Annotated in this window: 54 protein-coding genes (2 of these 54 running past the window's edge); 34 read left to right on the plus strand and 20 right to left on the minus strand. The window is 70.3% G+C overall.

Annotation, left to right across the window (positions count from 1 at the left end; all coding sequences use genetic code 11):
- The 6 genes from C3481_RS08785 to C3481_RS08810 form a co-directional block, all read left to right on the plus strand.
- A protein-coding gene (locus C3481_RS08785) for a glycoside hydrolase family 13 protein (protein WP_088379677.1) crosses the window boundary here: on the plus strand, positions 1–1,655 show its 3' portion. The gene continues 61 nt to the left of window position 1, outside the view; the window shows 1,655 of its 1,716 coding nt (coding positions 62–1,716); its start codon lies beyond the left edge, outside the window; it ends in the stop codon at positions 1,653–1,655.
- A gap of 15 nt (positions 1,656–1,670) precedes the next feature.
- Positions 1,671–2,675 (plus strand): LacI family DNA-binding transcriptional regulator, encoded by a 1,005-nt coding sequence (locus C3481_RS08790; RefSeq protein WP_103841683.1) that lies wholly within the window; start codon positions 1,671–1,673, stop codon positions 2,673–2,675.
- A gap of 198 nt (positions 2,676–2,873) precedes the next feature.
- A complete protein-coding gene (locus C3481_RS08795) occupies positions 2,874–4,088 on the plus strand; it encodes an amidohydrolase (RefSeq protein WP_103841685.1) in 1,215 nt (404 codons plus the stop codon).
- The gene (locus C3481_RS08800) at positions 4,085–5,053 is read left to right on the plus strand and encodes a hypothetical protein (RefSeq protein ID WP_103841687.1); all 969 of its coding nucleotides are present in this window, start codon (positions 4,085–4,087) and stop codon (positions 5,051–5,053) included. Before C3481_RS08795 ends, C3481_RS08800 begins: the two co-directional genes overlap by 4 nt.
- Positions 5,054–5,217: 164 nt before the next feature.
- Entirely contained in the window at positions 5,218–5,973 is a 756-nt protein-coding gene (locus C3481_RS08805) for a hypothetical protein (RefSeq protein ID WP_103841689.1), read from the plus strand.
- An 81-nt stretch (positions 5,974–6,054) separates the two neighbouring features.
- On the plus strand, positions 6,055–8,118 hold the full coding sequence (locus C3481_RS08810) for an APC family permease (RefSeq protein ID WP_023953183.1): 2,064 nt from the start codon (positions 6,055–6,057) through the stop codon (positions 8,116–8,118).
- 110 nt (positions 8,119–8,228) lie between these two features.
- On the opposite strand, the gene C3481_RS08815 is transcribed toward C3481_RS08810, so the two are convergent.
- The gene (locus C3481_RS08815) at positions 8,229–9,176 is read right to left on the minus strand and encodes a hypothetical protein (RefSeq protein WP_071918752.1); all 948 of its coding nucleotides are present in this window, start codon (positions 9,174–9,176) and stop codon (positions 8,229–8,231) included.
- Between the two features lie 183 nt (positions 9,177–9,359).
- Between C3481_RS08815 and C3481_RS08820 the strand changes: the two genes are divergently transcribed.
- Positions 9,360–10,688 (plus strand): SufS family cysteine desulfurase, encoded by a 1,329-nt coding sequence (locus tag C3481_RS08820; protein WP_023953187.1) that lies wholly within the window; start codon positions 9,360–9,362, stop codon positions 10,686–10,688.
- The gene (gene sufU / locus C3481_RS08825; protein ID WP_023953189.1) at positions 10,685–11,143 is read left to right on the plus strand and encodes a Fe-S cluster assembly sulfur transfer protein SufU; all 459 of its coding nucleotides are present in this window, start codon (positions 10,685–10,687) and stop codon (positions 11,141–11,143) included. Before C3481_RS08820 ends, sufU begins: the two co-directional genes overlap by 4 nt.
- Before the next feature lie 38 nt (positions 11,144–11,181).
- Here the strand turns inward: sufU and C3481_RS08830 are convergent, their stop codons facing one another.
- The 5 genes from C3481_RS08830 to C3481_RS08850 form a co-directional block, all read right to left on the minus strand.
- Positions 11,182–12,216, minus strand: a complete 1,035-nt coding sequence (locus C3481_RS08830; RefSeq protein ID WP_240482580.1) for a DUF1266 domain-containing protein — start codon at positions 12,214–12,216, stop codon at positions 11,182–11,184.
- Positions 12,217–12,220: 4 nt separating this feature from the next.
- Positions 12,221–13,198 (minus strand): SRPBCC family protein, encoded by a 978-nt coding sequence (locus C3481_RS08835; protein WP_103841691.1) that lies wholly within the window; start codon positions 13,196–13,198, stop codon positions 12,221–12,223.
- A gap of 74 nt (positions 13,199–13,272) precedes the next feature.
- Positions 13,273–13,638 carry a helix-turn-helix transcriptional regulator gene (locus tag C3481_RS08840; RefSeq protein WP_071918754.1) on the minus strand — a complete coding sequence of 122 codons (366 nt, stop codon included), beginning with the start codon at positions 13,636–13,638 and terminating at the stop codon, positions 13,273–13,275.
- A gap of 163 nt (positions 13,639–13,801) precedes the next feature.
- Positions 13,802–14,137, minus strand: coding sequence for a TraR/DksA C4-type zinc finger protein (locus C3481_RS08845; RefSeq protein WP_103841693.1), 336 nt, complete (start codon positions 14,135–14,137; stop codon positions 13,802–13,804).
- A 9-nt stretch (positions 14,138–14,146) separates the two neighbouring features.
- The gene (locus tag C3481_RS08850) at positions 14,147–14,536 is read right to left on the minus strand and encodes a hypothetical protein (protein WP_103841695.1); all 390 of its coding nucleotides are present in this window, start codon (positions 14,534–14,536) and stop codon (positions 14,147–14,149) included.
- A gap of 116 nt (positions 14,537–14,652) precedes the next feature.
- On the opposite strand from C3481_RS08850, the gene C3481_RS08855 reads away from it, so the two are divergent.
- From C3481_RS08855 to C3481_RS08895, 9 genes are all read left to right on the plus strand, one after another.
- A complete protein-coding gene (locus C3481_RS08855; protein ID WP_023953215.1) occupies positions 14,653–14,868 on the plus strand; it encodes a hypothetical protein in 216 nt (71 codons plus the stop codon).
- A gap of 307 nt (positions 14,869–15,175) precedes the next feature.
- On the plus strand, positions 15,176–15,262 hold the full coding sequence (gene kdpF, locus C3481_RS08860; RefSeq protein WP_064955215.1) for a K(+)-transporting ATPase subunit F: 87 nt from the start codon (positions 15,176–15,178) through the stop codon (positions 15,260–15,262).
- Between the two features lies 1 nt (position 15,263).
- Positions 15,264–16,946, plus strand: coding sequence for a potassium-transporting ATPase subunit KdpA (gene kdpA / locus C3481_RS08865; protein ID WP_103841699.1), 1,683 nt, complete (start codon positions 15,264–15,266; stop codon positions 16,944–16,946).
- Entirely contained in the window at positions 16,946–19,123 is a 2,178-nt protein-coding gene (gene kdpB / locus C3481_RS08870) for a potassium-transporting ATPase subunit KdpB (protein ID WP_103841701.1), read from the plus strand. The genes kdpA and kdpB overlap by 1 nt, the downstream gene beginning before the upstream one ends.
- Positions 19,124–19,144: 21 nt before the next feature.
- A complete protein-coding gene (gene kdpC / locus C3481_RS08875; protein WP_023953222.1) occupies positions 19,145–19,753 on the plus strand; it encodes a potassium-transporting ATPase subunit KdpC in 609 nt (202 codons plus the stop codon).
- A gap of 143 nt (positions 19,754–19,896) precedes the next feature.
- Positions 19,897–22,416 carry an ATP-binding protein gene (locus tag C3481_RS08880; RefSeq protein WP_103841703.1) on the plus strand — a complete coding sequence of 840 codons (2,520 nt, stop codon included), beginning with the start codon at positions 19,897–19,899 and terminating at the stop codon, positions 22,414–22,416.
- Positions 22,413–23,087, plus strand: a complete 675-nt coding sequence (locus C3481_RS08885) for a response regulator (RefSeq protein ID WP_023953226.1) — start codon at positions 22,413–22,415, stop codon at positions 23,085–23,087. Before C3481_RS08880 ends, C3481_RS08885 begins: the two co-directional genes overlap by 4 nt.
- Before the next feature lie 23 nt (positions 23,088–23,110).
- Positions 23,111–23,617, plus strand: a complete 507-nt coding sequence (locus C3481_RS08890) for a GNAT family N-acetyltransferase (protein WP_103841705.1) — start codon at positions 23,111–23,113, stop codon at positions 23,615–23,617.
- An 80-nt stretch (positions 23,618–23,697) separates the two neighbouring features.
- Positions 23,698–24,798, plus strand: a complete 1,101-nt coding sequence (locus tag C3481_RS08895) for a substrate-binding domain-containing protein (protein WP_103841707.1) — start codon at positions 23,698–23,700, stop codon at positions 24,796–24,798.
- A gap of 41 nt (positions 24,799–24,839) precedes the next feature.
- Here the strand turns inward: C3481_RS08895 and C3481_RS08900 are convergent, their stop codons facing one another.
- The 5 genes from C3481_RS08900 to C3481_RS08920 form a co-directional block, all read right to left on the minus strand.
- Positions 24,840–25,967, minus strand: coding sequence for a glycoside hydrolase family 76 protein (locus tag C3481_RS08900; protein WP_071918764.1), 1,128 nt, complete (start codon positions 25,965–25,967; stop codon positions 24,840–24,842).
- Between the two features lie 64 nt (positions 25,968–26,031).
- On the minus strand, positions 26,032–27,282 hold the full coding sequence (locus C3481_RS08905; RefSeq protein ID WP_103841709.1) for an ABC transporter substrate-binding protein: 1,251 nt from the start codon (positions 27,280–27,282) through the stop codon (positions 26,032–26,034).
- A 47-nt stretch (positions 27,283–27,329) separates the two neighbouring features.
- Positions 27,330–28,295: a carbohydrate ABC transporter permease gene (locus C3481_RS08910; protein WP_023953236.1), complete on the minus strand. Its 966-nt coding sequence runs from the start codon at positions 28,293–28,295 to the stop codon at positions 27,330–27,332.
- Positions 28,292–29,239: a carbohydrate ABC transporter permease gene (locus C3481_RS08915; protein ID WP_023953237.1), complete on the minus strand. Its 948-nt coding sequence runs from the start codon at positions 29,237–29,239 to the stop codon at positions 28,292–28,294. Before C3481_RS08915 ends, C3481_RS08910 begins: the two co-directional genes overlap by 4 nt.
- Positions 29,236–30,561 (minus strand): glycoside hydrolase family 125 protein, encoded by a 1,326-nt coding sequence (locus C3481_RS08920; RefSeq protein WP_197690547.1) that lies wholly within the window; start codon positions 30,559–30,561, stop codon positions 29,236–29,238. Before C3481_RS08920 ends, C3481_RS08915 begins: the two co-directional genes overlap by 4 nt.
- Before the next feature lie 195 nt (positions 30,562–30,756).
- Between C3481_RS08920 and C3481_RS08925 the strand changes: the two genes are divergently transcribed.
- Positions 30,757–32,274 (plus strand): glycoside hydrolase family 76 protein, encoded by a 1,518-nt coding sequence (locus C3481_RS08925; RefSeq protein WP_103841711.1) that lies wholly within the window; start codon positions 30,757–30,759, stop codon positions 32,272–32,274.
- Here C3481_RS08925 and C3481_RS08930 read toward each other — a convergent pair.
- Positions 32,243–33,121 carry a helix-turn-helix transcriptional regulator gene (locus tag C3481_RS08930; RefSeq protein WP_258039067.1) on the minus strand — a complete coding sequence of 293 codons (879 nt, stop codon included), beginning with the start codon at positions 33,119–33,121 and terminating at the stop codon, positions 32,243–32,245. The two genes, C3481_RS08925 and C3481_RS08930, sit on opposite strands and share 32 nt — an antisense overlap.
- Positions 33,122–33,243: 122 nt before the next feature.
- On the opposite strand from C3481_RS08930, the gene C3481_RS08935 reads away from it, so the two are divergent.
- The 6 genes from C3481_RS08935 (at position 33,244) to C3481_RS08960 (ending at position 38,095) form a co-directional block, all read left to right on the plus strand.
- Positions 33,244–33,684 carry a VOC family protein gene (locus C3481_RS08935; RefSeq protein ID WP_103841713.1) on the plus strand — a complete coding sequence of 147 codons (441 nt, stop codon included), beginning with the start codon at positions 33,244–33,246 and terminating at the stop codon, positions 33,682–33,684.
- A 160-nt stretch (positions 33,685–33,844) separates the two neighbouring features.
- On the plus strand, positions 33,845–34,798 hold the full coding sequence (locus C3481_RS08940; RefSeq protein WP_103841715.1) for a carbohydrate ABC transporter permease: 954 nt from the start codon (positions 33,845–33,847) through the stop codon (positions 34,796–34,798).
- Positions 34,798–35,661, plus strand: coding sequence for a carbohydrate ABC transporter permease (locus C3481_RS08945; RefSeq protein ID WP_023953243.1), 864 nt, complete (start codon positions 34,798–34,800; stop codon positions 35,659–35,661). Before C3481_RS08940 ends, C3481_RS08945 begins: the two co-directional genes overlap by 1 nt.
- 38 nt (positions 35,662–35,699) lie before the next feature.
- The gene (locus C3481_RS08950) at positions 35,700–37,061 is read left to right on the plus strand and encodes an ABC transporter substrate-binding protein (protein WP_103841717.1); all 1,362 of its coding nucleotides are present in this window, start codon (positions 35,700–35,702) and stop codon (positions 37,059–37,061) included.
- A 38-nt stretch (positions 37,062–37,099) separates the two neighbouring features.
- Positions 37,100–37,492, plus strand: coding sequence for an ester cyclase (locus tag C3481_RS08955; protein ID WP_103841719.1), 393 nt, complete (start codon positions 37,100–37,102; stop codon positions 37,490–37,492).
- A gap of 15 nt (positions 37,493–37,507) precedes the next feature.
- Positions 37,508–38,095, plus strand: coding sequence for a DUF1349 domain-containing protein (locus C3481_RS08960; protein WP_103841721.1), 588 nt, complete (start codon positions 37,508–37,510; stop codon positions 38,093–38,095).
- Here C3481_RS08960 and C3481_RS08965 read toward each other — a convergent pair.
- On the minus strand, positions 38,031–38,681 hold the full coding sequence (locus tag C3481_RS08965) for a hypothetical protein (protein WP_103841724.1): 651 nt from the start codon (positions 38,679–38,681) through the stop codon (positions 38,031–38,033). The two genes, C3481_RS08960 and C3481_RS08965, sit on opposite strands and share 65 nt — an antisense overlap.
- 48 nt (positions 38,682–38,729) lie before the next feature.
- Between C3481_RS08965 and C3481_RS08970 the strand changes: the two genes are divergently transcribed.
- The 4 genes from C3481_RS08970 (at position 38,730) to C3481_RS08980 (ending at position 44,055) form a co-directional block, all read left to right on the plus strand.
- The gene (locus tag C3481_RS08970; protein WP_258039069.1) at positions 38,730–40,487 is read left to right on the plus strand and encodes an alkaline phosphatase family protein; all 1,758 of its coding nucleotides are present in this window, start codon (positions 38,730–38,732) and stop codon (positions 40,485–40,487) included.
- 124 nt (positions 40,488–40,611) lie between these two features.
- On the plus strand, positions 40,612–42,933 hold the full coding sequence (purL, locus tag C3481_RS08975) for a phosphoribosylformylglycinamidine synthase subunit PurL (protein WP_258039070.1): 2,322 nt from the start codon (positions 40,612–40,614) through the stop codon (positions 42,931–42,933).
- 7 nt (positions 42,934–42,940) lie between these two features.
- On the plus strand, positions 42,941–43,099 hold the full coding sequence (locus C3481_RS16520) for a hypothetical protein (RefSeq protein WP_023953252.1): 159 nt from the start codon (positions 42,941–42,943) through the stop codon (positions 43,097–43,099).
- Between the two features lie 131 nt (positions 43,100–43,230).
- Positions 43,231–44,055, plus strand: coding sequence for a hypothetical protein (locus tag C3481_RS08980; protein ID WP_023953253.1), 825 nt, complete (start codon positions 43,231–43,233; stop codon positions 44,053–44,055).
- Between the two features lie 50 nt (positions 44,056–44,105).
- Here the strand turns inward: C3481_RS08980 and C3481_RS08985 are convergent, their stop codons facing one another.
- The 3 genes from C3481_RS08985 to C3481_RS08995 all read right to left on the minus strand — a co-directional run bounded on the left by C3481_RS08985 (position 44,106) and on the right by C3481_RS08995 (position 47,338).
- Positions 44,106–45,017 (minus strand): glycine betaine ABC transporter substrate-binding protein, encoded by a 912-nt coding sequence (locus tag C3481_RS08985; RefSeq protein ID WP_023953254.1) that lies wholly within the window; start codon positions 45,015–45,017, stop codon positions 44,106–44,108.
- Between the two features lie 72 nt (positions 45,018–45,089).
- On the minus strand, positions 45,090–46,013 hold the full coding sequence (locus tag C3481_RS08990) for a proline/glycine betaine ABC transporter permease (protein WP_023953255.1): 924 nt from the start codon (positions 46,011–46,013) through the stop codon (positions 45,090–45,092).
- A complete protein-coding gene (locus C3481_RS08995) occupies positions 46,013–47,338 on the minus strand; it encodes a glycine betaine/L-proline ABC transporter ATP-binding protein (protein ID WP_064955231.1) in 1,326 nt (441 codons plus the stop codon). The genes C3481_RS08990 and C3481_RS08995 overlap by 1 nt, the downstream gene beginning before the upstream one ends.
- 346 nt (positions 47,339–47,684) lie before the next feature.
- On the opposite strand from C3481_RS08995, the gene C3481_RS09000 reads away from it, so the two are divergent.
- Both C3481_RS09000 and C3481_RS09005 read left to right on the plus strand, forming a co-directional pair.
- Positions 47,685–48,329: an N-acetyltransferase gene (locus C3481_RS09000; protein ID WP_052007642.1), complete on the plus strand. Its 645-nt coding sequence runs from the start codon at positions 47,685–47,687 to the stop codon at positions 48,327–48,329.
- A complete protein-coding gene (locus C3481_RS09005) occupies positions 48,316–48,837 on the plus strand; it encodes a TetR/AcrR family transcriptional regulator (RefSeq protein WP_023953261.1) in 522 nt (173 codons plus the stop codon). Before C3481_RS09000 ends, C3481_RS09005 begins: the two co-directional genes overlap by 14 nt.
- Before the next feature lie 3 nt (positions 48,838–48,840).
- Here the strand turns inward: C3481_RS09005 and C3481_RS09010 are convergent, their stop codons facing one another.
- Positions 48,841–49,137, minus strand: coding sequence for a chorismate mutase (locus C3481_RS09010; RefSeq protein ID WP_023953263.1), 297 nt, complete (start codon positions 49,135–49,137; stop codon positions 48,841–48,843).
- Positions 49,138–49,224: 87 nt separating this feature from the next.
- Here C3481_RS09010 and C3481_RS09015 point away from each other — a divergent pair, with 87 nt between their 5' ends.
- Positions 49,225–50,373, plus strand: a complete 1,149-nt coding sequence (locus C3481_RS09015) for an AI-2E family transporter (protein WP_023953265.1) — start codon at positions 49,225–49,227, stop codon at positions 50,371–50,373.
- Positions 50,374–50,394: 21 nt separating this feature from the next.
- On the opposite strand, the gene C3481_RS09020 is transcribed toward C3481_RS09015, so the two are convergent.
- Together C3481_RS09020 and C3481_RS09025 are read right to left on the minus strand one after the other, a co-directional pair.
- A complete protein-coding gene (locus tag C3481_RS09020; RefSeq protein ID WP_308457280.1) occupies positions 50,395–51,624 on the minus strand; it encodes a beta-propeller fold lactonase family protein in 1,230 nt (409 codons plus the stop codon).
- Positions 51,572–52,858 (minus strand): adenylosuccinate synthase, encoded by a 1,287-nt coding sequence (locus C3481_RS09025; protein WP_023953269.1) that lies wholly within the window; start codon positions 52,856–52,858, stop codon positions 51,572–51,574. The genes C3481_RS09020 and C3481_RS09025 overlap by 53 nt, the downstream gene beginning before the upstream one ends.
- A 142-nt stretch (positions 52,859–53,000) precedes the next feature.
- On the opposite strand from C3481_RS09025, the gene C3481_RS16780 reads away from it, so the two are divergent.
- Both C3481_RS16780 and C3481_RS09030 read left to right on the plus strand, forming a co-directional pair.
- Positions 53,001–53,498: a transporter substrate-binding domain-containing protein gene (locus C3481_RS16780; RefSeq protein WP_258039071.1), complete on the plus strand. Its 498-nt coding sequence runs from the start codon at positions 53,001–53,003 to the stop codon at positions 53,496–53,498.
- Positions 53,495–54,475 (plus strand): cation diffusion facilitator family transporter, encoded by a 981-nt coding sequence (locus C3481_RS09030; protein ID WP_258039072.1) that lies wholly within the window; start codon positions 53,495–53,497, stop codon positions 54,473–54,475. Before C3481_RS16780 ends, C3481_RS09030 begins: the two co-directional genes overlap by 4 nt.
- Here the strand turns inward: C3481_RS09030 and C3481_RS09035 are convergent.
- Entirely contained in the window at positions 54,465–55,253 is a 789-nt protein-coding gene (locus tag C3481_RS09035) for an inositol monophosphatase family protein (RefSeq protein WP_181021896.1), read from the minus strand. The two genes, C3481_RS09030 and C3481_RS09035, sit on opposite strands and share 11 nt — an antisense overlap.
- A gap of 105 nt (positions 55,254–55,358) precedes the next feature.
- Between C3481_RS09035 and C3481_RS09040 the strand changes: the two genes are divergently transcribed.
- On the plus strand, positions 55,359–56,262 hold the 5' portion of the coding sequence (locus C3481_RS09040) for a hypothetical protein (RefSeq protein ID WP_071918777.1). It continues 398 nt past the right edge of the window; only the first 904 of its 1,302 coding nucleotides appear in the window; the start codon lies at positions 55,359–55,361; its stop codon lies beyond the right edge, outside the window.

The following is a 56,262-nucleotide window of genomic DNA, read 5'->3' on the forward strand; positions in this document are numbered from 1 at the left end:
CCGGCGCCGAGTGGTGGCGCACCGCCGTCATCTATCAGATCTACCCCCGCTCGTTCGCCGACGCGTCGGGTGACGGCATCGGCGACCTCGCCGGCATCACCTCGCGCCTGGGCGACCTCGCCGACCTCGGCGTCGACGCCGTCTGGCTCAGTCCCTTCTTCCGGTCGCCGCAAAAGGATGCCGGGTACGACGTCTCCGACTACTGCGACGTCGACCCACTCTTCGGCACGCTCGCCGACTTCGACACCATGCTCGCGGAGGCGCACGACAGCGGCATCCGGGTCATCGTCGACCTCGTCCCCAACCACTCGTCCGACCAGCACGCGTGGTTCCAGCAGGCCCTCGCCGCCGAACCCGGCAGCCCCGAGCGCGCGCGCTACATCTTCCGCGACGGCAAGGGCGAGAACGGCGACGAGGCTCCCAACAACTGGGAATCGGTCTTCGGCGGCCCCGCCTGGACCCGCACGACGAACCCCGACGGCACGCCGGGCCAGTGGTACCTGCACCTCTTCGACTCGACCCAGCCCGACTTCGATTGGTCCAACCCCGAGGTGGGCGACGAGTTCGAGCGCATCCTCCGCTTCTGGCTCGACCGCGGGGTCGACGGTTTCCGCGTCGACGTGGCCCACGGACTGGTCAAGTCCGACGGTCTGCCCGACTTCGTGCCCGCCGAAGACGCCGGATCGATGGGCGGCGACAGCCTCGATGTCCCCTACTGGGGCCAGGAGGGCGTCCACGACATCTACCGCCGATGGAACCGCATCCTCGCCGAGTACGAGGGCGACCGGGCCCTCTGCGCCGAGGCGTGGCTGCCCACGGTCGACGAGACCGCTCTGTGGGTGCGCCAGGACGAGATGCACCAGGCGTTCAACTTCCCGTACCTGCAGACCGAGTGGGATGCCGACCACCTCACCGAGGTGATCTCCGAGTCGCTGCGCGCCTTCCCCGCCGTCGGCGCGCCGGCCACCTGGGTGCTGTCGAACCACGACGTCGTCCGCCACGCCTCGCGCCTGGCGCTGACGGCCGAGAACCCCCAGGGCCACGGCCTCGGACCCGACTCCCCCGGCCAGCCGGACCCTGTCGTGGGCCTCGCCCGCGCCCGCGCCGCGACGACGCTCATGCTGGCCCTCCCCGGCTCGGCGTACCTGTATCAGGGCGAGGAGCTCGGGCTTCCCGAGGTCGTGCACCTGCCCGACGACGCTCGTCAGGACCCGACCTGGTTCCGCACCGACGGCGAGCGCTACGGCCGCGACGGATGCCGCGTCCCGATCCCGTGGGAGGCCGACGCCCCCGGCTACGGGTTCAGCCCCACCGGCGCCTCGTGGCTGCCGCAGCCCGAGGAGTGGCACGGCCTCGCACGTTCGGTGCAGGACGGCGACCCCGCCTCGACTCTGACGCTCTATCGCGAGCTCCTGGCGGCGCGCCGCCGGCACGACCTGGGAACCGGATCGCTCGAGTGGGTCGATCTGCAGCTCGGCGACGACGTCGTGGCGTTCCGCAACGGCGACGTGCTCGTCGTCGCCAACACCGGGACGGATGCGGTCGCACTGCCCGCCGGTGAGATCCTGGTCTCGAGCGTCGCCGGCCTCGCTGAGCGCGCTGAAGGCGGCTCCGAGCTGCCCGTCGACGCGGCGGTCTGGATCCGCGCGAGCTGACGAGAGGAGCGGGGGATGGTCGGCATCGACGACGTCGCGCGACGCGCCGAGGTCTCGACGGCGACCGTCTCCCGCACCCTCAGCGGCCGTGGTCCGGTGTCGCCCGCGACGCGCGAGCGCGTGCTGCGCGCGGCATCCGACCTCGGCTACGTCGTCTCGTCGGCGGCCTCGAGCCTCGCGTCCGGACGCACGCGCAACATCGGTGTGCTCGTTCCGATCCTGGACCGCTGGTTCTTCTCGCGCGTGCTGACGGGCGTCGCCGCGACACTCCAGCGCGACGGCTACGACGTCGCGCTGTACGCCCTCACCGCCGAGGCCGACGAGCGCCGCCGGGTGTTCGCGACGTCGCTCCGGCGTCAGCGGGTCGACGGGGTGATCGTCGTGTCGATGGCGCTCGCACACGACGAGATCGCGCAGCTGGGCGACCTCGACCTTCCGGTCATCGCGATGGGCGGGCAGCTGGCCGGCCTGCGATCGCTCACCGTCGACGAGATCGAGGTGGCCCGGACCGCGACCGAGCACCTGCTCGGCCTCGGGCACCGCGACATCGCCCATATCGGTCTGCATCCGCAATTCGAGGGCGACTTCCACATCCCGTCGCAGCGTCGCCGCGGCTTCGAGGCGGCCTTGGCCGAGGCCGGTCTCGCACCGCGGGCCGATCGCTTCGCCGCCGCGGACTTCACGATGGCCGGCGGGCACGACGCTGCGACGCGGCTGCTCCGCGACGCAGAGGCACGACCGACGGCGATCTTCGCGGCCTCGGACGAGATGGCGATCGGCGCGATGCTCGCGGCGCGCGAGCTCGGGCTGCGCGTGCCGGAGGACGTGTCGGTCATCGGGGTCGACGGCCACGACCTCGGCGGGTTCTTCGGGCTCACGACGGTCGACCAGTTCCCGGGGCGGCAGGGCGAGCGCGTGGCCTCGGCGATGATCGCCGCCCTGCGCGGGGCGGCGTCCGAGCCCCCGGCCGACCTCGACTTCGCCCTCGTGGAGCGGTCGAGCACGGCCCCACCCGCCTGAGTCGGGGCCCGAGGCGGCCGGGGCCGCGCCCACGCCGGGGCCGCGCCGGTGCCGATACATTCGTCGGACCCGCGGGGCCGGTGGGGTCCGGACGCCGCGTGCACACGACACCAGCACCGCGCATCCGACAGCTGTATCGCCCCAGGCTCTGCAACGGCCCCTAGGCGGCGCGCAGGCGGCCTCCCGTAGGCTCGAAGCATGGCCTTGGACCTCGACGCCCTCTACACCGACCTGCACCGGCACCCGGAACTGTCGTTCCAGGAGACGCGAACGGCCGCTGTCATCGCGGCTCGGCTCAGCGAGCTCGGTCTCCCGTACGAGGAGGGCGTCGGCCGCACCGGTGTCGTCACCGCGATCCGCAACGGAGACGGTCCCGTCGTGTGGCTCCGCGCCGACATGGACGGCCTGCCCGTTCCCGAGCAGACCGGCCTCGAATACGCCTCCACGGCGCGCGGCGTCGACCCTGCCGGCAACGACGTGCCCGTCATGCACGCGTGCGGCCATGACATGCACGTCACGGCACTGCTCGGCGCCCTCGAGCAGCTCGTCGGGACGCGCGACGAGTGGTCGGGAACCATCGTCGCCGTCTTCCAGCCCGCCGAGGAGTACGGCGCCGGCTCGCAGGCGATGATCGCCGACGGCGTGCTCGACCGCTTCCCGAAGCCCGACATCGTGCTGGGCCAGCACGTCACCCCGCTGCCCGCGGGTGTCATCGGTGTGCGACCCGGCACGCAGATGGCGGCATCCGACGGCCTGACCGTCGTGCTGCACGGCCGCGGCGGACACGGCTCGCGCCCGCATTCCACGATCGACCCGGTCGTGATGGCGGCGGCGACCGTCATGCGGCTGCAGACGATCGTCTCGCGTGAGGTCGACCCCCGCGACGTGGCTGTCGTGACGGTCGGCTCGATCCACGCCGGCCTGAAGAACAACATCATCCCCGCCGAGGCCAAGCTCGAGCTCAGTCTGCGATACCCCGACGACGAGGCCCGCGAGCGCGTCCTGGCGAAGGTCGAACGCATCGTGCGCGCCGAGGCCGCGGCATCCGGCGCCGAGACCGAGCCGACCATCACGACCGATCACACCCTGCCGCCCACGATCAACGACCACACGGCGACCGCACGCCTGACCGCCGCCTTCGAGCGCGCGTTCGGCGAGGGCAGCGTCGTCGACCCCGGCATGTTCACCGGAAGCGAGGACGTCTCATGGTTCGCGCGCGAGGCCGGCGTTCCGCTCGTGTTCTGGTTCTGGGGCGGCGTCGACCCGCAGAAGTTCGCGGATGCCGTCGCGGCGGGCACCGTCGAGCGCGACATCCCCACCAACCACTCCCCGTTCTTCGCGCCGGTCATGCACCCGACGATCGAGCGCGGCGTCGAGAACCTCGTCGTGGCAGCCAAGGAGTTCCTCGCATGAGCGACCCCAACGACCCGTTCGCCGATTTCGAGCCCTACGAGCCGCCGGCCAAGCCCGAGCGCGCGAAGCGCGAGAAAGCACCCCGGGAGCCCCGCGAGCCCCGGGAGCCCCGCGAGCCCCGCGCGAAGAAGCCCCGCGCATCGCGCGAGCCCGGTCCCAAGCGCGAGAAGGGGGCGGGGACGCCCTCCGTCATGGCGGGCTGGCCCGACGAGCCCCTCGCGCCGCGTCCGGCCGAGCCGAGCGACGGCGGCGGCGGCGGCGATCGTCGTCTGCTCGTCATCCTCTCCAGCTTCGCCGGACTGCTGGTCGTCGCAGTCGTCGTGGTGTTCGCGATCTACCTGACGCAGCAGTCCCAGCGCCAGGAGCCCGCGGCCGACCCGGTGCCCACGGCTCCGGCGACGCAGTCGATCCCGCAGCCGTCGGCGACCCCGCAGCCGTCGGAGAGCCCGAGCGCCCCAGCAGCGACCTCCGGCGTCGCGGTGACCGCCGACGGATTCACCATCAGCGACGCGAGCGGTTCGACGGTCTTCACGCACGCGTGGGCGGATGACGCGGCCCCGGCCGTGGCGGCGCTCACCGAGCTCTTCGGCGCGGCGCCGACGGAGGACTTCCAGAACGGCGACGCGGAGAACTACGCGTATCGGATCTACGCGTGGGAGGGCTTCCGGCTCTACGACGTCTACCTCAACGAGAGCAACCGTCCGCGATCCGAGGTCCCGGCACCGACGTTCATCTCCTACGACTCGGACATCGACGTGCCGGTGACCGACGACTTCGGCGTCGGGCTCGACATGTCGGCCGACGAGGTCGCGGCGCTCGGTCCCGACTCCGGTCAGGGCGGATCGTTCGTGTTCGGCTCGGATCGCAACACCTTCTACCAGGACGGGCAGCGCCGCTTCGGGGCAGCCGTCACGGTCGAGGGCAGCAAGGTCACCGTCACCTACACCTTCCGCGCCGGCCGCTGAGTCTGCCGCGGGTCGGCCGCGGGGCGGGCCCGTGCCGCGATCCAACGGATCGTCAGCGACGCGCCGCGGCGCGGCATCGTTCCCGGCGCGCCGTGACCGATTCGTTGCATCCGCGCACCGCTTCGCGATGCCGCCGGCGGTGACTCCCCTGCCAGGATGGCGGTATGACCACAGCGGCACCGCGGCGGCCCCTCATCGTGCTCTCGATCGTGGCGGCGGTGCTGCTGGTCCTGGCGGCGGTCGCGGTTTTCCTGCTCACGCAGCGTGACGACGAGCCCGCGGCGGCACCGTCCTCTCCGGCCCCGACCAGCGCCGTACCGGCGCCGACACCCACGCCCACGCCCACGCCCACGCCCACGGATGCGGCTCCCGTCGCGGCCGAGATCGTCATGGCGGCGACCGGCTTCACGATCCTCGCCGACGACGCATCGACTCTCCTCGAGTTCCGCTGGCGCGATGAGGTCGGGCCCGCCGTCGCCGCACTGACCGAAGCCTTCGGTGCCGAGCCCGAGCTCGGCGTCCAGACCGGAGACGGCACCCACTTCCCCGACTACACGATCTACGACTGGGCCGGCTTCACCCTGTACGACATGATCTTCGTCGACGGCAACAAGCCGCGAGATGAGTACGGCATCCCGACGTGGGTCAGCATCCGCGCGGACGAGGTTCAGGCAGTGCCCATAACGCCTGAGTTCGGGCTCAGCATCGGCTCGGCCGCGGATGCCGTGCGCTCGAACGGTCCCGACGACGAATGGTCGATGCCTGGCGACGGCGAGCTGCGCTTCGTCTTCGACATCGACCGAACTGATTTCCTCTCACCCGACGGCGCGGTGCGAGATCTTTCGTACAGCGTGTTCGCGGACGCGACCGAAGGCGTCGGCGTCACCGACATCCTGTACCGCCCCTACAGCGGGCTCTGAATCGAACGCGGAAACACGGTTCGACAACGCTCTGGTGACGCTCGGCGCGGCGAGATTGCGCAGGATGCCGCGCCAGGCGTAATGTCGCCCGCCGTGACCACTGACAGTCGCGAACCGGGCGAGGAAACCACGCCTATCGCGAAGCGCATCCTCATCGGCGACCCGCTCGATTCCGAGAAGCTCGACGACCAGCTCCTGCCCAAGCGCCGGGCGCTTCCGATCTTCGCCTCCGACGCCCTGTCGTCGGTCGCCTACGCGCCCCAGGAACTGCTGATGATCCTGGCGATCGGCGGCACGGCGATGCTCGCCTTCAGCCCGTGGGTCGCGCTCGCGGTCGTGGCCCTGCTCATCGTCGTCGTGCTGAGCTACCGTCAGCTCATCAAGGCATACCCGTCGGGCGGCGGCGACTACGAGGTCGCGCGCACGAACCTCGGCGAGAAGGCCGGAGTCGTCGTTGCGGCCGCGCTGCTGGTCGACTACATCCTGACGGTCGCGGTGTCGGTGGCATCCGGTGTCGACAACATCATCTCGGCGTTGCCCGGTCTCGCCCCCTGGCGGGTCGAGCTGGCGGTCGGGTTCGTCGTCCTCATCATCATCGTCAACCTGCGCGGCGTGCGCGAGGCGTCGTCGGCGTTCGCCGTGCCGACGTACATCTTCATCGGCTCGGTCGGCGTCATGGTGGCGACCGGGCTCATCCGCACGCTGCTCGGCGACGCCCCCGTCGCCTCGAGCGCGCAGTTCGCGATGGAGGCCGAGAGCCTCAGCCAGGTCGCGCTCATCCTCCTGATCCTGCGGGCGTTCTCGAGCGGCTGCTCGGCCCTGACCGGTGTCGAGGCGGTCTCGAACGGAGTGCCGGCCTTCCGCGCGCCGAAGATCGCGAACGCGCAGAAGACCCTCGTCATGATGGGCACGATCGCCATCCTGCTGTTCTCGGGCCTGACGGCGCTCGGCCTCATCGCCGGCGTCCACTACGCGGAGGACCCCTGCGCCCTCGTCGGCTTCGACTGCGTCAACCAGCCGCAGCCGAGCCTCATGGCCCAGATCGCGGCTGCCACCTTCGGCATGGGGTCGATCCCGTTCTTCATCATCCAGGCGGCGACGGCGTGCGTGCTGCTGCTCGCCGCGAACACGGCGTTCAACGGATTCCCGCTGCTGGGCGCCGTGCTCGCCCGCGACGGGTACGCACCGAAGTCGCTGAACACCCGCGGCGACCGGCTCGTCTTCTCCAACGGCATGATCATCCTGGGGCTCGCCGCGATCCTCGTGCTCGTGGTGTTCCAGGCCGACCTCACGACGCTCATCCAGCTGTACATCATCGGCGTGTTCGTGTCGTTCTCGCTGGGCCAGGTCGGCATGGTCAAGCACTGGCGACGCGAGCTGCGGCTGCTGCATCCGTCGGCGTCGGCCGACCGCGCGGAGGCCCGCCGGGGACTGGTCATCAACGGCATCGGCGCGACCTTCACCGTCGCGGTGCTCGTCATCGTCACCGTGACGAAGTTCACCCACGGCGCCTGGCTGGTGTTCATCGCGATCCCGATCCTGGCGTTCCTCATGGTCGGCGTCAGCCGCTACTACCGCGACGTCGAGCACGAGATCGCGATGGACGACGACGTGCATTACGGCTCGACCGGCGACGTCGCCCTCGTCCTGGTGAACCGCCTGCAGAAGCCGGTCGCGAAGGCCGTCGACTACGCCCTCTCGGCCAAGCACGACAAGACGATCGCCGTGCACGTGGCGGTGTCGAAGGAATCGGCGCAGGAGATCCAGACCGACTGGGAAGTGCACGGGATGCCGGTGCCGCTGGTGATCATCGAGTCGCCCTACCGTCAGTACGCGGCCCCGCTCGCCGCCTTCATCCGCAAGTACCGCGAGAAGCACGGCTCATCCGTCGTCACGGTCTACCTGCCGCAGTACATCGTCGGGCACTGGTGGGAGACCTTCCTGCACAACCGACGCGCCCGGCGCATCGCCCAGCAGCTCATGATGGTGCACGGCGTGCAGATCACCCTCGTTCCCTGGCTGCTCGACTCGTCGGAGATCGTCTACGGCCGCCGCTCGCGCCCGATGCCCGGCGACGACCGCGCCGGCCGCGCCTCCGCGACCTACGGCCTGGTGGCCCACACCGAGTCCCCCGACGAGCGCTGAGCCCGCGCCCGACGCCCGGCGCGCGCGAGAGCGCGCCCTCTCGGCGAGGGCGCACCTTTCACGGTGCCTTCTCGCGGCAGCGGTACGCGCTCGCGCGGCGGATCAGGGAGTCAGGGGGCGAGGAGGAGGCGCTCGCGGCGGGAGAGGAGATCGGCGGTGCGCGCGGATACGGCATCCGCTCGCTGGGCGAGATAGTCGTTCAGCCCGCGCAGGCGCAGATCGAGGTCGGATGCCGCGGCCTGCGCGTCGGCGATGCGCTGACGCACCATGAAGTCGGAGATCACGTTGTCGAACAGCACGTCGAAGACGGCGAGCGACTCCGAGATCTGCACACCCGCGACCGGCGGCGCGTCGATGTCGGCGAGCTCGGTGGCGAGCGTCTCGAGGGCGCGGTTGACGGCCGCGAAAGCACGCGCCGAGCGTCCGATCCGGTCGTGCTTCATCCAGTCGGCGATCATGCCGCCGCCGAAGAACGTGTCGTAGGTCGACCAGCCTCCCGCGGCATCGAGGTCGCGCTGGGCGACGGCGAGCGCCTCCTGCGCCTGGCCGAGAGCGACCTGCGCCTCGGTGATCTCATGCGACTCGGCGCTGAGCTCGCCGGCCTCGGCGTCGAGTCGGGTGAGCTCGGCCGCGGCCTCCCGGCCGGCCACGCGCAGCTCTTCCTCACGCCGTCCGAGAGCAGCGGAGTAGGCGGCGTCCACGTCTCCCAGCGCGGCGATCTCGCCCTCGATGCGGGCGAGGTCGGCCCGGGCGTGCGCGAGTCGCTCGGTCGCGCCGTCGACGGCGTGCTCGGCCGCCTGCTGCTCCGCGCGTTCGACGGCGAGCTTGTCGTCGATGTCACCGCGGAGGAGGCCCCACACCTGCGCGGGCGAGAAGCGCTCGAGTCGACGGACGTCCGCTGTCTCGACCCGCAGCTTCTGCTGCAGATCGGCGAGCTCGCTCTCGCGTTGCTCGACGAGGCGGCGCGCGGCGTCGGCGTGCACGGCCAGCTGGTCTCGCCGGGTGCGGTCGCGCGCCGCGTCGTGCAGTCCGCTCGGGTCGGGAGTCGTGTCGCTCATGCCCCCATCGTGCCAGCGCTCCCCGTCCGGCGCCCCGGCCCTGCCGGTGCCCCGGCTCGAGTGCGCACCGTCGCGGCGAGCGCGTACCCCGCACGGCGCGTTCTGGTGGCGGCGGTACGTTCTCGCCGCCAGCCGGCCACCCGCGCCCGAGCTCGGGTCGGTGGGCGGGCGTAGCCTAGAGGGGTGAGTTCCTCCGCCGTTCCCGCCGCGTCGCCGCGCGTCAGCCCGCTCGACGCGGTGTCGTTGCGCGCCGACTTCCCGATCCTCTCGGAGCAGGTCAACGGGCACCGGCTCGTGTACCTCGACTCCGCCGCGACGAGCCAGAAGCCCACCGCGGTCCTCGACGCCGAACGCGCCTTCCTCACGCACGCCAACTCCGCCGTTCACCGCGGCGCGCACACGCTCGCCGCAGAGGCGACCGATCTCTTCGAGGACGCCCGTGCCGCCGTGGCCGGGTTCGTCGGCGCCCAGCCCGAGCAGCTCGTCTGGACCAGCGGCGCGACGGCCGGCCTCAACCTCGTCGCCTACGCGATCGGCAACGCCACGCTCGGCCGCGGCGCGCCCGCATCCGCACCGTACGCGCTGGCACCCGGCGACGAGATCGTCACGACGGCGATCGAGCACCACGCCAACCTCATCCCCTGGCAGGAGCTCGCCGCCCGCACCGGCGCCGTGCTCCGCCACATCCCGGCGCGTGCGGACGGCACGCTCGACCTGGATGCCGCGGCATCCATCATCGGCGAACGCACCCGGATCGTCGCCTTCACCCACGTCTCGAACGTGCTCGGCATCGTCAACCCGGTCGCCGAGATCGTGGCCCTCGCGCAGGCGGTCGGGGCGACGACCGTGCTCGACGCGTGCCAGTCGGCCCCGCACCTGCCGCTCGACCTCCCCGCGCTCGGCGTCGACCTCGCCGTCTTCAGCGGCCACAAGATGCTCGGCCCCTACGCGATCGGCGGACTCTACGGCCGCGCCGACGTGCTCGACGCGCTGCCGCCGTTCCTCACCGGCGGGTCGATGATCACGACCGTGACGCTCGACCACGCCGAGTACCTGCCGGCCCCCCAGAAGTTCGAGGCCGGAACGCAGGCCGTCGGACCGGCGATCGGTCTCGCCGCGGCTGTCCGCTACCTGCAGGATGTCGGGCCGGCGAACATCCACGCGCACGAGGTCGCCCTCGCCGAGCGCATGGGCGCGGGCCTCCGCGAGATCCCCGGCGTCCGCCTGCTCGGCGACGCACCGGGAGCCGATCGCGTCGGCCTGTGGTCGTTCGACGTCGCCGGGGTGCACGCCCACGACGCGGGGCAGTTCCTCGACGCACAGGGCATCGCGGTGCGCGTCGGACACCACTGCGCAGCTCCGCTGCACCGGCAGTTCGGGATGACGGCATCCGTCCGCGCCTCGACGGCGCTGTACAACACAGAGGACGACGTCGACCTGTTCCTCGACGCGGTGCGCGGCATCCGCGGCTTCTTCGGCGTCACCGACCAGGCCGAAGGGGCACACGCATGACCGGGCTCGACTCGCTGTACCAGGAGCTCATCCTCGACCACTCCAAGCACCCGGTCGGCAACCCGCTGCACGACGTCGGCGACGCCGCCCACGCCGACTCGCACCAGAAGAACCCCGTCTGCGGCGACGAGATCACGCTGCGCGTCGCCGTCGACGGCGACCGCATCACCGAGGTCTCGTGGGAGGGCACCGGATGCTCGATCTCGCAGGCCTCGGCGTCGATGCTCGCCTCGCTGGTCGAGGAAGAGGTCGAGGGCGACGGGATGACGCGCGCCGACGCGGCCGCCCTCATCGAGCGCTTCCGTGAGGCGCTGCGCTCGCGAGGCAGCATCCCCCTCGACGAGGAGACCTTCGGCGACGCCGCGGCCCTGTCGGGCGTCTCGAAGTTCTCGGCGCGCGTCAAGTGCGCGATGCTCGCCTGGGTCGCCCTCGAAGACGGTCTCGGGCGGGCCTGAGCCCCGGCCGTCCGGGCAGGCCGCGGGCCGGGCGCGGGTCAGGCCGACGGCCAGGCGACGGATGCCGCGGGCCAGTCCGACCGCTGCAGCTCGGCGAGCGTCTCGCGCTGGCGCTGCACCGACTCGAGCGAGTCCGTGCGGAACGCCGTCGCGATGACGACCTCGCGCCAATAGTCGTCGCGACCCTGGTACGTGGTGAACGCGCGCGTCGCGAGGGGCTCGAGCAGCGTCCACGCCTCGTCGGCGGTCAGGTAGCCGGCGACGTAGGCGTATCGGACACCGCCGATCGCGCGCTCGATGTCGGCGGCCAGCAGCAGCCGCGGCGGACGTCCCTCGTCGCCACGCGCGAGGTCGTGGATGTCGAAGACCGGCAGATCCGTGAGGGCCGCGATGCGCGACATCATGTGCTCGGCTGCATCGCTCCGCGCGACCTCGGCGAACCGTGTCGAGAGCACGCCGCGGGCGAGCGTGTCGGCGACGAGAAGCTCGGCGTCCGAGCGCGACACGATCTTGAACTGCTCGTCGAGAGCCGCGCGGAGCTGCTGCATGCCCGGCAGCGGCATCGCGAACCACGGCGATCCGTCGACCCCGTCACGGTGCTTGGCGCGCAGCTCCTGCGGCAGCTCCGCGAAGGTCGGCGTGAAGGCGAGCGACGAGTTCCAGCCGCGCATCGCGAAGTCGCTCGCGGCGTCGAGCGCCAGGATCTGCTGCTGCCGCGGCGTCAGCGGGCTGCGCGCCGCAAGGGCGAGGTACTGCCGCTGCGCGTCGCGCGGTGCGCGGGCATCGCGCACCGCGAGGACGATCGAGGCGACGAGCAGGCCCGCGCACATCCCGAGGAAGAGACCGAACAGGTTGTTGCCGAAATCCTCGCTGCCCACCCACACGTACGACAGCACGAAGCCCAGGATGCCGATCGGCACCGCGATCGCCGTCACGGGGAGGGCCCGCTTGCGCATGGCCGTGGGGTCGGCCTTGCGCCGCGCGTCCAGCATCCGCGTGTACCGCCGCCGCGGGCGGACGGGGAACTCCACGTCGCCGGGATGATTCTGCAGGGCGATCACGGGTTCGGTCACCCCATCATTTTGACAGCACCTCCGCCTCGAGGCGGGCGTAGGAGTCCTCCATGCCGTCGGCCATGCCGGTGGCGAGCACCGTGTCGCGCGTCTCCTTGTCGGGATACTCGATGAGGAGCGTGAGCAGGGTCGCGCCGTCCTCCTCGTACAGCTGCAGGTCGTTGACGGTACCGGGCCCCTCGACTCCCGACATCCGCTCGGTCGTGACCTCGCGGCGCGGTGCGTCGAGCTGCAGCAGCTCGCCCTCGAAACCGAACGCCGTCTCGGGCGCGCCCTCCTGCTCCCACGCGTAGCGGAACGTCCCGCCCACGTCGGTGGCGGGCTCGGCGACCGTCATGGTCCAGCCGTCGGGACCCAGCATCCACTTCTTCAGCAGCTCGGTCTCGTGGTGCGCGCGCCAGACGAGCTCGCGCGGGCCGTCGATGAACCGCGTGATGCGCACGTGCGTGTCGTCGAGCAGTTCGACGCGCGTGCCCTGCCCCTGCGCGTACGCGCGGAGGTCTTGGACGACCGCGTCGAGCTGGCCCATGGCGAGGCGCGAGCCCTCGATGGCGCCCATCGCGATGACCTGCTCGAGGCCCTCGGCCGAGGTGAAGTAGGTGATGTTCGTCAGGCGCGAGCCGTTCTCGGTCGTCTCGAACGAGAACAGCATGCGCATCGCGGGGAACTGCTCCATCGGCTCGCCGTTCTCGTCGGCGAACGCGTCGAGCACCTCGAAGCTGCGGCCCTCGTCGATCGCGATGAACTCCCAGGTTCCGCGCGACTTCTCGCCCTGCGGGCTCGACATGGCGTACTGCGCGCGTCCGCCCGGCGTGAAGTCGAACCGCGTGAAGGTCGCGGGCCAGCCGGGAGGGCCCCAGAAGCGCTCGAGCTGCGCGGGCTGCGTGAACGCGCGCCAGAGGCGGTCGACGGGCGCGGCGACATCCGCCACGAGCGTCATCGTGAGGTTCTCGGCATCGGTGGTGATGTCGGTGACGGGCATCGGATTCTCCTTCGAACGGATGGTGCGCGTGGGGTGGGTGCGGTCTGCGGGCTGCGGGCTTGCGGTCTGCGGGGTCAGTCTTCGGGCTCGGCGAGCAGCGCGTCGAGCCGGTCGACGCGGGCACGCCAGAGGTCTTCGTAGCGGGCGAGGAGGGCCCGGGCGCGGGCGATCATGGCGGGGTCGGCGCGGACGAGGCGCTCGCGCCCCTCGGCTCGCTTGACGATGAGGCCGGCCGTCTCGAGGACGCCGATGTGCTTCTGCACCGCGGCGAACGACATGTCGTAGTCGGCAGCGAGCGCCGACACCGACTGCTCGTGCTCGATCGTGCGGCGGAGGATGTCGCGACGCGTCGCCGTCGCGAGCGCGTGGAAGAGGCGGTCGATGTCGTCATCGCTCAGCTCGCTCCGCTCGCTCGATCGGGGATCGTTTCGTGCAACCATTTGGTTGTACGTTAGGACTCGGCGTGGGTGGTGTCAATGCCCCCTGCGGAACGGACTTCGGAGATCGACGCAGAACTCGGACCGGGATGCGGCATCCCTCCGAATCTCGCGTCATTCTCCGACGCTTGGCGGGATGCAGACGCGGTGGCGCCTACGCGCTCGGCTAGCGCGAAGCACAGGCGACGCACATCGTCGCGTGAGGGCGCACCTCGAGGCGCTCGACCGGGATGTCGCGACCGCAGCTCGCGCACACGCCATAGGTGCCCGCGGCGACGCGGGCGAGGGAAGCCTCGACCTCGGCGAGCTCGGCCCGTGCAGCGCGGCGCAGAGCCTCGACGCGCTGCCACTCCCCCGACAGCGTCGAGCCCTCGGGGTCGTGCTCATCGTCGGCAGTGGCGTCGGCGCGGTCGTGACGGAGGCTGTCGTCGTCGGCATCGAGCCGGTCGAGCTGCACGGTGAGCTCGCGCTTGCGCTCGTGCAGCCGCGCTTCCGGGTCCATCCCGCGACCCTACGCCCGCAGGAGGTCGTCGCGGCGACGCGGCTCGCGCCACCTGTCTTTCACGACGACACCGGCCAGGATGACGGTGACGGCGAGCGCATGGAGGGCGATGATCGACGGCCCGTAACTCGGCCCGACGAACACCGACTCCCCGGTGGGGGCCGTGTAGCGGCATCCGACGCCGAGGGGGAAGAGCTGCCAGGCGTCGTGGGCCGCGACGGATTCGGGCACCACGGATAGGTCGAACACCGGGCGGTTGCCCACGGCGTGCGCGCAGGCGCCGCTCGGCCCGTCGTTGATGCCGGCGAGCATCGCTGCCAGCAGGGCTCCAGCCCACAGCACCGCGGCGACGAAGGCGAACGACAGCTTCAGCGCGCGGGTGCCGGTCCGTGACGTCATCCGCGAACCTTACCGAGGGGCCCGCCCGGTGCGCTTCGGCCACGCGAGTCGCTACGTCAAGCCGGTGACATCGGCGGCCGGATCGGCGCACGCTGGGGGTGGAAGGGAGTAACGACATGACCGATCACCACGACAACGAGGCCGAGCACGCCGACGAGGGCGCCCAGCACGCCCCCGACGAGAACCCCTCGACGGAGGAGCTCGAAGAGCCCAGCGTCGCGAAGGAGCCGGGCGAAGAGCCCAAGGCGCCGGAGCAGAAGGACGAGGAGCCGAGCCACCACGCCGTCGGCATCGGGGTCATCGACGACGAGTCCTCGCCCCTCGCGCCCTGACCCCGCCCCCTGACCCGGCCGTGAGGCGGGGCATGGCGATACATCCGCAGGACCGGTGGTGCGGGTGTCGTCTCGGCGCAGGTGCGAGGCGACACCAGCACCGGACATCCGACGGATGTATCGCTAGGCAGGCCGTGAGGGCGGCGTGAGGAGCGGGCGCGAGGCCGTATGGATTCCGTGAGGACCGCGGGAGCGGCATCCGGCGGGGTGTTGCATCGGATCTCGTGCTCGACCTCATCTATCTCGCCGCGATCCTCGCGCTCTTCGCCGTCGCCGGCCTCATCGCCCGGGGGGTCGAGAAGCTGTGATGGTCTTCTCGCTCCTCGCGGCGGTGCTGGCCGTCGCCGCCATCGTCTACCTCGTCGTCGCCCTCGTGCGGCCCGAACGGTTCTGACGTGGATGCCGCGCAGATCGGGTTCGCGTCGCTGCAGATCGCGACCCTCGTCCTCATCCTCGTCCTGCTGTACCGGCCCGTCGGCGACTACATCGCCCGCGTCTACACCTCGCCGCGCGACCTCGCCGCCGAACGGGGCATCTACCGCCTGATCGGCGTCGACCCGCGCGCCGAGCAGACATGGCCGGCCTACGCCCGCGGTGTGCTGCTGTTCTCGCTCGTCGGCGTCGTGATCGTCTACGGGCTGCAGCGCCTCCAGCCGCTCCTCCCGTTCAGCCTGGGCCTTCCCGCACCGAGCGAGCACCTCGCGTTCAACACCGCCATCTCGTTCGTGGCCAACACGAACTGGCAGTCGTACTCGCCCGACACGACGCTCGGCTACACCGTGCAGTTCGCGGGCCTGGCCGTGCAGAACTTCGTCTCGGCTGCGGTCGGCATGGCCGTGGCCATCGCCCTCGTCCGCGGCTTCGCGTATCGCCGCTCCGGCACGATCGGCAACTTCTGGGTCGACCTCGTGCGCGGGCTCGGCCGCATCCTCCTCCCGATGGCGATCGTCGCTGCCGTCGTGCTGCTCGCGGGCGGCGTGATCCAGAACTTCGCCGGCTTCACCGACGTGCAGACGATCGCCGGCGGGGCGCAGTCGATCCCGGGCGGACCTGTCGCCAGCCAGGAGGCCATCAAGCTGCTCGGCACGAACGGCGGCGGGTTCTTCAACGCGAACTCCGCGCACCCGTTCGAGAACCCGACGCCGTGGACGAACCTGTTCGAGATCCTGCTGCTCCTGGTCATCCCGTTCGCGATGCCGCGCGCCTTCGGCCGCATCGTCGGCGACGACCGCCAGGGCTACGCGATCGTCGCCGTCATGGGCGGGATCTTCCTCGCCTCGATCGCCCTCGGCTCGTGGGCGGAGGCGTCGGGCGGGGGCACGGCGACGCAGCTCGCCGGCGCCGCGATGGAGGGCAAGGAGACCCGTTTCGGCGTCGCCGCGTCGGCCCTGTTCGGCGGCGCGTCGACCCTCACCTCGACCGGCGCGGTCAACGCGATGCACGACAGCTTCACACCGCTCGGCGGCATGATGCCGATGCTCAACATGATGCTCGGCGAGATCGCCCCCGGCGGTGTCGGCTCAGGGCTGTACGGGATGCTGGTGCTCGCGATCCTCGCCGTCTTCGTCGGCGGCCTGCTGATCGGACGCACGCCCGAATACCTCGGCAAGAAGATCGGGCCCCGCGAGATCAAGCTCGCGAGTCTGTACATCCTCGTGACGCCGACGCTCGTGCTCGCCGGCACCGCGCTGAGCTTCGCGATCCCGGCCGTCCGCGCCGACGTCGAGAGCACCTCGATCTGGAACCCGGGCGTCCACGGCCTGAGCGAAGTGCTCTACGCGTTCACCTCCGCGGCGAACAACAACGGCTCGGCCTTCGCCGGCCTCACCGCCAACACCCCGTGGCTCAACACGGCGCTCGGCGTCGCGATGCTGCTCGGCCGGTTCATCCCGATCGTGCTCGTGCTCGCCCTCGCCGGATCGCTCGCCGCACAAGACACGGTGCCGTCGAGCGCCGGCACGCTCCCGACACACCGCCCGCAGTTCGCGGGCCTGCTCGCGGGCGTGGTCGTCATCATCACCGCGCTCACCTACTTCCCGGTCCTCACCCTGGGCCCCCTCGCCGAAGGACTCTCCTGATGTCTGCCCCTCTGACCGAAACCCGGCCCTCATCCGGCCCGTCGTCCGCCGACCCGGCCGCCGGCCCGGCACCGCGCCGCCGCAGCGCGTTCAGCCTCGAGCAGGTCGGCGCCGCCCTCCCCGGCGCGCTGCGCAAGCTCAACCCCGCCGCCCAGTGGCGGAACCCCGTCATGTTCCTCGTCTGGGTCGGCGCCGCCCTCACGACGGCGATCGCGATCGCGGAGCCGTTCCTCGGCGGCCCCGAGACCTCGGGCGGTACGACCGTCCCGGCCGGGTTCACGTGGGGGATCGCGGTCTGGCTGTGGCTCACCGTGTTCTTCGCGAACGTGGCGGAGTCCGTCGCCGAGGGCCGCGGCAAGGCGCAGGCGCAGGCGCTGCGCAAGACCCGCACGACGACGACCGCGCGCCGCGTCGTCTCGTACGACGAGCGGACGGATGCCGCGGCCCGCGGCTCTGCGACCGAGGAGGTGCCCTCCGCCGACCTCCGGCTCGGAGATGTCGTGCTGGTCGAGGCCGGCGAGCTGATCCCGGGCGACGGCGACATCGTCGACGGCATCGCGACGGTCGACGAGTCGGCGATCACCGGCGAATCGGCTCCCGTCGTCCGCGAGTCGGGCGGCGACCGGAGCGCCGTCACCGGCGGCACCCGGGTGCTCTCCGACCGCATCGTCGTGCGCATCACGTCGAAGCCCGGCGAGACCTTCGTCGACCGGATGATCGCCCTCGTCGAGGGCGCCGCGCGGCAGCGCACACCGAACGAGATCGCCCTCAACATCCTGCTCGCGAGCCTGTCGATCGTCTTCGTCGTGGTCGTGCTGGCGATGAACCCCATCGCGTCGTACAGCGCCTCGCCCGTCAGCATCCCGGTGCTCGTCGCGCTGCTGGTCTGCCTGATCCCGACCACGATCGGCGCGCTGCTGTCGGCCATCGGCATCGCGGGGATGGACCGCCTCGTGCAGCGGAACGTCCTGGCCATGTCGGGACGCGCGGTCGAGGCGGCCGGGGATGTGACGACGCTCCTGCTCGACAAGACCGGCACGATCACCTACGGCAACCGTCGCGCATCGGAGTTCGTCGCGATGACCGGCGTCGACGGCGCCGAGCTCGCCCGCGCGGCATCCCTCTCGTCGCTGTCGGACCCGACGCCCGAGGGCACCTCGGTGGTCGAGCTCGCGGCCTCGCAGCACGTGGTGGGCGAGCTGCCGCGCGATGCGGTGGCCGTGGCCTTCACGGCGCAGACGCGCATGAGCGGCGTCGACCTGCCGGGCGGCACGCAGGTGCGCAAGGGCGCGTCGGGGTCGGTGCTCGCCTGGCTCGACGCCTCGGCGCGGCCGGTGACGGCAGAGGCCCGAGCAGAGCTGCTCCACCACGCCGACGCGATCGCGCAGTCCGGCGGCACGCCGCTCGCCGTCGCGACCCTCGACCCATCCGGCGCCGGGACACTGCTCGGCGTCATCCACCTGAAGGATGTCGTCAAGGACGGCCTGCGCGAGCGCTTCGACGAGCTGCGCTCGATGGGCATCCGCACCGTCATGATCACGGGCGACAACCCGCTGACCGCCGCCGCGATCGCGAGAGAGGCGGGCGTGGACGACTTCCTCGCCGAGGCGACGCCCGAAGACAAGCTCGCCCTGATCCGCAAGGAGCAGGAGGGCGGTCACCTCGTCGCGATGACCGGCGACGGCACGAACGATGCGCCCGCGCTTGCGCAGGCCGATGTCGGAGTCGCGATGAACACGGGCACGTCGGCGGCGAAGGAGGCCGGCAACATGGTCGACCTCGACTCGGATCCGACGAAGCTCATCGACATCGTCCGTATCGGCAAGCAGCTGCTCATCACGCGCGGCGCCCTCACGACGTTCTCGCTCGCGAACGACATCGCCAAGTACTTCGCGATCATCCCGGCGATGTTCATGGGCGTGTTCCCGGGGCTCGCCGCGCTCAACATCATGCAGCTGTCGTCGCCGGCATCCGCCGTCACGAGCGCGATCGTGTTCAACGCGATCGTCATCATCGTGCTCATCCCGCTGGCGCTGCGCGGCGTGAAGTACCGCGCGGCCAGCGCCTCGTCGATCCTCAGCCGCAACCTCGTCGTGTACGGGCTCGGCGGCGTCATCGCCCCGTTCGTCGGCATCAAGCTGATCGACCTCGTCGTCAGCCTCATCCCGGGCTTCTGAGCCCCCTCCTGGAGACCTGTCATGTCCACCGCCCGCGCCTCGCTGCGCACCTCCGCCGTCGCCGTCCGCGCGATGGTCGTCCTCACCCTCGTCCTCGGGGTCGGCTACACCCTGCTCATCTCGCTGATCGGCCTCGCGCTGCCGGCGCAGGCGAACGGATCGCTGCTGCGCGACGCCGAGGGCCAGGTCGTCGGCTCGTCGCTCATCGGCCAGTCGTTCACGGATGCCGACGGCGAAGCGCTGCCGCAGTACTTCCAGTCGCGCCCCTCGGCGGCCGGCGACGGCTACGACGCGGCCGCCTCGAGCGGTTCGAATCTCGGCCCGAACAACGCCGACCTCGTCGCAGCCATCGAGGAGCGGCGCACGGCGATCGCCGACCGCGAGGGCGTGGCCGTCTCGGACGTGCCGCCGGATGCCGTCACCGCCTCGGCGTCGGGCCTCGACCCGCACATCTCGCCGGCGTACGCCGAGCTGCAGGTCGCCCGCGTCGCGGCCGAGCGCGGGCTGTCGGATGCCGAGGTGCGCGACCTCGTTGCGGAGCACACGGCCGGCCGTGATCTCGGGTTCCTCGGCGAGCCGCGGGTGAACGTCGTCGAGCTGAACGCGGCGCTGGACGGCCTCGCGCGATGAGCTTCCTCCCGGGCACGGGTGCAAGGGATGCGGGGCGGCGCGCCGGGCAACAGCGCCCTTCGGCTGGGTGTCGGGCCGGATCCCTTGCATCGCGGCCCGCAGGAGCGGGTCGAGCCGGGCGCGGGGAGAACTAGGGTGATGCCGTGAAGCGGGGACGGCTGCGGGTGCTGCTGGGAGCGGCGCCGGGCGTGGGCAAGACCTACGAGATGCTCGAGGAGGGCCGCAGGCTGCAGGATGCCGGGGTCGACGTCGTCGTCGCGATCGTCGAGACCCACGGACGCGCCGCGACCGCCGCGATGACCGCGGGCCTGCCGATCGTTGCGCGCCGCCGCATCGAGCACCGGGGCGTCACGCTCGACGAGATGGACCTCGACGCCGTGCTCGCCCGGGCCCCGCGCGTCGCGCTCGTCGATGAGCTCGCCCACACCAACGTCGGCGGATCGCGCAACGAGAAGCGCTGGCAGGACGTCGAGGAGCTCCGGGATGCCGGCATCGACGTCATCACGACCGTCAACGTCCAGCACATCGAGTCGCTGGGCGACGTCGTCGAGCAGATCACCGGCGTCGCGCAGCGCGAGACGGTGCCGGATGCCGTCGTGCGCTCGGCCGACCCGATCGAGCTCGTCGACCTCGCGCCGCCGTCACTGCGCGACCGCCTCGCCGCCGGCCTCGTCTACCCCGCCGAGCGCATCGACGCCGCCCTGTCGAACTACTTCCGGCTCGGCAATCTGACGGCGCTGCGGGAGCTCGCGCTGCTGTGGCTCGCCGACGAGGTCGACAGCGCTCTGCAGGACTACCGGGCCGAGCACGGCATCCGGGGCACCTGGCAGGCGCGCGAGCGCGTCGTGGTCGCGCTGACCGGCGGCCCCGAGGGCGAGACGCTGATCCGCCGCGGGGCCCGCATCGTCGACCGGTCGGCCGGCGGCGAGCTCCTGGCCGTCCACGTGTCGGGTCAGGACGGGCTGCGCACCGCCGACCCCGCCGCCCTCGCCGCCCAGCGGGCCCTCGTCGAGTCTCTCGGTGGCAGCTATCACCAGGTCGTCGGTGACGACATCCCCGCCGCCCTCGTCGAGTTCGCGCGGTCGGTCAACGCGTCGCAGCTCGTCGTCGGCGTCAGCCGTCGCGGCCGGCTCGCTGCGGCCCTCAGCGGCCCGGGCATCGGCGCCACCGTCATCCGCGAGTCGGGCGATATCGACGTGCACGTCGTGACGCATGCGGCCGCCGGCGGCCGCTTCACCCTGCCCCGTGTCGCCGGCGGAGCGCTCAGCGTGCGGCGCCGGATCCTCGGTTTCGTCGTGGCGCTCACCGGCGGGCCGCTGCTCACCTGGCTGCTCGTCGCACTGCGGAGCCCCGAGTCGATCACGAGCGATGTGCTCGCGTATCAGCTGCTCGTGGTGGTGGTCGCGCTCGTCGGCGGCCTGTGGCCGGCGGTCTTCGCGGCGGTGATGTCGGGGGTGACGCTCGACTTCTTCTTCGTGGCGCCGCTGTACACCGTGACGGTCTCCGATCCGCTGCACGCGTGGGCGCTGATCCTGTACGTCGTCATCGCGCTCCTCGTGAGCGTCATCGTCGACCGCGCGGCCCGGGGCACGCGCGCGGCCCGGCGGGCGGCGGCCGAGGCCGAGCTGCTCGCGGCGGTCGCGGGCAGCGTGCTGCGGGGCGACGGCTCGATCCCGGCTCTCGTCGCGCGGGCGCGCGAGGCCTTCGGGATGTCGGGCGCCCGCCTGGTCGCGTCGGACGGAACCGTCGTCGCCGCCGACGGCGAGCCCGTGCGCGACGACCGCCACCTGCGCGTCGACGTCGGACGCGAGGCTGTGCTCGAACTCCACGGCAGCGAGTCGGAGCAGCTCGACGGCTCGGAACGCCGGCTGTTGGATGTCGTCGTCGCGCAGCTCGCCGCCGCCCTCGAGCAGGCCGACCTGCAGCGGGCGGCGAGCTCGGCGTCGGTGCTCGCCGAGACCGACCGGGTGCGCAGCGCCCTCCTCTCAGCGGCGAGCCACGACCTGCGACGTCCTCTCGCCGCGGCCGTCGCAGCGCTCGGCGGGCTGCGGGCTGCGGGACCCGCGCTCGACGACTCCGACCGCGACGAGCTGCTCGCGACCGCCGACGAGAGCCTCGGCACGCTGACCTCGCTCGTGACCGACCTGCTCGACGTGAGCCGCATCGAGGCGGGTGCTCTCGCGGTCGCCCTGCGGCCGGTCGACACCGCCGAGGCCGTGCTCGCCGCCGTCGACGAACTCAGCCTAGGGCCCGGCGCGGTCGAGCTGGCGATGGATGAGGCGATCGAGCCCGTGCTGGCCGACCCTGTGCTGTTGCAGCGCGTGCTGGTGAACGTGCTCGCCAACGCCCACCGCCACTCGCCGCCCGGAACGCCGGTGCGCATCAGCACGAGCTCACTGGGCGAGCGGGCGCAGATCCGCGTGATCGACCACGGACCCGGGATCCCGGCCGAACGCCACGGCGACGTGTTCGCGCCCTTCCAGCGGCTGGGCGACACCGACAACACGACCGGGCTCGGATTGGGGCTCGCGCTGTCGAAGGGCTTCACCGAGGGAATGCAGGGTCAGCTCGTCCCCGAGCAGACCCCCGGTGGCGGCCTCACCATGGTGATCGAACTGCCCCTGGCATCGTCGGCGGCACCAGAGGGCAGGATCGAGGGGTGAAAGTCCTTCTCGCCGACGACGACCCGCAGCTCGTGCGGGCGCTGCGCATCACGCTCGCGGCCCACGGGTACGACGTCGTCGCGGCGGGTGACGGGGCCGCCGCGATCGCCGCGGCCGCGGCCGAGCACCCCGATGTGATCGTGCTCGACCTCGGGATGCCGCGCCTCGACGGCGTCGCCGTGATCGAGGCCGTGCGGGGATGGAGCGCCGTGCCGATCATCGTCGTCTCGGGGCGCACCGGGTCGGCCGACAAGGTGGCGGCGCTCGACGCCGGCGCTGACGACTACGTCACCAAGCCGTTCCAGATCGACGAGCTGCTCGCGAGGCTGCGCGCGCTGACCCGGCGGGCCGGCGGTGCGGCATCCGTCGCCGTCGTGCGGTTCGCCGATGTCGAGATCGACCGGGCCGCCAAGACCGTCACGCGCGGCGGCGAGCGCGTGCACCTCACGCCGACCGAGTGGCGGATGCTCGACTTCCTCGCGCGGAGCCCCGGGGCGCTCGTGACCCGACAGGACCTGCTGAAGGAGCTGTGGGGCACCGAGCAGGTCAACGACACGGGGTACCTTCGGCTCTACGTCTCGCAACTGCGGAAGAAGCTCGAAGCCGATCCCGCGCATCCCGAGCACCTGCTGACGGAGTCGGGCATGGGGTACCGGCTCATCGTCGACTGACCGCCGCTCGCTACGATCTGGTCGTGCCCATCGACATCCGACCGCCGAGGCCTGACGAGCTGAGCCTTCTCGAAGACATCGAGAACGACGCCGACGCACTGCTCCGCGATCGGCTCGACCCGCCGACCTGGTGGCCGGCGCCGACCGGCGCGTCGCGTGCCGACGAGGCCGGCTTCCTGCTGGTCGCCGATGTCGGCGCCGGCGTGATCGCCGGTTTCGTCCATGTGCTCGAGCTCGACGGTCATGCTCACCTCGAACAGCTGTCGGTGTCGCCCGAGCACGGGCGCCGAGGGTACGGCCGCAAGCTCGTCGAGGCGGCGATGACGTTCGCCCGCGACCGCGGCCACGACCGGATGTCGCTCCGCACCTTCGCCGACGTGCCCTGGAACGCCCCGTTCTACGAGCGCCTCGGCTTCGCGGTGACCGAACCGCGTTCGGAGTTCGAGCTCATGCTCGTCGAGACCGAGGAGCGCATGGGACTCAATGCCCTCGGCCCGCGCGTGCAGATGACCGCGGATCTGCGGTCGTAGCGAGCCGCGCCACGACCGGCGGATTTCGACCACCAACCCTGTAGATTAAATATAAGAATTCCAGCCGGAGGAGGATCGGGATGCTGTACAAGCGGGTGTACGAATCGTTGCGTCTGGCGATCACCAACGGCACCTACCCGGTCGGCGAGCGCCTGCCCTCCGAGGCCGAGCTGTCCAAGCAGTTCGACGTGAGCGCCATCACGGTCAAGCGGGCACTCGAGCTGCTGCGCAGCGAGGGGATGATCATGCGTCGTCCACGCATCGGCACGGTGGTGACGAGCGCGACCGCGACGGCCGTCCCGGCCGCGGGGTCGGAGGTCTCGACCCGCCTGCTGGGCTGCGTCCTCACGAGCTTCGACGACACGTTCGGCAACAAGATCATCGAGGGGATCCTCGCCGCGGCGGGCGCCGACACCCACGTCATCTTCAAACGGTCAGGCGGCGACCTGGCCGAGGAGGACGCGTGCATCCGATCCCTCGTCGACGCCGGCGTCGAGGGGCTCGTGCTGCTCCCGAGCTCGTCGGAGTACATCCCGCCCGCCGCCCTCGAGCTCGTCGCGCGCCGGTTCCCGCTCGTCATCCTCGACCGCCTCTTCGACGGCATCCCCGTCTCGGCCGTCTGCTCCGACAACCTCGGCGGAGGACGCGCGGCGACCGAGCACCTGCTCGAGCTCGGGCACCGCACCGTCGGGTTCGTGGGACCGTCGAGCCACGTGTCATCGAGCGACGACCGTCGCAACGGGTACATCCATGCCCACGCCATGAACCACCTGCCCCTGGAGAACCGTGCGGAGCTGCAGACGCTCGAGTCGACGGTGCCCGGCAGCACCGACACCGTCGAGGACGACATCGAGCGGCTCATCGCGTTCGTCGGCGAGCATCCCGACATCACCGGCTACGTCGCGGCCGAGTACAACATCGCGCTCATGCTGCGCGAGGCTTGCTCGCGGCTCGGGCTCAGCATCCCGCGCGACGTGTCGGTCGTCTGCTTCGACCATCCCGACGCGTTCTTCGACACGGGCCTGTTCCGCTTCACCCACATCCGGCAGGCGCAGACCGAGCTCGGCGGCCGTGGCATCGCGTCGTTGCAGCAGCAGATCGCCCACCCGCTCACGGTCGACAAGGTCGTGCTGCCCACCGAGCTCATGCCGGGCGCGTCGACGGCGCCACCTCGCAGCTGAGGAGGCGCCGTCGTGCGCGGAGCAGAACGAGGCGGCGCGGCCTAGGCGCCGACGACCGTACCGGCTGCCGCGGCGGAACCCGCGCCCACCGTCTCACCCGCGGACTCGGCGCTCTCCCGTCGCGCGCGCTGCTCGATCGCGAAGATCGCGCTGACAGCGGTGGAGTACGGGATCCACTCCCCCGCCGGCTCCGACCAGTCGTTGCCGGGACGCAGCAGACCGTCGACGACGCCGGTTCGCCAGAGCTCGTCGGTGCTCGCCCGCAGGAACGCCTCGAGCAGCGCCCGCTCGTCGGCGAAGCCCGGCTCATCGGCGAGGACCGCGAGCACCTCGCCCAGGTAGCGGTAGTAGACGCCCTTGAACAGGCCCTCGTCGCCGCCGTCGCCCTCGTCGCGGAACACCGAACCGTCGCTCAGCTCTCGGACGGCGGTGACGGCCGTCTGCACGGCACGCTCGAGGAACGCGCGGTCGCCCGTCAGCCGGAACAGCTCGACCGCCGCTCCCGCGTAGAGCCCCTGGTTGTAGGTGAAGCGCCACTGCGTGTCGACGGCGCCGTCATCGTTGCGGTTGACACCGTCCTCGACGAACCCGTCGGGTCCGACGAGGTTCGCCGTCAGCCAGTCGAACGCCCGATGGGCGTAGTCGAGGTGGTCACCGGACGCGTCGAGCGCGCTCAGCCGCGCGCCGAGGATCACGAGCGGCCCGTTGGCGGGCGTGTTCTTGTAGGCCAGCTGCTGCTTCCGCCACGCGAGGCTCCACCCGAGGGTCTCGTTCCAGCCGTGCTCGACGACGTGGTCCCAGATCGCGCGGGCGTCGTCGAGGTGACGCTGATCGCCGGTCGCGGCGTGGAGCCGCTCGAGTGCGAGCGCGAACCAGAGCATGTCGTCGAAGTAGTCGTTGAACAGCGAGCCGCCGTTGCGTTCGACGATGTTGTCGCGGGCGGCGACGGCCGCTTCGAGCCAGCGGGCCTCCCCCGTCCGCAGCCACGCGTCGATGCGGGCGTCGATGACGTGCGCCAGCCACCAGTAGTTGAACACCGCGGTGTCGCCGCGGTCGTGCGGGTGGCTGTTCGCGAGGAACTGGATGCCGGGGACGCCGAAGAAGTGGTCGAGGCTCTCCTGGGCGACATCCGCTCGGGACGACCAGACGATCGCTGCGGGACGGGTCATGCGTGCTCTTCTCTCTGGATGGGGAGGTCGGCGGCCTCGCGGGCCGAGACGAGGGTCGGTCGCGTCATCGGTTCTTCGCGAGGATCTGATCGCCCTGCTCCTGCGCGTCCTTGAGCGCCTGCTCGGCGGAGATCTCGCCGGACATGAATCGCTCGAGAGCGGGCACCAGCGCCTTGCCCTCGACGTCCGAGAAGCCCTGCACGTTCGGCCGGGCCCCGGCGTAGTTCATGGTCTCGATGAAGGCCGCGTAGTGCTCGTCGTCGGTGAAGTAGGGGTCGTTCGCGGCCTCGATGTTCGCGGGGATCCAGCCGGAGATCTCGCCGAAAGCGACGCCGTTCTCCGCCTCGGTCGTCCACCACTTCATGAACTCCCAGGCACCCTCCGCGTTCTTGGCGCCCTCGGGGATGACGAGCCCGAAGCCGCCCATGTACGCGCCGGAGTCGCCGTCGGGACCGGCGGGCGGCTGCGCGACGCCGTAGGTCAGACCGTCGACCTTGTCGAGCGTCGAGAGCGCCCAGGGGCCGTCGAGCTTCATCGCGGTGCGCCCCTCGGCGAACGCGTCGCCCGTGTCGCCGAAGCCCTGCGAGTACACGCCGTCATCAAGCAGGCTCTGCCAGAACTCCAGCACCTCGAGGCCCTCCGGGCTGTTGAAGGCGGTCTTCGTCTCGTCGTCGTTGAGCAGCTCACCCCCCGCCTGCGCGAGGTACATGCTGAACAGGCCGGGGTCGCTCAGGTCGAAGCCCGACTGCACGAGCTTGCTGCCGTCGCGCTTGGTCAGCGCCTGGGCGGCCGCTTGGAGCTCGTCCCAGTTCGTCGGCGCCGCGACGCCGGCTTCGTCGAGCAGCGCCCGGTTGTAGACGAGCGAACGGTTGTCGACGAGCAGGGGAAGGCCGTAGAGCTTGTCGTCGACCTCCATCTCGCCGAGAGCCGGCTCGTAGAAGACGCTGGTGTCGACGGAATCCTCGGCGATGAAGTTGTCGATCGGAGCGAGCGCTCCCTTCGGGGCGTAGAGCGAGGTCTGATAGCGGTCCCACAGCACGATGTCCGGCACCTGGCCCCCGGCGAGGGCCGTGAGGAGCTTCTCCTCGACGAGCTCCTGCGGCACGTAGCTGACCTCGTAGTCGTCCTGCGCCTCGTTGAAGCGGGCGGCCTGAGCCTCGAGCTGGGCGACCTGATCGCCCGACCACGAGCCCCACATGACGACGGGCTCGGGTCCGTCGCCGCCGTTGCCGGCATCGGAGCCGCCGCAGCCGGCGAGGGTGACGGTCAGGGTCGCGACGCCCAGCAGGGCGAGCGAGCGCACGGTGTTCTTCATCGGAATCTCCTGTGATCGGATGGTGTGGTTGCGGGTGGGAGTGTCGTCTACTTGGTGCCGACGTGCGCGACGCCCTCGATGATGTATCGCTGGGCGAAGAGGAACACGAGCAGCACGGGGAGGCTCGCGACCACGGTCCCGGCCATGAGCGGGCCGAATGCCGTCTCGTAGTTGTTGACGAACGACGCGAGCCCGACCTGGACCGTCATCATGTCCTGGCTGTTCAGGACGATGAGCGGCCACAGGAAGTTGTTCCATCCGGCCTGGAAGCTGATGATGCCGAGCACGGCGAGCCCGGCCTTCGCGAGCGGGAAGTAGATGAGCGCGAAGATGCGGAACTCGCCGGCGCCGTCGATGCGCGCCGCCTCGCCGAGCTCGTCGGGCAGAGTCTCGAAGAACTGCTTCATAAAGAAGACCGCGAATGCACCGGCGGCGCCCGGGATGATGACGGCCCAGTAGGTGTTGATCAGGCCGAGGCCGCCCTGCCCCAGAATGTCGTTGCCGCCCGCGAACGGGATCGACCGCAGGATCAGGAACGACGGGATCATCGTGATGATGCCGGGGATCATGAGCGACGACAGGAAGACCGCGAACACCGCCGTGCGGCCGCGGAACCGCAGCTTGGCGAGGGCGTAGCCGCCCAGCGCGCCGAAGAAGATGTTCGTCGCCGCGCCGCCGATGCCGAGCACGAGCGAGTTCACGAAGTACCGCCCGAACGGCACCTCGTCGAACACCCGGACGTAGTTCTCGATCGTGGGGTTGTCGGGGATGAGCGACAGGGCGCCGGAGAGGATCTCGGTGGCCGGCTTGATCGACGTCGAGATCGTCCAGACGAGCGGCGCGACCGTGACGATGCTGACGAGGATCACTCCGACGTACCAGGCGATCGTTCCCGCGCGCTGCCGCGGCGTCCGCGGACGGGCGGTCGGAGCCGCCGCGACCGGCGTCCGGGCCGCGAGGGCGGTCTGGACGGCGCTGCCGCCGTCCACGGAGCCGTTGAGCGTGTTCGTCATCGGACGCCTCCGCGATTCGTGAGTCGTGCGTTCACGAGCGAGAACACGAGGATGATGAGGAAGAGGATGAACGACAGCGCCGAGGCATAGCCCATCTCGAGGGCCCCGAACCCCTTGTTGTAGATGTAATAGACCATCGTCACGGTGGAGTTGCCCGGCCCGCCCTTGGTGAGGACGTAGGCCTGGTCGAAGACCTGGAACGCGCCGATGATCAGCAGCGTCGATACGAGGAACGTCGTGCGCGTGAGAGACGGCAGAGTGACGTACCGGAACTGCTGCCAGGCGTTCGCGCCGTCGAGACGAGCGGCCTCGTAGAGCTCGCCGGGAACGCCCTGCAGTCCGCCGAGGAAGATGATCATGTTGGCGCCGAAGCCGGCCCAGACGCTCATCATGACGATCGCGATCATCGCCCACTGCGATTCGTACAGCCACGCGGGGCCATCGATGCCGAACCAGCTCAGCACGACGTTGAGCAGGCCGTTCTGCGGGTTCAGCATCCAGAACCAGATCGTCGCCGTCGCCACCGTCGAAGCCACGACGGGGATGTAGAAGAGCGTGCGGAAGATACGGACGGCCCGTTGCCGACGATTGAGGAGCAGCGCCGTGCCGAGCGCGACGACGAGTCCGGCCGGGACGTAGAGCACCGTGTAGTAGGCGGTGTTGCGCAGCGCGATCCAGAAGAACGGGTCGACGGCGATCTCGGCGTAGTTCTGCAGCCCGAGCCAGTCGAAGTCTCCGACGATGGCGTAGTCCGTCAGGCTCAGCACGAGCGCGATCGCGATCGGTAGCGCCATGAAGACGAGGAACAGCACGCCCGGCACCAGCAGGAACAGCCAGGCACTCCGGGTCATCTGCCGGGCCGAGGGGTTCCCCGGCCGATGCGTCCGCTGCGCACGCGGCGTCTGCTCGGCCGAGCCCGGACGCACCACGGTCGACGCGCTCATGACGGCCGCGCCTCGGTGACCGCGTCGCGGACGAGCACGCGGAGGCCCGCGAGGTCGAGCACGAACTCGCAGAACATGGCGTTCGCCCACGAGAACCATTCGCGCGTGAACGTCTCGGGGTCGGTCGCGAGGAACGACTCGTGCATGAGCCCGGTGCCGGCGTCGGTGTCGAGGAGCAGACGCAGGATGCGGCGCCGCTCGTCCTCGTCCGAGGTCGTGAGACCCTCGATGCACAGGCCGATGGGCCAGATGTGACCGGCAGGGGTGTGAGGGCTGCCGAGGCCGCGCACGTCGCCGCCGTCCGGCAGAACGCCACGGACGAAGGTCGGGTTCGCGTCGCTGAGGATGAAGCGTCGGGTCGCGAGGTACCGGTCGTCGTCCGTTCCGCACCACCCGATGAGCGGCAGGGAGAGCAGACTCGGCACGTTGGCGTCGTCGAGGAGCAGGACACCGCCGCGACCGTCGACCTCGTAGGCGTACAGCTCGCCGTGATCGGAGTCGACGACGAGACCGTGCTCGGCGACCCCGCGCTCGATATCGTCCCTCAGGTCGCGCGCGGTGCGGGCGAGCTCGGGATCGCCGAGCACGGTCTCGGCGATGTCGGCGATGTGGCCGAGCTCGACGGCGGCGAACATGTTGCCGGGCACGTTGTAGCCGTATGCGCACGCGTCGTCGCTCGGGCGGAAGGCCGACCACGTCATGCCGGTCGGCGCGGTCTCGGGACCACGGCCGTCGCGAACGAGCGTGTCGCTCGGGGGGCAGTCGAAGCGCTGGAACCGGTAGGGCGAGGACGCCTCGTGATCCTGCTCGACGCGCCACAGCGCGATGATCCGACGTGCGGCCTCGCCGAAGTCGGGCCCGAGGTGATCCGTCCGACCGGTCACCGTCCACAGGTCATGGGCGAGCTGGATCGGGTAGCAGAGCGAGTCGACCTCGTACTTGCGCTCCCAGACCCACGGTGAGCCGTCGGTGAGGTCGTCCTGGTGGCCCTTGCCGTCGGGAGCGGCGTTGAAGGCGTTGGCGTAAGCGTCGATGAGGACGAAGGCGACCTGTCTCCGCGAGACGGCGGCGATCATGTCGGAGATCGCCTGATCCTCGGCGGCGAAATGCAGGTAGGGCGCGAGCTGCGCTGTGGAGTCGCGCAGCCACATGGCGGGGATGTCGCCGGTGAGCATGAAGAGCGTCCCGTCGGGCATCGCCGTGAGCGTCGTGCCGAGGGTGTTCTCGAAGCAGCGCTCGAAGATGTCGGCGACCTCGTCGTCGAGACGTTCCCGCACACGATCGGAGACGGAACGGATGAAGGCCGAATGCACGTGAGCCACGTTGCTCCTCGGGTGGTGTCGGACCCGCCCAGCGGTGGACGGTAGGCCCGAGTATAGGACGGATCTAGCAATCCGTCTATTAAAACGTATAAATATGTGCAACGCTGTGTCTCGCGCAGCCCAAGACGCTGAAGCCACTGAAAGGCGGCGTCGACCGGTCGGCAATCAATATGTTTTTTCACTGAGGAGAGAACGATGAAGAGATCCCTGCCCATCCTCGGGGCTACGCTGCTCGCGGCGGCCCTCCTGGTCCCGCAACCGGCGCACGCGCTGACCGCGGCCGAGCCCGAGACGGCCTTCGACGACTTCGTCGACGTCTTCTGGGACGACTCCGCGAACTACTTCTTCACGTATAGCGACCATCAGATCCACCCCGAACACGCGCACGGCCCCCAGGGCGGCCTCTACACGGACTACTGGTGGGAGGCGCAGCTGTGGGAGACGGTCATGGATGTCTACGAGCGCACCGGCAGCACCGACGCCCGCCAGATGATCGATGACATCTACGACGGCTTTCAGACGCAGTATCCCGACTTCCGCGACAACGACTGGAACGACGACATCGGATGGTGGGCCCGCGGCGCCATCCGCGCGTACGAGCTCACCGGCCACGTCGAGTACCGCGACGACGCGATCGAGATGTTCGATTTCATCGCCCAGTACGCCGACACGACCTACGGCGGCGGCATCTGGTGGAAGAACGTCGACATCGGCGACGGCGAGCGCAACGAGAAGAACGTCGCCACGAACGCGACGGCCGTCTACACGGCGATGCGCATCTATGCCGCGACGGGCGACGTCTCGTACCGCGACCAGGCGCGGACCATCTTCTCCTGGCTCGACGCAAACTTCTACGTCGGCGGCAAGCTGCGCGACCACATCGAGGGCACCGGCCAGTTCGTCGACTGGGACTGGACCTACAACCAGGGCAACTACGCCGGCGCCGCCCTCGAGATGTATCTCGACTCGGGCGATCCCGCTGAGCTTTCGCGCGCGGTTGCGGCGGTCGACTGGGCCGTGGCGAACCTGACCTCATCGGGCACCTTCCTCTTCGAGGGCGTCGACGACACGGGCGGGTTCAAGGCCATCCTCACGCGCAACATCCGCGCGCTCATCGACGAGGCCGGGCAGACGCAGTACGAGCAGCTGCTCACCGACAACGCGACCCAGGCGGCCAACCACCTCAACTCCGCAGGCATCGGGGCATACGACTGGACCGCCCCGGCACCCGAGCTCGGCACGACCGCCATTCAGAGTCTCGCCGCAGCGGCCAGCGTTGCCGTCATGAGCCAGGCGACGCCCGACGGCTACACGGGGCCGGTCGAGGGAACCCGGGTCTACGAGGCCGAGAACACCGAGCGCTCGGGAGTGATCTCCGAGAGCGGGCAGTCGGGATACAGCGGGCGCGGATACATCGGCGGTTGGATCGGCGACGGCACCGGGGCGACCTTCCACGTCAACGTCGCGTCCGCCGGCACCTACGAGCTGCAGTTCCACTACGCCGCCGCGGCTGGTGTCGCCTCACGGGCTCTGACCGTCAACGGTGCGACGACCCCGCTGTCGTTCCCCGCGACGTCCGGCTGGGGTGACTGGCAGACGCGTACGGTGACCGTTTCGCTCGATGAGGGGTACAACCGCGTGGACCTGCGCGTCGACAGCGCGGCGGGCGGCGCGAACTATGTCAACCTCGATCGGATGACAGTCGCGGATTGACCAGCGGCCGGCGACTCGGGTCATCACGTCCCGGGCCGCCGGCATCGACGGCGGGCTCGAGGAGCCGGTTACCCCACGCGAAGGCGATGAGCTCGCTCCGCGACGACAGTCCGAGCTTCTTCAGGATGTTGCCGACGTGCGTCTTCACCGTCGCCTCGCTGATGAACGCGTGAGCGGCCACCTCCGCATTCGATCGGCCTCGGGCGACGAGATCGAACACCTCGCGTTCACGGGGCGAGAGCGCGGCGAGCGCGGCGTCCCCGTTCTCGGCCGTCGAGCGTGCGACGCGCTCGGGCCGATCGACAGGAACGACGCGTGGTCGTCCGGCACGCCAGCTGAGCCACGAGGCCGCGACACTGATGATCACGCACACAGCGACGGCGTCGAGACCTCCTGCGAGGTCCTTGCCGCTGAGGGTGCCCCACCGGCCGGAGATGGAGAGCGCGGGAACGGTCAGTAGCGCGCCCACGGTGACACCGCAGGCCAGGACGGCCGCCAGCATGAGGCGGCGCCGCTCGGGAGGAGTGCTGCGCGAGAGGAACGCGGGCAACGGCAGCAGCAGGACGTAGCCTGTCCAGCTCAGCTGGCTGAAGCGAGCCGGCCAGAACGACAGCTGCACGACGAGCAGGACCATCGCCAGCATGATCGCCCACGCCGGACGGACGCGGCCGAGCGCGATGGCGGCGGCGAACCCCACCATCACCGCGACACCGTACGCGGACGTCGCGAAGCTCTCGTCGCGCAGCGGCACGACGTCGAGGCGGTCGAGCCCTGCGAGGCCGAGCCAGATCGCAAGAGCGATAAGCCCGGTAATCGGCGCGAGGGACCACGAGGCGAAACGAGTCATGAGGCGAGGCTAGGGCGACGACGCGACTGGCCAGTCTCGGATCGGCGAGCGCAGGTCGGAAATCATCCGATCGTTGCCCCTCATCCTTCGGTCGCACTCACTCCACGCGCGAGACTGGAGCCATGGCAGGTTTCCATCACGTCGAGCTCTGGGTCAGCGACATCGAGAGCGCACGCTCCGACTGGGGCTGGCTGCTTCGGCGGGTCGGCTTCGACCTCGAGAGCACGTGGGCGCAGGGCGAGTCGTGGGCGGCGGGCGAGGCCTACCTGACGCTCACCACCTCACCGAACACGGTCGGCGCCGAGCACGACCGTCGGCGGCCGGGCCTGAATCATCTGGCCTTCCACGGCGGCTCCCCCGCCGAGGTCGATGCGATCATGGCCGACGCCCCGGCCGCGGGCTGGATGCCGCTCTACCAGGAGCAGTACCCGCACGCCGGCGGCCCGCAGCACTACGCCGGCTGGCTCGAGAATGCGGCGGGCTTCAAGGTCGAGGTCGTCGCGACGGGGACCAGCTTCGTCGCGGAGATGAACCAGCACGCAGGCATCTCCTCGTCGCTGTGACCACGTCAGCCTGATCGGGACTGTCCGGCGAGCACTGCCCGAGGGATGCCGCCGTGTCAAGCCACTGGGGAAGCGGTTCTCCCGGCTCCTAGCTTCGGCCTCACAGGACGGCATCCACCAGGTCCTGCGGGTATGACGGCATCCGGAGGACGACATAAGCATCACCGCTCGCGCGCGACCGACGGCGGTCCGCGCCACACGGCCGAGCCGCATCCGGCAGAAGTACAACAAGCGCGAGGCGCTGGCGGGCTACCTCTTCCTGACGCCGTGGATCATCGGCTTCCTGGTCTTCACCGTCGGGGCGATGGTCTACAGCCTGTACATCTCGTTCAGCAGCTACAACCTCGCGACGAACTCCTCGCGGCCCATCGGCTTCGACAACTACGCCCGGCTCTTCGACGACCCCCGCGTGGCGGTGTCGCTGGGCAACACGCTGTTCTACGCAGTCATGGCCGTGCCGCTCGAGATCATGTTCGCCCTCGTGCTGGCGCTGCTGCTGAACCGGATGGGTCGCGGCGCGGGGATCTTCCGCACGCTCTACTATCTGCCGAAGATGACCCCGGCGGTGGCGACGGCGGCGGTGTTCTTCCTTCTGCTCAACGGCAACTCCGGCGCGATCAACCAGGGGCTCGCGGCCATCGGCATCCAGGGTCCGCAGTGGCTCGTCGACCCGGCCTGGGTGAAGCCCAGCATCGTGATCATGGCGCTGTGGACCGTCAGCGGCACGATGGTCATCTTCCTCGCCGCGCTGAAGAACGTTCCCGTCGAGCTGTACGAGGTGGCGTCCCTCGACGGCGCCGGGCCGGTGCGGAAGTTCTTCTCGATCACGCTGCCGATGATCTCGGGCGCGATGTTCTTCAACGTCATCGTGCTGTCGATCGCAGCCTTCCAGGTCTTCGACCAGGCCTATCTGCTGTTCTGGCGGGATCAGAGCAACGCATCACCCGAGGCGTCGCTGTTCTATGCGATCTATCTCTTCCAGCAGGCGTTCCGGCAGTTCAACTTCGGGTTCGCCGCCGCGATGGCCTGGCTGCTGTTCGTCATCATCATGGCCGTCACGGTCATCCAGGTGAAGTTCGGCAACCGCTTCGTCTACTACGAGGGCGACCGCTGATGGCGACGAGGTTCCGCACCCCGAAGACCGTCGCCGGCCGCGTCACGCTCGCCGCGATCTCGACGGGCTTCGCCCTGCTGTTCCTGTACCCGTTCGCCTGGCTGCTCGCGGCGAGCTTCAAGCCCCGCGGCGAGGTGTTCGACAACCGCCTCATCCCGCAGACCTTCGTGCCCGAGAATTACGCCGAGGTGTGGAACCAGCTCCCGCTGCTCAGCTGGATGTTCAACAGCGTCGCGATCGCGCTGCTGGCGGCGACGGCGGTGTCGATCTCGAGCTCGATCGTCGCGTTCGGGTTCGCCTACTTCTCGTTCCCCGGTCGCAAGCTCCTGTTCGGACTGGTGCTCGCGACGATGATGCTGCCCGGCGCCGTGACGATGATCCCCGTCTACTTGATCTGGAAGGAGACCGGCCTGCTCGGAACGTGGGTCCCGCTGTGGGGCGCCAACCTCTTCGGGTCGGCGTTCTACATCTTCCTGCAGCGCCAGTTCTTCCTCGGCCTGCCGCGCGAGCTCTTCGAGGCGGCGCGCATCGACGGCGCGAGCTACTGGGGACTCTTCTGGCGTATCGCGATGCCGCTGTCGGTGCCCTCGTTCGTGATCGTGTTCCTGTTCGAGTTCCAGGCGAGCTGGAACAACCTGCAGTCCGCGCTCATCTACCTCAACGCCGGGTCGGTCGACGAGTTCACCGCACCTCTCGGCATCGCCTACGCGATGACCAAGTACAGCCCGACGGCCGGCGGCCAGGGCGACTACCAGTACGTGATGGTGGCATCGCTCATCGTCACGCTGCCCATGCTCATCCTCTTCGCCTTCGGACAGCGCTACTTCATCGAAGGCGTCGCGACCCAGGGCCGTAAGGGATGACCCGCGTGCTCGCGCGGAACCACGACAGGAGGAATCACATGCGCAATCGACTGATCGGGACGACCGCGGTGGCCGCGGCATCCGTCATCGTGCTGGCGGGATGCAGCAACGACGCCGGCACCGCGGAAGACGTCGACTTCTCGGCGACGCCCACCGGAACCCTCGCGGCGTGGGGCTTCGAGAACGCCGACGACGTCGGCACCGCGCGACTCGACTACGCGGCGGAGCAGCTGTCGGATGTCGAGGTGCAGCTGGATGCCACGGCCTTCGACTCGCAGAAGTTCACGACCCGCATCGCGAGCGGCGACGTGCCCGACGTCGTGCAGATGGACCGGCGCTACGTCACGCAGTACGCGGCCCAGGGCCTCATCATGCCGCTCGACAGCTGCTTCGAGGCACAGGATGTCGACGCGGACGACCGGTGGTACGAGTCGGTCGTCGACGATGTGCGCTACGAGGATCAGGTGTGGGGAGCGCCGCAGTTCTACCAGCCGCCGGCCATCATCCTGAACAAGCGGGTGATGGATGCCGCGGGCGTGACGGCCGACGAGATCGACACCTCGCAGCCCGACGTCCTGCTGGCCGCCGTCGAGAAGATGTATCAGGAGTCCGGCGGTGTTCCGACGCGCCTGGGCTTCGACCCCGTCTCGACCGGTCAGTCCGCGCTGTGGATCCTCGGGGCGGGCGGCCAGCTCACCGATGACGACGGCGTGCCGACCCTCGACGACCCGAGCAACCTCGCCGGCATGGAGCTGCTGCAGCGCATCAACGACGCGCAGGGCGGTTTCGCGCAGGTGAAGAGCTTCACCGACGCCTTCGACACGTTCGGCGACGCCAATCAGTACGTCACCGACCAGGTCGGTGCACAGGTCAACGCGCAGTGGTACCCGAACGTGCTCTCGCCCTACCTCGAGCAGATCGACATCGAGGCGGTGCCGTTCCGCGACAGCGACGGCGAACCGTTCTCGGTCTCCGGCGGCCAGGCCTTCGTCATCCCGGCCGGAGCGAAGAACCCCGCGGCGGCCTGCGCGTGGGTCTCGGCTCTGACCAGCGACGAGGCGTGGAACGCGGCGGGCGAAGCGCGCGCCGAGACGCGCGCCGCTGACGGCGGTGCCAACACCGGCCTGTTCACGGGATCGCCGCAGCCCGACCAGGCGATCCGCGAGAAGTGGGTCACTCCATCGGGCGACGAGGGATTCGACCAGGTCGTCGCCACCTACTACGACGTGGTCGACTACGGCACGTCGTTCGGTTCCTCCCCCGCCGGACAGGACATCCAGAACGAGCTGAACAACGCCGTGACGGCGGCACTTCTCGGCGACAAGACCGCCGAGGAAGCGCTCGCGGACGCACAGGATGCCGCGATGCGGGCCTACGAGAACGCCACCGCGACCCGCTGAGGGCGGGGTACCCCGTCGCACCCGCCGATAATGGGCGGATGGAGCCGTGGGAGATGCACGCCTGGTACGCCGAGTACCTCGACGCCTGCAATCGTCATGACCTCGACGCCATCCGCTCGTTCATCGACCCGAGCGTGCGGCGAGCCCACCTGCCCGGCGGAGCCGACGCGTGGATGGCCGACGCCGTCGAGGTGCTCGACGCCTTTCCCGACTGGCAGGTGCGCCGCATCCAGCTCGTCGTCGAGGATGACCGCATCGCGGCGCACGTGCGCGCGAGCGGCACGCACACCGGCCCGTTCCGCGGCATCCGGCCCACCCGCCGACACGTCAACGTGGCGGAGTTCGGGTTCCTGCGCGTGGCGGGAGGCCGCATCGTCGAGTTCGCCGGCACCACCGACCACGCCGCGCTGCTGGCCCAGCTGCGCGCCTGACCCGAGAGGAATCACATGACCGACATCGCCTGGTCCACCGGATCGTGGACCAACGAGCCCGCGGCGACCGCGCTCGACGGCCACGACCTGCTCGTCACGGCGCGCGAGGGAAGCGACGCGTGGCGCGTGACGTCGTACGGGTTCGTGCACGACGACGAGCACGCGCTGCTCGCGCCGATGGCACCCGACACCGCGGTCGAGGTGGCGTTCGTGCTCGACTTCTCGGCGCAGTTCGATCAGGCGGGTGTCTTCCTGCGCGTCGACGACGAGACCTGGATCAAGGCCGGCATCGAGCACAGCGACGGCGCCGACAGCCTGGGCGCGGTGGTGACGCGCGGGATGTCGGACTGGTCGCTCTCTCCCGTCGCCGACTGGGCTGGACGCGTCGTCACGGTTCGCGCGAGCCGGTCGGGCGACGCCGTCACGATCCGCGCCCGCGTCGACGACGAGGACTGGCGGCTCGTCCGGGTGGCCCCCCTCGACCCGGAGGCGGAGGTGGCAGCCGGGCCGTTCTGCTGCGCGCCCACGCGCGCCGGGCTCACGGTTCGCTTCGTGTCGTGGCGGAGCGTGCCGGCCGACGCGTCGCTGCATCCCGACCACTGATTCGCCGGCGCAGCAACCGATCGATCCCGACGGCGGCCCACGTCGCGGCGAGCCCGCCGACGATCACGATGCCCTGCATCGCCAGCGCGTAGCCGCCGCTTGTGACGTTGGCCTCGACCAGTCGGGGGCCGACGATCGGCGGGACGAGCGCGACGATCACGACGACCCACGACAGCGGATGCCGGCCGCGCGCGACCACCCAGCCGCCCACCCCGGCCAGCAACGCGATGAAGCCCTGATTGAGCACGACCTCCCACAGGGGGTCGAGGTGGGCGAGATGACCGGCTCCGCGCAGCAGCCCGAACGTCGCCCAGAGGAACAGCGCGACGCACGCGAGGGTCACACCTCCCACGCGGCGCATGGGCGACGTCGGGAGCACGGCGAACGCGGCGACGAGGGTCGCCACGACGAGCACGAACTGGAGCGTGTCGACGTACGGCATGTCGTTCGTGATGGTGCCGGCGTACATCTGCGCCTGCGCAATTGCGGAGAAGTCGGACGCGACGGCGAGATAGGTGCCGAACATCGCCGCGACGATCGCCGCACCGTATCGGGCTCCCCGATCGAAACGCAGGCCGTCCTCCATGGTGTGAGGGTAGCCTGATCGCCGAGCACCCAGGGAGGGAGGGGACCCGTGACCGACGCCGATCGCGACGAGACGGACGCCTCCTGGGCCGGCCGACGCCCGTCGCGCCGCGACTTCCTGCGCCGCGCGGGCCTCGGAGCCGCAGGCCTCGCGGTCGGAGGCTCGGCCGGCGCGGCCGTGACGGCGGCGATGACCGCGCATCCGCCCGAGTTCGCGCCCCTCGCGGCGCGGAGCGTCGCCGGGTTCGACCACGTCGTGGTGCTCATGTTCGAGAACCGCAGCTTCGACAACCTGCTCGGCCACCTCTACACGGCCGACGAGAAGAGCGCGGCCGACTTCGACGGCATCCTGCAGGGCGACTACGCCAACACCGCCCCCGACGGAACCGTCGTGCCCGCGCACGTCTACACGGGCGCGACCGACCACATCATGCAGCAGCCGCAGCCCGACCCCGGCGAGACCTACCCGCACGTCAACACGCAGCTGTTCGGGACGATCGACCCGCCCGCCAACGCCGACATCGCCCGCAACGGGCTGCAGCCGCCCTACAACGCTCCCGCCGCGGGGAGCGCGCCCCGCAACGACGGGTTCGTGCACGACTACATCGTCAACTACCGCCTCGCGAAGAAGCGCGAGCCGACCGCCGACGAGTACGCCACGGCGATGGGCGGCTTCTCGCCCGAGATGCTGCCGGTGATCTCGACCCTCGCCCGTGAGTTCGGCGTCTACGACCGCTGGTTCGCCGGCGTGCCGTCCCAGACCTTCTGCAATCGCAGCTTCTTCCACGCCTCGACCTCGCACGGCTACGTCGTCAACCACACCGGCGACAACTACGACAAGTGGATCGACGCACCCGCAGCACCCACGATCTTCAACCGCCTCGAAGACGCCGGCCTGTCGTGGCGCGTCTACTACGACGCGACGCAGCTCGTCTCGCTCACCGGCATGCTCCACGCGCCCGTGCTCGAGCGGTACTGGAAGACGAACTTCCGCGTCATGGAGCAGTTCTACGAGGATGCCGCGAACGGCGAGCTGCCCGATTACGCGTTCATCGAGCCGCGCATGGTCTTCAATCACAACGACATGCATCCGCCCTGGGGCGCGACTCGCGAGGGCGAGCTCGAGCTGCCCGACGGCAGTCGCATCCGCATCACCAACAGCGCTGACAGCGACGTCCGCGCCGGCGACAAACTCGCGCAGGACGTGTACGACGCGATCCGCACGAGTGCGTCGACCTCCGGCTCGAACGCCATGAACACGGCGCTCGTCATCACCTTCGACGAGCACGGCGGCACCTTCGACCACGTCGCGCCGCCGGCCGCGCCGCCGCCGGATGCGAGCGGACCCGGCGAGATGGGCTTCACGTTCGACCGCCTCGGTCTGCGGGTGCCGGCGATCGTCGTGAGCGCGTACACCGCGGCCGGGACGGTCATCCACGACGAGATGCATCACGGGTCGGTGATCAACACGCTCTGCCGGCTGCACGGGCTGCGGCCGCTCAACGTCCGCGACGAGACCGCGAACCCGATCTTCAACGCCGTCAACCTCACGACGCCGCGCCAGCCCTACACCTGGCCGCAGCCGCAGTCGCTGTACGTGCCGCCCAATCCCGAGAAGGGCGCGACCAAGGCCCCCGACGAGAAGCACCACAAGCGTCCGCTCACCCCGCCCGCTCGCGGACTGCTCGGGCTCCTGACGTCGCGCTTCGACCCCGGCAGCACGCTGCCCGCGACATACGGCGAGGCGTACGACGCCCTCGTCGAGCACGGCACCGGTCTCTTCGGCGCATACAACGCGCCCTCCTGAGCGTCGACTCGCCAGGAGGCGCGGGTACCGGACCGCCCGCATCCGCATTTCCTGGCGACTCGACGGTTCGTCCCGCCAACTAGACTGATCGCGTCCGGCATCCCGAGTCCTGGAGTCCAGCCGCGTGAGCACCCCTGTCGCAGATACCGTCGAGAACGCCACCGCCACTCCGGAGCGTGATCAGCCCTACGGAGCCCTGGGCCTCAAGCCCGACGAGTACGCGAAGATCCGCGAGATCCTCGGCCGCCGCCCCACCTCGGGTGAGCTGGCGATGTACTCGGTCATGTGGAGTGAGCACTGCTCCTACAAGTCGAGCAAGAACTACCTGCGCCGGTTCGGCCAGAAGGTCTCCGACGAGATGAAGACCCGCCTCATGGTCGGCATGGGCCAGAACGCGGGCGTCGTCGACGTCGGTGAGGGCTGGGCGGTCACCTTCAAGGTCGAGTCGCACAACCACCCGAGCTACATCGAGCCGTTCCAGGGCGCCGCGACCGGTGTCGGCGGCATCGTCCGCGACATCATCTCGATGGGCGCGCGGCCCGTCGCCGTCATGGACCAGCTGCGCTTCGGCGCCATCGACCACCCCGACACCGCCCGCGTCGTGCACGGCGTCGTCAGCGGCATCTCGTTCTACGGCAACTGCCTGGGCCTGCCCAACATCGGCGGCGAGACGGTCTTCGACTCGGTCTACCAGGGCAACCCGCTCGTCAACGCCCTCGCGGTGGGCGTCATGCGCCACGAGGACATCAAGCTGGCCAACGCCACCGGCGCCGGCAACAAGGTCGTGCTGTTCGGAGCCCGCACGGGCGGCGACGGCATCGGTGGCGCGTCGATCCTCGCGTCCGACACCTTCGCCGACGGCGGACCCACCAAGCGCCCCGCCGTGCAGGTCGGCGACCCGTTCGCCGAGAAGGTGCTCATCGAGTGCTGCCTCGAGCTGTACGCGGGCGAGCTCGTCGAGGCCATCCAGGACCTTGGCGCGGCCGGCATCTCGTGCGCCACGAGCGAGCTCGCCGCCAACGGCGGATCGGGCATGCGCGTCGACCTCGAGAACGTGCTGCTGCGTGACCCCTCGCTCACGCCCGAGGAGATCCTCATGAGCGAGAGCCAGGAGCGCATGATGGCGATCGTCGCTCCCGAGAAGCTCGACGCGTTCCTCGCCGTCGTCGGCAAGTGGGATGTCGAGACGAGCGTGCTCGGCGAGGTGACCGGCGACGGCCGCCTGCAGATCTTCTGGCACGGCGAGAAGATCGTCGACGTCGACCCCTCGACCGTCGCGGTCGACGGTCCCGTCTACGACCGCCCGGTCGCCTACCCGACCTGGATCGACGGCCTGCAGGCCGACTCGGCGGCATCCCTCCCCCGCGCCACCGACGGCGAGGAGCTCCGCGACCAGTTCCTGCAGCTCGTCGGCAGCCCGAACCTCGCTGACACGAGCTGGATCACCAACCAGTACGACTACTACGTGCTCGGCAACACCGCGCTCAGCTTCCCCGACGACGCCGGCATGATCCGCGTCGACGAGGAGTCGGGCCTCGGCTTCGCGATCGCGACGGACTGCAACGGCCGCTACTGCCAGCTCGACCCGTACGCGGGCGCGCAGCTCGCCCTCGCCGAGGCGTACCGCAACGTCGCCGTCACGGGCGCCGTGCCCACCGCCGTGACCGACTGCCTCAACTTCGGAAGCCCCGAGAACCCCGAGGTCATGTGGCAGTTCGGCCAGGCCGTCGACGGGCTCTCCGACGCGTGCCTCGAGCTCGGCGTGCCGGTGACGGGCGGCAACGTCTCGTTCTACAACCAGACCGGCGACCAGCCGATCTTCCCGACCCCCGTCGTGGGCGTGCTCGGGATCGTCGACGACGTCGCCCGCCGCATCCCGTCGGGCTGGCAGGATGCCGGCGAGAACATCTACCTGCTCGGCACGACCGCCGAGGAGCTCGACGGCTCGGCCTGGGCCGACACGATCCACGGCCACCTCGGCGGACGACCCCCGAAGGTCGACCTCGCCGCCGAGAAGCGTCTGGCCGGCCTCATCCAGGCCGCGTCGCAGCAGGGACTCATCTCGGCCGCGCACGACCTGTCGACCGGCGGCCTCGGCCAGGCCCTCGCCGAGGCGACGACCCGCTTCGGCGTCGGCGCCCGCGTCTGGCTCAGCGAGATCGTCGAGCGCGACGGCGTCGATGTCGCGACCGCGCTGTTCAGCGAGTCGACCGGCCGCGTCATCGTCTCGGTGCCGCGCGAGGAGGACGTGAAGTTCCGCGGCCTGTGCGAGGGCCGCGACTACCCCGTCATCCGCATCGGCGTGACGGATGCCGCCGAGGGCGTCGAGTCGGTGCTCGACATCCAGGGCCTGTTCTCGGTGCCCGTCGCCGAGATCCGCGCCACGTCGCGCGCGACCCTGCCCTCCGCCTTCGGCGACATCGTCGACGAGGTGCCGACGTCATGAGCGCGGCATGAGCGGGCGCGACCTGACGCCGCAGGGCGAGGACGACGAGTACGCCGGCTTCGCGCGCGGGCGCTCGCGTCGCCTGCGCGTGACCGCGTGGGTCGCGATCGTCTCGCTCATCCTCGTGGGCGGCGGCTCGACGGTCTTCGCGCTGCTCTTCGGCTGATACATCCGTAGGACCCGTGGGGCTGGTGTCGCCTCACGGCGGGTTCGACCGCACACCAGCACCACCAGTCCGACAGGTGTATCCCCAGCTGGCTCGAAGACGCGGCGCGTCGAGGTGCGTAGGCTGAAGAAGTGGATCCGATCCTCGCACTCGCGGCCGAGTGGTGGTGGATCGCGCCGGCGGGAGCCAGCGCGGGCGCCCTCGGCTGGGCCGGCCTGCGCCGGGGACGGCCGTCGCAGCGTCGCCTCGAGCTCGATGCCGCCCAGCTGGACCTCCGCCGCGCGCAGCAGGGCGTCACCCATGCCCGCGCGCAGCTGAAGGTCGCGCGCGCCGAGCTGATGCGCGCGCAGGCCGAGAAGGCGACTCCCCGGGCGACCGCGGGTGCGGTGCCCGAGGCCCGTCGTCGCCTGCAGATCGCCGAGCGCCAGGCACGGGCCGCCGTCGCCGAGCTGAAGGCGCGGCGCGCAGGCGTACAGGCCGCGCGCGCGATGATGCCCGCGTCGCGCAAGGAGGTCGACCGGATGCCGCTGGCCCGGCTGATGGCCGAGCACGACGCACTGCTGGCGCGGTGGATGGACTACGAGACCGATGCCGCGAAGGCCATCGGATTCCCGATGATGCTCGACGCCCGCTGGCCGCCGATGGACCTCTTCCTGCGCGAGCACCAGCAGGCGTCGTGGCTGCGACCGGCCTCGCGCGAGGTTCGCATGGCTCCGGCCGACTACAGCGCCTATCGCGAAGCCGTCCGGCGCGCTACCCATGCCTTCGACGCCGCGGAGCGCGCCGCGCGGCAGGGCACGCCTCGCGAGCTTCCCGAGCCCGACGACCGTTCGCCCGATTGGGCCGAGGTCGCGCAAGACCTCCTCGATAACGCGCAACGCGCCATCACCCGGTCGACCGAGATGTGGAACCGGATGCGGCGCGACCGCCCGTCGCGCGGCGACCGGCCGGAGTGACGAAACCCCCGGGAGCAGCTCCCGGGGGTTTCGTCGTCACTCAGACGAGGTCAGCTGGTCTGCAGACCGTCGACCTGGCTGCCGTACTCCTCGAGCCAGGCTGTGATCGCCTCGGCTTCCTTGCCCTCGCCGTACTGGTTGACGACCATGTCCTCGAGCGCGGCGTACTGCTCGTCGTCGAGCTTGATCTTGCCGATCAGCTCGGCGGCCTCGGGGTGCTCGTCGGCGAAGCCGGACGTCGCGAGGAAGTGCAGCGCCTCGGTGTCGCCCATCGCGCCGCGCGGGTCTTCGAGGTCCTTGAGACCGTAGCGCTCGTTGGCCCAGAACGGACGCCACGAGGTCACGACGATGTCGCGCTGCGCAGCGATCGCGGTGTCGAGCTCGGTGAGCATCGCCGCGGTCGACGAGGTGACGAGCTCGTACGTGCCGTCGAGGCCGTACTCGGGGATCATCGACTCCTGGGTCTGCTTGGTCAGCCCGGCGCCCGGCTCGATGCCGTAGATCTGCCCGCCGAAGCGGTCGGCGTTCGCAGCCAGGTCCTCGATCGAGGTGATGTCGACGTACTCGGGCACGGCGATCGTGAGCTTGGCGTTGTCGTAGTACGCGCCGAGGTCGTCGATCTGGTCGCCGTAGCGCTCCATGTACGAGGCGTGGGTGAGCTCGGGCCAGGCCGACGGGTAGATGTCGACGTCGCCCTGCGCGAGACCGGCGTAGAGCGGGCCCGCCTCGGTGAGCTCCTGCATCTCGACGGTGTAGCCGAGCTGCTCGAGCTGGTTCTCGAGCAGGTACGCCGTGCTGAGGCCGTCGGTCCACGAGGGCAGGTAGCCCAGCGTGATGGTGCCCTTGCTGTCGCCGCTCTCGCCAGAGCCGCCCTCGGCCTGGTTACCGCTCGCGCAGCCGGCGAGGGCCAGGGATGCCGCGGCGCCGAGCGCCACGATCCCGGTGAGGTGTCGCTTGTTCATCGTGTGCCTTCCGTATGGATTCATTCGTTCCGTATGGGTGGTGCAGGGAGGATACGTTCGGGATGCCGCGGCTCACGCAGCCGGGGCGAGCTCGCGCTTCTCCGCGGCGGTCGCGGCGGCGGCCGCGGTGCGACGGCGGCCGATCACGCCGAGGATCGAGCCCTTCTGGCCCTTCATGTCACCGAGGGCCGAGGTCAGGCGGTCGAGGTAGATCGCGAGAATGACGACGCTGAGGCCCGCCTCGACACCCGTGCCGATGTTGACGGTCGACATCGCCTGGACGATCTCCTTGCCGAGGCCGGGAGCACCGGCGATACCGGCGATGACGGCCATCGAGAGCGCGAGCATGATCACCTGGTTGACGCCCGTCATGATCGTCGGCATCGCGAGGGGCAGCTGCACGCCCCGCAGGATCTGCCCTGGCGTCGCGCCGAACGCGTGCCCGGCCTCGACGGTCTCGGAGTCGACGCTGCGGATGCCGAGCTCGGTCAGACGCACGCCCGGCGGCAGCGCGAAGATGACGGTCGCGACCAGACCCGGCACGAAGCCGATGCTGAAGAACACGATCGCGGGGATGAGGTAGACGAACCCCGGCATCGCCTGCATCAGGTCGAGGACGGGCTTGATGATCGCGCTGAAGCGGTCGCTGCGCGCAGCGAGGATGCCGAGCGGAACGGCGATGACGACGGCGATGAGCGTCGCGATGACGACGAGTGCGAGCGTCTGCATCGCGGTGACCCACTGGCCGACGCCGAGAATGATCGCGAACGAGATCGCGGTGCCGATCGCGAACTTCCACGAGCGCAGGAACCAGCCCAGCAGCGCCGCGATGACGATGACGACGACGATCGGTGCGCTCAGCAGCAGGTCGGCGAGCGAGCCGACCAGCCAGCCGACCGCGGTCGAGACCGCGCCGAGCAGCCAGGAGAGGTTGTCGCGGATCCAATCGACCGCGACCTCGGCCCACTGGCCGAGCGGAATGCGGAACCCATCCATCAGCGTACCTCCCCGTTCTGGAGAGCGGCGCCGTCGACGGCGGTCGCCTCCGCGAGCACCTCATCGATCGCGGCCTGCGGCATCGGCTGCAGCGGGATCGTGATCTCCTCCGTCGCGCCGGGCCCGGGGCCGAGGGCGGCGAGCAGGGTGATGCGGGGGATGACGCCGACGAGGCGCCCCTCCGCGTCGGTCACGGCGAGCGGCAGCGGCGACTCGACGGCCGGGACGAAGAGGTTCATGAGCACCTCGTCCTGGCCGACGGTCTGCGGCGCGGGCTTGATGACCGAAGACAGCGCCGACTCGCCGCGGCGGACGAGCTTGACGGCGTCGCGGTCGGTGACGACACCGAGCAGTTTGCGGTCGCGCCCGACGACGTAGGCCGCCGACATGAAGGCATCCCGCATCTGTTTGAGGGCCACGCGAGGACCGGCGGATTCGGCGACGACGGGGCGCGGCCGCTCCATGACGTTCGCGGCCGTGAGGACGCGGGCGCGGTCGACGTCCTGCACGAACTGCTCGACGTAGTCGTTCGCCGGGTCGGTGAGGATGTCTTCGGGCGTGCCGATCTGCACGATGCGGCCGTCGCGCATGACCGCGATGCGGTCGCCGAGGAACATGGCCTCGTTGAGGTCGTGCGTGATGAAGATGATCGTCTTCTGCAGCTTCTGCTGCAGTTCGAGCAGCTGCTCCTGCATCTCGCGCCGGATGAGCGGGTCGAGCGCGCTGAAGGCCTCGTCCATGAGCAGGATGTCGCTGTCGGCGGCGAGCGCGCGGGCGATGCCGACGCGCTGCTGCATTCCGCCGGAGAGCGCCGACGGCAGCTTGTCGCCCCAGCCTTCGAGCCCGACGAGGGCGAGGATCTCCTCGGCCTTCGCGAGGCGCTCGACCTTGCCGACGCCGCGAAGCTCGAGCGGGTAGGCGACGTTGGCGGCGACGGTCCGGTGCGGGAGCAGGGCGAAGTGCTGGAAGACCATCGCGATGCGCTCGCGACGGATGCTGCGCAACCGGGCGGGCGCGACATCGGTGATCGAGTCGCCCTTCACGGTGATCGTTCCTGCGGTGGCGTCGTGCAGGCCGTTGAGCATGCGGATGAGGGTCGACTTCCCCGAGCCGGACAGGCCCATGATGACGAAGATCTCGCCGGGCTGGACGGTGAAGGAGGCGTCGATGACGGCGGCGGTCCCGGCGTCGGAGATCTCGTTGCGCTGGGCGCCGGCCCGCAGCTTCTCGACGACGGACTTCGGGTTGCGCCCGAAGACCTTGTACAGATTCTTGGCTTCGAGAGCGGGGGACGTCTTTTCCCCCGAAGAAGACGGACTGGTCACAGGTCACCTCGGCAGCCGGTGCAGGCTGCATCGGTTACGCCCGGGTGGCGACCTCTCGGCGCGTCTCGCGACGGCGTCTCGGCTGCGGATGTCGGACCCACGAGCACAGGCCGCCGACCATACGCTCGCCGGTCTGGAACCTCAGGAGATTGCCACCAGCGACCGCGGACTGGTCGGGTAGTGGCCCGCGGAGGGCCTCATCCAACGTTTCACGTTCACAGGGAGGTCGCAAATCGAACCGAGGATTTGACCGCTGACCGGCCATTCGGATAAACGCGCGCGCACGCGCCCGAATGGACAGTCGACTCACAGACAACTGTATGTGCAGTGCACGTACAGTTACGGCATGACCCGTACGACGTCCCGCACCGTCACCCCTGTCACCCGCGGAGAGATCGACGTGGCGGCGGACCTGCTGACCCGCGCGTTCGCGAACGATGCCCCCACGCGCGCGCTGCTGCAGGAGCGCGCGCACGACGAGCGAGCGCGCCACCGCCTGTTCCGCGCCATCCTGCTGGGCGGCCCGTTGCAGAACGGCACCGTGGACGGCGTTCGCGATCCCGATACCGGGACGCTCATCGGGGTGGCCGTGTGGTCGCGTCCGGGCGACACCGGCATGCGCACGGCCGCCCTGCCCGAGTACGCCCGTGCGATCGGCATCGGGGGCCTCGCGCGCGCCCTCCGCGTGTCCGACGCGATCGACTCCCACCGGCCCGCCGTCCCGCACTGGTACCTCAAGGCGGTCGGCGTCGCGCCCGACGCGGTCGGCGGCGGCATCGGGGGAACCCTGCTGGCAGCTCGGCTCGAGCTGATCGACACCCAGGGCTCTCCCTCCTACCTCGAGTCGTCGAACGACCGCACGACCGCGCTGTACCGCCGGCACGGCTTCGTTCCGCTCACGCGGCTGCCCTGGCCCGACGGCGCCGGCCCGCTCGCGATGTGGCGAGCCGGTGACACCGCGGCGAGTGGAGCACCCCGTGCGGCCGAGTAACCGCGAGCTCATCATCGACGCGGCCGTCGAGCTGTTCGCGACCTCCGGGGCCGAATCGGTCACGTACGACGACCTGGCGGCGCAGACCGGTCTCACCAAGAGCGGCATCGTCTATCACTTCGCGACGCGGCAGCTGATCCTCGAGGCTGTCGCGGGCCGGCTGATCGACGGCTGGGCCGAGGCGGCGGCATCCCATGCGGCCGACGAACCCGACGATCCCCCGCACAGATTCGCCGCGTTCGTGGCCGGCATGCTCGAAGGAGACGCCACACCGGCCGAGCTGCGCCTCGCGGTCGAGACCATCGGCGGGCGGCGGATGCACGACGAATGGCATCGCATCCGGGCGCACTGGCTGCAGCCGGACGACGCCACGCCCGCGCAGCTGACCGCCGTGGCAGCGGCACTGGGGCTGTGGGTGAGCCGGGCGACGGGGTTCCTCGACTTCGACGCGGTTCAGCGCGCGGCGATCGAGCAATCGATCCGGCAGCTCGCGGCTCCCGGCGACTGAGACTCAGTCGGCGATGTCCTCGGCCGCGATGCGATGGTGGCGGATCACCTCGGCGACCACGAACCCGAACCACTTCTGAGCGAACTCGGGGTCGAGATCCGCCTCCTCGGCGAGACGACGCAGCCGGGCGATCTGCCGCTCCTCCCGACCAGGATCGGAGGCCGGCATGCCGTGCGTCGCCTTGAGCTCGCCGACCTGCTTCGTGCAGCGGAACCGTTCGGCCAGCATGAAGACGAGCGCGGCGTCGATGTTGTCGATGCTCGCGCGCAGGCGATGGAGTTCGGTCGTGGCGTCGGTCATGGTGGCTCCTCCCCCGCCGACCCTATCTGCTCGACGGCCTCCGCCCCGCCCCTCACGGAGCGCCGACCCCGCCTCTAGAGTGTGACCATGACGAAGCCTCGCTCGACCGGCCCCGCGCCCGCGGACCCCACCGTCCCCGTCTCCGAGCAGGCCACACGCGACCAGCCCATCTGGGGCGCGCTCTCCCGCCCGTTCGCCGCGGGCTTCTTCCTGGCGCTCGGCGCTCTCGCCGCGATCGTGCTCGGCCTCGCGATCTCGAGCCTGTCGACGGTCCTCATCTACGTCGCGATCGCCCTGTTCGTCGCCCTCGCGCTCGACCCGGTCGTGCGATTCCTCGTGCGCCGCGGCATCCCGCGAGCGTGGGGCATCGTGATCACGTTCGCCGCGCTCGCGCTCATCATCGCCGGCATCCTGTGGGTCGTCCTGCCGCCGGTGGTGCGCCAGGTCGAGCAGTTCGCGAAGGACGTGCCTAACATCGTCAACGATGTGCTGAAGAGCGAGACGGTCCGATGGGCCGAAGACACCTTCGGCGACAGCCTGAGCGACGTGATCAATGAGGTGCAGAGCTTCGTCACCAACCCCTCCAACATCGCCGCGATCGGCGGCGGCCTGCTGCAGGTCGGCGTCAACGTGGTGACCGCTATCTCGGGCTCGATCATCGTGCTCGTGCTGAGCCTGTACTTCCTCGCGTCGCTGCCCCGCATGAAGAACGCGCTCGTGCGCATCTCGCCGGCCCGGTCACGGGCCACGGTCGCCGACATGACCCGCCAGATCACCGAGTCGATCGGCGGTTACCTGTCGGGCATGGTCGTGCTCGCGCTCATGAACGCGACGTTCGCCTTCATCGTGCTCACCATCCTCGGCGTCCCGTTCGCGGCCCTCATGGCCGTGCTCGCTTTCGCGATCACCCTGATCCCCCTCGTCGGAACGGTGATCTTCTGGGTGGGCGCCTCCGTCATCACCCTGTTGACGAACCCGACTGCGCCGGTGCAGGCGATCATCTTCGCAGCCGTGTATCTCCTCTACATGCAGGTCGAGGCATACGTCCTGACGCCGCGGGTCATGAACCGCACGGTCTCGGTGCCCGGCTCACTCGTCGTCATCGGCGCGCTGGTCGGCGGCACGCTGCTCGGCCTGCTCGGCGCCCTCGTCGCGATCCCCGTCACCGCGTCGATCCTGCTGATCATCAACCAGATCGTCATCCCGCGTCAGGACGCCAAGAAGCTGCCCCACTGAGCCCCGCGGCGGGGCACGCGATCACGCGACCGGCAGGATGCAGGTCGGGCTCGGCGCTGTCACGCGGTGGCGCACGCGACCGGGCACGCCGGTCCGGGGGTCACGTGTCATCGACACGACCTCGCTCGAGAGCTGCCCGGCGACGAGCAGGGTGTCGCGCACGACGACGTGGTGGCGCGGCCAGTCGACGCCCGCATCGACGAGGGCGAGCTGCTCGAGCCGGTCGCCGGCGTCGCGCACGCGCAGCACACCGAGGGTGTTGCTGCCACGGACACCGGCATAGATGGCCTCGCCGTCCGGCGTCATGGCGATCTCCGCGGCGGTGTCGTCGTCGAGAGCGCCGAGAAGGCCGGTCGCCGATAGCATCCGCCATCGCCCCTCACGGTCGGCACCGAGCACGAACACCTCGCGCGAGAGTTCCGTGAGCACGTACAGGTGGCCGCTCGGGTGCCAGAGCGTGTGGCGCGGCCCGCTGCCCAGCGGCAGGGCGACCTGCTCGACGAGCCGGAGCCCGCGCGGGCTGTCACGCCAGAAACGCACGAGGTCGAGGCCCATGTCGGTCGTGACGATGAGGCCGCCCGGCAGGTACCGCGCCTGGTGAGATCGCGACGGACGCGGGGCTTCGGCATCCTGATCGGGACCGGGATGCGGCGCGGCGGGCGCGTCGGAGCCGGGCACCAGATGGGCGAACTCAGGACCGGCCGCCTCTCGGAGCGCCCGCGCAGCGGCGGCCAGGTCGATGTCGTCCACCGTGGGCTCGGCCGGTGCGTCGGGCCCATACGGGTCGACGGCGGCGGGCGCGATCACGGGCGCTGAGGGGATGCCGGCGGCGTCGACGCTCATGCGGACGACGCGGCCGTCGCTCCAGCAGCTCGCGACGAGCGATGCTCCGTCGGGGGCGACGGCTACGTGGCACACCGCCTCGCCCGCCGCGACGGGGCGGCCGAGCGGCGTCCACGCGTCGAGGCCGGTGCGCCGGTAGGCCTGCACCTCGCCACGGAACTCGAGAGCCGCGTAGACGACGTCGAGGCGCGGGTGGCGGGCCACCCACGACGGCGACGACGCGGCGACGACCTCGGGCCGCAGCGAGAGCTGACCGTCCGCGGTGGCACCGTCGGGATCGCCGGCGTGCAGCAGCCCGATGCCGGCGGCTTCGCCGCCCATGTCGGCGGTGTAGCCGCCGAGCAGCAGCCGCACGTCAGTCGACGAGGTCGTGGCGGACGATGACGGCGTCGCGGGCGGGCCCGACACCGATCACCGAGATGCGGGTGCCGCTCATCTTCTCGAGGGCCAGCACGTACTCCTGGGCCGCGGTGGGGAGGTCGTCGAACGTGCGCGCCGTCGAGATGTCCTCCTTCCAGCCGGGGAAGTACTCGAGGATCGGCTTGGCGTGGTGGAAGTCGGACTGGTTGACCGGAACCTCGTCGAACCGCTCGCCGTCGACGTCGTACGCGACGCAGACCGGGATGCGGTCGAGCCCCGTGAGGATGTCGAGCTTGGTGAGCACGAGGTCGGTGATGCCGTTGATCCGCGTGGCGTAGCGGGTGATCGGGGCGTCGTACCAGCCGACCCGGCGGGGACGGCCGGTCGTCGTGCCGAACTCGAACCCGCGCGAGCGGAGGAAGTCGCCGTTCTCGTCGAACAGCTCGGTCGGGAACGGACCCGAGCCGACGCGCGTCGTGTATGCCTTGACGATGCCGACGATACGGTCGAGGCGGTTGGGGCCGACGCCCGACCCGGTCGCGGCGCCACCGGCGGTGGCCGACGACGACGTGACGAAGGGGTACGTGCCGTGGTCGACGTCGAGCATGGTGGCCTGGCCGCCCTCGAAGACGACCACGTCGCCGTTGTCGAGCGCCTCACTCAGCAGCAGGCCCGTGTCGCAGACCATCGGACGCAGGCGATCGGCGTACGAGAGCAGGTCTTCGACGATCTCATCGGCGGTGATCGCGCGACGGTTGAAGACCTTGACCAGCAGGTGGTTCTTCTGGTCGAGGGCGCCCTCGACCTTCTGCCGCAGGATGTTCTCGTCGAAGAGGTCCTGCACGCGGATGCCGACGCGGTTGATCTTGTCGGCGTAGGCCGGCCCGATGCCGCGGCCGGTGGTGCCGATCTGACGCTTGCCGAGGAAGCGCTCGGTCACCTTGTCGAGCGTGCGGTGATACTGCGTGATCAGGTGCGCGTTGGCGCTGACCTTGAGGCGCGAGATGTCGAGCCCGCGCGCCGACAGCGCCTCGAGCTCGGCGAACAGCACCTCGAGGTCGACGACGACGCCGTTGCCGATGACGGCGTTGACGCCCGGCGAGAGGATGCCGCTCGGCAGCAGGTGCAGGGCGTACTTCTCGTCACCGATGACGACGGTGTGCCCGGCGTTGTTGCCGCCGTTGAACTTGACGACCCAGTCGGTGCGGTCGCCCAACAGGTCGGTGGCCTTGCCCTTGCCCTCGTCGCCCCACTGGACGCCGACGATGACGATTCCCGGCATGCGGATCTCCCTTTCTGTCGAGGAGGGATTGCACCCCATCCTATCGACACGGACGCAACCCCCTTACGGAGATCGCGGCGCGCGCGCCAGGGTGATGGCGCAGATCGGATGTATCGATCAGACACGCAAGGAGGAGGGTCTCATGCACCACCGGCTCGCCGCAGCGGTCGGCGCGGTCCTGTTGCTGCTGACATCGTCGTTCGCGCTCGCGGGGTGCGGGCTTTCGATCCCGACCGACCCGTCGGGCACGCTCGCCTCGGTCGAGGGCGGCACATTGCGGGCCGGGGTCTCCCCCGACGGCGAGTGGGTGCAGGTCGACGGCGACGAGCCGCGGGGCAGCGAGCCGGACGCGATCCGAGCCTTCGCCGAGTCACTCGACGCCGACGTGGAATGGACCGTCGGGTCGGAGGAGGCTCTGGTGCGCGAGCTCGAGAACGGCGGGCTCGACCTCATCGCCGGCGGCATCACCGACCAGACGCCGTGGACCGACAAGGCGGGGGTCACCCGCCCCTACGCCGAAGCGACGGCGAAGGACGGCAGCACGCTCATGGTCGTCATGCTCGTGCCGCTCGGCGAGAACGCGTTCCTCTCGCGCCTCGAGACGTTCCTCTCGGAGCGGGCGAAGGCGGGCGAGCTGTGAACCGGTCGGAGGTGCGGTTCGGGCAGACCGAGCTGCCGGAACGTCAGGTCGAGGTGCTGCGCCGCGCAGTGCGGCTCGAGTGGATCACCATCGGGTTCCTCGCGGTGACGGTGACCCTCGTCTTCCTCGTGCTCGGCAATTCGCAGGCGATGAAGGCGGCGTGGATCGAGGACCTGCTGTCGTTCATCCCGCCGCTGGCGTTCCTCATCGCTATCCGGGTCAACCGTCGACGGCCGACGCTCCAGCATCCGTACGGCTATCACCGCTCGGTCGGGGTCGGCCACCTGGTCGCGGCCGTGGCCCTGACCACGATGGGCACCTACCTGATCGTCGAGTCGGGGATCGGGCTGCTGAGCGGCGAACACCCGACGATCGGGACGGTCGAGCTGTTCGGCGCGTCGATCTGGCTCGGGTGGCTCATGATCGGCGTCATGGCGATGACCGCCGTGCCGCCCGTCCTCCTCGGGCGCGCGAAGCTCAAGCTGGCGCGTGAGCTGCACAACAAGGTGCTCTACGCGGATGCCGACATGAACAAAGCCGACTGGATGACGGCCGTCGGCTCGATCGTCGGCGTCACCGGCATCGGGCTCGGGTTGTGGTGGCTCGACGCGGCGGCGGCGCTGTTCATCGCGTCGGGCATCCTGCGCGACGGACTGAAGAACCTGCGGGCCGCGATCGTCGATCTCATGGACGCGCGCGCCACGACGTTCGACGAGGCCGAGCCCCATCCGCTCGCGGGCGAGATCGACGCGTACCTCGCAGGTCTGCCCTGGGTGTCGGCCGCGGGCAGCCGGGTGCGCGACGAGGGGCACGTGTTCCACGTCGAGTCGTTCGTCGTGCCGCGCGACGGGCGCATGCCGAGCCTCGACGAGCTGGAGGCTGCCCGCGAAGGCTGCGTCGAGCTCGACTGGAAGGTGCAGGACATCGTGCTCGTGCTCGTCCGCGAACTGCCGATCGTCGTGCCGGTCAGCGAGTGACGAGCTCGCGCAGCGCCGCGACGACATCCGGTCGGCCGACCACGACGAGGTCGCCGTCGGCGGAGGACCAGGATTCGGCGCCCGCTTCGGTCGCGATGAGCGCGCCGCCGACGAGGTCCCAGATCTCGTTGCGGTAGGCCACGAGGGCGCCGAGCCCGCCCGTCACGAGCAGCGCCCAGTCGGACGACGGCGCCCAGCTGCGCAGCACCCGCTTCGTGCGGCGCTCGAGGCGGTCGAACAGCTGGTTGCGGCGCGGGTCGTCATGACCGACGCCGTAACCCTGCGTGAACGCGACGGTCGCGTGAGCGAGCGCGCCCTCCGCGTCGACGCGGAGGCGGTCGGGGGCGGCTCCGGCGTCGGGTGCAGCGCCGGCGGAGAACGCCCCGCGGCCCTCGATAGCCCAGAAGGTGCGGTGGCGCGGTGAATCGTGCACGACAGCCATGACCGGTCGCTCGTGGTGGCAGAGCGTGATGCAGACGCCGTACACGTCGAGTCCCAGCACGTAGTTGTGCGTGCCGTCGAGCGGGTCGATCAGCCAGCGCCACTCGCTGCCTTCCGCGCCCTGCTCGCCGCCTTCCTCGCCGAGGATCGCATGGTCCGGGTACTCGCGACGGAGGGCCGCGACGATCCGGCGCTCGGCCTCGCGATCGACGTGCGTCACCAGGTCGGCGCGGTCGCCCTTCGCGTGGACGCGGGCGGTCGCCCGCTCTGCGACGGCGAAGTCACCGACCTCCCGTGCGAGGGCGATGGCGAGGTCTGCGGCGCGCTGGAGATCCATCCATCTGACGCTAGCGGGCGCCACTGACAGCGAGAAGATGCCGGAATCGGCGGACCAGCTTCCACCACTGTCTGAACCCATCGGGTCACTGACAGTATCGAGTTCGTGAGGCGCGACTATCTGGGGCGGGCCGCTCTGGCGGCATCCGCGATGTTCCTGCCGGGGATCGGCAGCGTCGTCATCCTGCTGATCATGGCGACGGCCTACTCCGACGACGTGCAGGCGGCGATCGGGCTGGGCGGCTCGACCGCCGCGATCGTGACGGTCGTGGCATCCGGTTTCGTGGTCACCACCATTCGTGCACGCACGGCGGGACGCTCCCTCCAGGGCGAGCTGACGGGTTCCGTCGGGGCAGCGATGCTCCTGCTGCTCGCATCGATCGCGATCGCCTTGCTCAGCCCGGTGCTCTCCCGCTCGGACGCGGGCGGGTTCTTCGCCGCGTACTGGATCGCCACCATCCCGGCGACGGTGCTCACGCCGATCGGCTTCGTCTTCAACGGCGCGTTCCAGGCGCTGCACCGCGATGGCACGAACCTGATCACCGCGGTCACCGGGACGCTCGTGAAAGCGGCCGTCGCGGCGGTCGTCGTCGTGCTCGGCGTCTCACCGCTTGCTGCCGTCGCGGCGGTCGGGGCCACGACGTCGGTCGCGTCGATCCTGGGAGCGCTGGTACGAGGATCCCAGCTCGCGCGGGCGGACATGATCTCGTGGCCCATGTTCGCGGCGGCGACGCGAGACGCTCTCGCGCACCCCGTCGCGGTGGTCCGCTCGCTCGGCGAGCGTGCTGCTGCGTCGGTCGACGGGTTGGTCTTCCTGGTCACCTTCACCGCGGCGATCCTGGTGGCCACAGCGCACTCCCCCGCAGACGGCGCTGTCGTCGCGCTCTCGGTGGCGGTGATGCGCTCGGTCATCGTCCCGTTGAAGCAGTTCGGCGTGGTCGGGGCGCGATTCGTCATCGCCGAGCGCGGGCGCGAGCGCGAGGACGCCATGCGTCTGTCGACGGTCCAGA

Source organism: Microbacterium sp. Ru50, from assembly GCF_002920555.1.
Classification (GTDB): Bacteria; Actinomycetota; Actinomycetes; order Actinomycetales; family Microbacteriaceae; genus Microbacterium; species Microbacterium arborescens.

What these genes read in the sequence shown, in the direction of transcription:
- C3481_RS08955 (WP_103841719.1), top strand. Translation starts at nt 37,100, where the DNA reads ATGGAGCCGTGGGAGATGCACGCCTGGTACGCCGAGTACCTCGACGCC.
- C3481_RS08985 (WP_023953254.1), bottom strand. Translation starts at nt 45,017, where the DNA reads ATGAACAAGCGACACCTCACCGGGATCGTGGCGCTCGGCGCCGCGGCA.
- C3481_RS08810 (WP_023953183.1), top strand. Translation starts at nt 6,055, where the DNA reads ATGTCGCCCGCCGTGACCACTGACAGTCGCGAACCGGGCGAGGAAACC.
- C3481_RS08910 (WP_023953236.1), bottom strand. Translation starts at nt 28,295, where the DNA reads ATGACGAACACGCTCAACGGCTCCGTGGACGGCGGCAGCGCCGTCCAG.
- C3481_RS08795 (WP_103841685.1), top strand. Translation starts at nt 2,874, where the DNA reads ATGGCCTTGGACCTCGACGCCCTCTACACCGACCTGCACCGGCACCCG.
- C3481_RS08790 (WP_103841683.1), top strand. Translation starts at nt 1,671, where the DNA reads ATGGTCGGCATCGACGACGTCGCGCGACGCGCCGAGGTCTCGACGGCG.
- C3481_RS08895 (WP_103841707.1), top strand. Translation starts at nt 23,698, where the DNA reads ATGCTGTACAAGCGGGTGTACGAATCGTTGCGTCTGGCGATCACCAAC.
- C3481_RS08945 (WP_023953243.1), top strand. Translation starts at nt 34,798, where the DNA reads ATGGCGACGAGGTTCCGCACCCCGAAGACCGTCGCCGGCCGCGTCACG.
- C3481_RS08950 (WP_103841717.1), top strand. Translation starts at nt 35,700, where the DNA reads ATGCGCAATCGACTGATCGGGACGACCGCGGTGGCCGCGGCATCCGTC.
- C3481_RS08815 (WP_071918752.1), bottom strand. Translation starts at nt 9,176, where the DNA reads ATGAGCGACACGACTCCCGACCCGAGCGGACTGCACGACGCGGCGCGC.
- C3481_RS09025 (WP_023953269.1), bottom strand. Translation starts at nt 52,858, where the DNA reads ATGCCGGGAATCGTCATCGTCGGCGTCCAGTGGGGCGACGAGGGCAAG.
- C3481_RS09015 (WP_023953265.1), top strand. Translation starts at nt 49,225, where the DNA reads ATGACGAAGCCTCGCTCGACCGGCCCCGCGCCCGCGGACCCCACCGTC.
- C3481_RS08960 (WP_103841721.1), top strand. Translation starts at nt 37,508, where the DNA reads ATGACCGACATCGCCTGGTCCACCGGATCGTGGACCAACGAGCCCGCG.
- C3481_RS08850 (WP_103841695.1), bottom strand. Translation starts at nt 14,536, where the DNA reads ATGACGTCACGGACCGGCACCCGCGCGCTGAAGCTGTCGTTCGCCTTC.
- C3481_RS09010 (WP_023953263.1), bottom strand. Translation starts at nt 49,137, where the DNA reads ATGACCGACGCCACGACCGAACTCCATCGCCTGCGCGCGAGCATCGAC.
- kdpF (WP_064955215.1), top strand. Translation starts at nt 15,176, where the DNA reads ATGGTCTTCTCGCTCCTCGCGGCGGTGCTGGCCGTCGCCGCCATCGTC.
- C3481_RS16780 (WP_258039071.1), top strand. Translation starts at nt 53,001, where the DNA reads ATGCACCACCGGCTCGCCGCAGCGGTCGGCGCGGTCCTGTTGCTGCTG.
- C3481_RS08800 (WP_103841687.1), top strand. Translation starts at nt 4,085, where the DNA reads ATGAGCGACCCCAACGACCCGTTCGCCGATTTCGAGCCCTACGAGCCG.
- C3481_RS08840 (WP_071918754.1), bottom strand. Translation starts at nt 13,638, where the DNA reads ATGGTTGCACGAAACGATCCCCGATCGAGCGAGCGGAGCGAGCTGAGC.
- C3481_RS08990 (WP_023953255.1), bottom strand. Translation starts at nt 46,013, where the DNA reads ATGGATGGGTTCCGCATTCCGCTCGGCCAGTGGGCCGAGGTCGCGGTC.
- C3481_RS08845 (WP_103841693.1), bottom strand. Translation starts at nt 14,137, where the DNA reads ATGGACCCGGAAGCGCGGCTGCACGAGCGCAAGCGCGAGCTCACCGTG.
- C3481_RS08805 (WP_103841689.1), top strand. Translation starts at nt 5,218, where the DNA reads ATGACCACAGCGGCACCGCGGCGGCCCCTCATCGTGCTCTCGATCGTG.
- C3481_RS08915 (WP_023953237.1), bottom strand. Translation starts at nt 29,239, where the DNA reads ATGAGCGCGTCGACCGTGGTGCGTCCGGGCTCGGCCGAGCAGACGCCG.
- C3481_RS09000 (WP_052007642.1), top strand. Translation starts at nt 47,685, where the DNA reads ATGACCCGTACGACGTCCCGCACCGTCACCCCTGTCACCCGCGGAGAG.
- sufU (WP_023953189.1), top strand. Translation starts at nt 10,685, where the DNA reads ATGACCGGGCTCGACTCGCTGTACCAGGAGCTCATCCTCGACCACTCC.
- kdpB (WP_103841701.1), top strand. Translation starts at nt 16,946, where the DNA reads ATGTCTGCCCCTCTGACCGAAACCCGGCCCTCATCCGGCCCGTCGTCC.
- C3481_RS08935 (WP_103841713.1), top strand. Translation starts at nt 33,244, where the DNA reads ATGGCAGGTTTCCATCACGTCGAGCTCTGGGTCAGCGACATCGAGAGC.
- C3481_RS08835 (WP_103841691.1), bottom strand. Translation starts at nt 13,198, where the DNA reads ATGCCCGTCACCGACATCACCACCGATGCCGAGAACCTCACGATGACG.
- C3481_RS16520 (WP_023953252.1), top strand. Translation starts at nt 42,941, where the DNA reads ATGAGCGGGCGCGACCTGACGCCGCAGGGCGAGGACGACGAGTACGCC.
- C3481_RS08925 (WP_103841711.1), top strand. Translation starts at nt 30,757, where the DNA reads ATGAAGAGATCCCTGCCCATCCTCGGGGCTACGCTGCTCGCGGCGGCC.
- C3481_RS09035 (WP_181021896.1), bottom strand. Translation starts at nt 55,253, where the DNA reads ATGGATCTCCAGCGCGCCGCAGACCTCGCCATCGCCCTCGCACGGGAG.
- C3481_RS08855 (WP_023953215.1), top strand. Translation starts at nt 14,653, where the DNA reads ATGACCGATCACCACGACAACGAGGCCGAGCACGCCGACGAGGGCGCC.
- C3481_RS08930 (WP_258039067.1), bottom strand. Translation starts at nt 33,121, where the DNA reads ATGACTCGTTTCGCCTCGTGGTCCCTCGCGCCGATTACCGGGCTTATC.
- C3481_RS08965 (WP_103841724.1), bottom strand. Translation starts at nt 38,681, where the DNA reads ATGGAGGACGGCCTGCGTTTCGATCGGGGAGCCCGATACGGTGCGGCG.
- kdpC (WP_023953222.1), top strand. Translation starts at nt 19,145, where the DNA reads ATGTCCACCGCCCGCGCCTCGCTGCGCACCTCCGCCGTCGCCGTCCGC.
- C3481_RS08900 (WP_071918764.1), bottom strand. Translation starts at nt 25,967, where the DNA reads ATGACCCGTCCCGCAGCGATCGTCTGGTCGTCCCGAGCGGATGTCGCC.
- C3481_RS08905 (WP_103841709.1), bottom strand. Translation starts at nt 27,282, where the DNA reads ATGAAGAACACCGTGCGCTCGCTCGCCCTGCTGGGCGTCGCGACCCTG.